General features: G+C 61.5%; 42 protein-coding genes and 1 tRNA gene (2 of these 43 only partly in view). 34 read left to right on the top strand and 9 right to left on the bottom strand.

The window, feature by feature from the left end:
- Both leuC and leuD read left to right on the top strand, forming a co-directional pair.
- A protein-coding gene (leuC, locus tag O3675_RS02130; RefSeq protein WP_049337924.1) for a 3-isopropylmalate dehydratase large subunit crosses the window boundary here: on the top strand, positions 1-872 show its 3' portion. Its footprint begins 571 nt before the window's first position; the window shows 872 of its 1,443 coding nt (coding positions 572-1,443); its start codon lies beyond the left edge, outside the window; its stop codon occupies positions 870-872.
- A 26-nt stretch (positions 873-898) separates the two neighbouring features.
- Complete coding sequence (leuD, locus tag O3675_RS02125; RefSeq protein ID WP_005505627.1) at positions 899-1,492, top strand: 3-isopropylmalate dehydratase small subunit; 594 nt, start codon at positions 899-901, stop codon at positions 1,490-1,492.
- Between the two features lie 176 nt (positions 1,493-1,668).
- Here leuD and O3675_RS02120 read toward each other — a convergent pair whose 3' ends face one another.
- Positions 1,669-3,117, bottom strand: coding sequence for a transcriptional initiation protein Tat (locus tag O3675_RS02120; protein ID WP_371570658.1), 1,449 nt, complete (start codon positions 3,115-3,117; stop codon positions 1,669-1,671).
- A 691-nt stretch (positions 3,118-3,808) separates the two neighbouring features.
- Between O3675_RS02120 and murA the strand changes: the two genes are divergently transcribed.
- From murA to mutM, 15 genes are all read left to right on the top strand, one after another.
- Complete coding sequence (gene murA / locus O3675_RS02115; protein ID WP_294630837.1) at positions 3,809-5,242, top strand: UDP-N-acetylglucosamine 1-carboxyvinyltransferase; 1,434 nt, start codon at positions 3,809-3,811, stop codon at positions 5,240-5,242.
- The gene (locus O3675_RS02110) at positions 5,242-6,099 is read left to right on the top strand and encodes a 1-acyl-sn-glycerol-3-phosphate acyltransferase (RefSeq protein WP_049337927.1); all 858 of its coding nucleotides are present in this window, start codon (positions 5,242-5,244) and stop codon (positions 6,097-6,099) included. The genes murA and O3675_RS02110 overlap by 1 nt, the downstream gene beginning before the upstream one ends.
- 111 nt (positions 6,100-6,210) lie before the next feature.
- Positions 6,211-7,329 carry an NAD(P)H-dependent glycerol-3-phosphate dehydrogenase gene (locus tag O3675_RS02105; protein WP_371570655.1) on the top strand — a complete coding sequence of 373 codons (1,119 nt, stop codon included), beginning with the start codon at positions 6,211-6,213 and terminating at the stop codon, positions 7,327-7,329.
- A 141-nt stretch (positions 7,330-7,470) separates the two neighbouring features.
- The gene (locus O3675_RS02100) at positions 7,471-7,920 is read left to right on the top strand and encodes a hypothetical protein (RefSeq protein WP_303986353.1); all 450 of its coding nucleotides are present in this window, start codon (positions 7,471-7,473) and stop codon (positions 7,918-7,920) included.
- A 115-nt stretch (positions 7,921-8,035) separates the two neighbouring features.
- Entirely contained in the window at positions 8,036-9,154 is a 1,119-nt protein-coding gene (locus tag O3675_RS02095; protein ID WP_005505639.1) for a D-alanine--D-alanine ligase family protein, read from the top strand.
- A gap of 546 nt (positions 9,155-9,700) precedes the next feature.
- On the top strand, positions 9,701-11,377 hold the full coding sequence (locus tag O3675_RS02090) for a PT domain-containing protein (RefSeq protein WP_371570652.1): 1,677 nt from the start codon (positions 9,701-9,703) through the stop codon (positions 11,375-11,377).
- 78 nt (positions 11,378-11,455) lie between these two features.
- On the top strand, positions 11,456-12,823 hold the full coding sequence (locus tag O3675_RS02085; RefSeq protein ID WP_371570650.1) for a thiamine-monophosphate kinase: 1,368 nt from the start codon (positions 11,456-11,458) through the stop codon (positions 12,821-12,823).
- A 307-nt stretch (positions 12,824-13,130) separates the two neighbouring features.
- Positions 13,131-14,486: a Dak phosphatase gene (locus tag O3675_RS02080; protein ID WP_371570647.1), complete on the top strand. Its 1,356-nt coding sequence runs from the start codon at positions 13,131-13,133 to the stop codon at positions 14,484-14,486.
- On the top strand, positions 14,483-18,124 hold the full coding sequence (locus tag O3675_RS02075) for a helicase-related protein (RefSeq protein ID WP_371570645.1): 3,642 nt from the start codon (positions 14,483-14,485) through the stop codon (positions 18,122-18,124). The genes O3675_RS02080 and O3675_RS02075 overlap by 4 nt, the downstream gene beginning before the upstream one ends.
- 105 nt (positions 18,125-18,229) lie before the next feature.
- Positions 18,230-18,883, top strand: a complete 654-nt coding sequence (rsmD, locus tag O3675_RS02070; protein WP_371570642.1) for a 16S rRNA (guanine(966)-N(2))-methyltransferase RsmD — start codon at positions 18,230-18,232, stop codon at positions 18,881-18,883.
- A 120-nt stretch (positions 18,884-19,003) separates the two neighbouring features.
- The gene (coaD, locus tag O3675_RS02065) at positions 19,004-19,480 is read left to right on the top strand and encodes a pantetheine-phosphate adenylyltransferase (RefSeq protein ID WP_371570639.1); all 477 of its coding nucleotides are present in this window, start codon (positions 19,004-19,006) and stop codon (positions 19,478-19,480) included.
- A 237-nt stretch (positions 19,481-19,717) separates the two neighbouring features.
- Entirely contained in the window at positions 19,718-20,326 is a 609-nt protein-coding gene (locus tag O3675_RS02060; RefSeq protein WP_012903341.1) for a DUF177 domain-containing protein, read from the top strand.
- A 30-nt stretch (positions 20,327-20,356) separates the two neighbouring features.
- Positions 20,357-20,560 (top strand): 50S ribosomal protein L32, encoded by a 204-nt coding sequence (gene rpmF / locus O3675_RS02055; protein ID WP_005505656.1) that lies wholly within the window; start codon positions 20,357-20,359, stop codon positions 20,558-20,560.
- Between the two features lie 16 nt (positions 20,561-20,576).
- Complete coding sequence (gene rnc, locus O3675_RS02050; RefSeq protein WP_012903342.1) at positions 20,577-21,266, top strand: ribonuclease III; 690 nt, start codon at positions 20,577-20,579, stop codon at positions 21,264-21,266.
- Between the two features lie 76 nt (positions 21,267-21,342).
- Positions 21,343-22,368, top strand: a complete 1,026-nt coding sequence (mutM, locus tag O3675_RS02045) for a bifunctional DNA-formamidopyrimidine glycosylase/DNA-(apurinic or apyrimidinic site) lyase (protein ID WP_371570636.1) — start codon at positions 21,343-21,345, stop codon at positions 22,366-22,368.
- A gap of 146 nt (positions 22,369-22,514) precedes the next feature.
- Here the strand turns inward: mutM and O3675_RS02040 are convergent, their stop codons facing one another.
- Genes O3675_RS02040 through O3675_RS02030 form a run of 3 tightly spaced genes read right to left on the bottom strand, consistent with a single transcriptional unit; the run spans position 22,515 to position 27,893 of the window.
- Positions 22,515-23,756 (bottom strand): NAD-dependent epimerase/dehydratase family protein, encoded by a 1,242-nt coding sequence (locus O3675_RS02040; RefSeq protein ID WP_371571005.1) that lies wholly within the window; start codon positions 23,754-23,756, stop codon positions 22,515-22,517.
- Between the two features lie 33 nt (positions 23,757-23,789).
- Positions 23,790-26,786, bottom strand: a complete 2,997-nt coding sequence (locus tag O3675_RS02035) for an alpha/beta fold hydrolase (RefSeq protein ID WP_371570634.1) — start codon at positions 26,784-26,786, stop codon at positions 23,790-23,792.
- Positions 26,787-26,840: 54 nt separating this feature from the next.
- Positions 26,841-27,893: a 3-oxoacyl-ACP synthase III gene (locus O3675_RS02030; RefSeq protein WP_284513752.1), complete on the bottom strand. Its 1,053-nt coding sequence runs from the start codon at positions 27,891-27,893 to the stop codon at positions 26,841-26,843.
- Between the two features lie 324 nt (positions 27,894-28,217).
- Between O3675_RS02030 and O3675_RS02025 the strand changes: the two genes are divergently transcribed.
- The 6 genes from O3675_RS02025 (at position 28,218) to adhP (ending at position 38,256) form a co-directional block, all read left to right on the top strand.
- Positions 28,218-31,544, top strand: a complete 3,327-nt coding sequence (locus O3675_RS02025) for a chromosome segregation SMC family protein (protein ID WP_371571003.1) — start codon at positions 28,218-28,220, stop codon at positions 31,542-31,544.
- Positions 31,545-31,870: 326 nt separating this feature from the next.
- Positions 31,871-33,205 carry a tryptophan synthase subunit beta gene (gene trpB / locus O3675_RS02020; protein WP_070634731.1) on the top strand — a complete coding sequence of 445 codons (1,335 nt, stop codon included), beginning with the start codon at positions 31,871-31,873 and terminating at the stop codon, positions 33,203-33,205.
- Complete coding sequence (gene trpA, locus O3675_RS02015) at positions 33,205-34,059, top strand: tryptophan synthase subunit alpha (RefSeq protein WP_012903349.1); 855 nt, start codon at positions 33,205-33,207, stop codon at positions 34,057-34,059. Before trpB ends, trpA begins: the two co-directional genes overlap by 1 nt.
- Entirely contained in the window at positions 34,059-35,087 is a 1,029-nt protein-coding gene (gene lgt, locus O3675_RS02010) for a prolipoprotein diacylglyceryl transferase (RefSeq protein WP_012903350.1), read from the top strand. The genes trpA and lgt overlap by 1 nt, the downstream gene beginning before the upstream one ends.
- 323 nt (positions 35,088-35,410) lie before the next feature.
- Complete coding sequence (locus O3675_RS02005) at positions 35,411-36,793, top strand: phosphoenolpyruvate synthase (RefSeq protein ID WP_303688382.1); 1,383 nt, start codon at positions 35,411-35,413, stop codon at positions 36,791-36,793.
- Between the two features lie 422 nt (positions 36,794-37,215).
- Positions 37,216-38,256, top strand: a complete 1,041-nt coding sequence (gene adhP, locus O3675_RS02000; protein WP_371570631.1) for an alcohol dehydrogenase AdhP — start codon at positions 37,216-37,218, stop codon at positions 38,254-38,256.
- Between the two features lie 947 nt (positions 38,257-39,203).
- Here adhP and O3675_RS01995 read toward each other — a convergent pair.
- Positions 39,204-41,132 carry a GH25 family lysozyme gene (locus tag O3675_RS01995; protein WP_371570628.1) on the bottom strand — a complete coding sequence of 643 codons (1,929 nt, stop codon included), beginning with the start codon at positions 41,130-41,132 and terminating at the stop codon, positions 39,204-39,206.
- A 628-nt stretch (positions 41,133-41,760) separates the two neighbouring features.
- Positions 41,761-42,333 carry a flavodoxin domain-containing protein gene (locus O3675_RS01990; protein WP_049327782.1) on the bottom strand — a complete coding sequence of 191 codons (573 nt, stop codon included), beginning with the start codon at positions 42,331-42,333 and terminating at the stop codon, positions 41,761-41,763.
- Between the two features lie 522 nt (positions 42,334-42,855).
- Between O3675_RS01990 and pyk the strand changes: the two genes are divergently transcribed.
- The gene (pyk, locus tag O3675_RS01985; RefSeq protein WP_314841255.1) at positions 42,856-44,319 is read left to right on the top strand and encodes a pyruvate kinase; all 1,464 of its coding nucleotides are present in this window, start codon (positions 42,856-42,858) and stop codon (positions 44,317-44,319) included.
- Between the two features lie 219 nt (positions 44,320-44,538).
- Here pyk and O3675_RS01980 read toward each other — a convergent pair.
- Positions 44,539-44,621: transfer RNA gene (locus tag O3675_RS01980), tRNA-Leu, on the bottom strand.
- 357 nt (positions 44,622-44,978) lie between these two features.
- On the opposite strand from O3675_RS01980, the gene ffh reads away from it, so the two are divergent.
- The 8 genes from ffh (at position 44,979) to O3675_RS01940 (ending at position 53,211) form a co-directional block, all read left to right on the top strand.
- Positions 44,979-46,559 carry a signal recognition particle protein gene (gene ffh / locus O3675_RS01975; protein WP_070593408.1) on the top strand — a complete coding sequence of 527 codons (1,581 nt, stop codon included), beginning with the start codon at positions 44,979-44,981 and terminating at the stop codon, positions 46,557-46,559.
- A gap of 114 nt (positions 46,560-46,673) precedes the next feature.
- Positions 46,674-49,484 (top strand): hypothetical protein, encoded by a 2,811-nt coding sequence (locus tag O3675_RS01970; protein WP_371570625.1) that lies wholly within the window; start codon positions 46,674-46,676, stop codon positions 49,482-49,484.
- A 12-nt stretch (positions 49,485-49,496) separates the two neighbouring features.
- On the top strand, positions 49,497-49,985 hold the full coding sequence (locus tag O3675_RS01965) for an NUDIX hydrolase (protein WP_005505687.1): 489 nt from the start codon (positions 49,497-49,499) through the stop codon (positions 49,983-49,985).
- 284 nt (positions 49,986-50,269) lie between these two features.
- Positions 50,270-50,692 carry a 30S ribosomal protein S16 gene (gene rpsP / locus O3675_RS01960; protein ID WP_005505689.1) on the top strand — a complete coding sequence of 141 codons (423 nt, stop codon included), beginning with the start codon at positions 50,270-50,272 and terminating at the stop codon, positions 50,690-50,692.
- Between the two features lie 2 nt (positions 50,693-50,694).
- Positions 50,695-50,940, top strand: a complete 246-nt coding sequence (locus O3675_RS01955; protein ID WP_005505691.1) for an RNA-binding protein — start codon at positions 50,695-50,697, stop codon at positions 50,938-50,940.
- A gap of 181 nt (positions 50,941-51,121) precedes the next feature.
- Positions 51,122-51,784: a ribosome maturation factor RimM gene (gene rimM, locus O3675_RS01950; RefSeq protein ID WP_005505693.1), complete on the top strand. Its 663-nt coding sequence runs from the start codon at positions 51,122-51,124 to the stop codon at positions 51,782-51,784.
- A gap of 3 nt (positions 51,785-51,787) precedes the next feature.
- The gene (trmD, locus tag O3675_RS01945) at positions 51,788-52,714 is read left to right on the top strand and encodes a tRNA (guanosine(37)-N1)-methyltransferase TrmD (protein ID WP_371570620.1); all 927 of its coding nucleotides are present in this window, start codon (positions 51,788-51,790) and stop codon (positions 52,712-52,714) included.
- 209 nt (positions 52,715-52,923) lie between these two features.
- Positions 52,924-53,211 carry an antibiotic biosynthesis monooxygenase gene (locus O3675_RS01940; RefSeq protein WP_005505695.1) on the top strand — a complete coding sequence of 96 codons (288 nt, stop codon included), beginning with the start codon at positions 52,924-52,926 and terminating at the stop codon, positions 53,209-53,211.
- Between the two features lie 730 nt (positions 53,212-53,941).
- On the opposite strand, the gene O3675_RS01935 is transcribed toward O3675_RS01940, so the two are convergent.
- Together O3675_RS01935 and O3675_RS01930 are read right to left on the bottom strand one after the other, a co-directional pair.
- A complete protein-coding gene (locus tag O3675_RS01935; protein ID WP_371570617.1) occupies positions 53,942-54,358 on the bottom strand; it encodes an MmcQ/YjbR family DNA-binding protein in 417 nt (138 codons plus the stop codon).
- Between the two features lie 112 nt (positions 54,359-54,470).
- A complete protein-coding gene (locus tag O3675_RS01930) occupies positions 54,471-55,223 on the bottom strand; it encodes an MBL fold metallo-hydrolase (protein ID WP_371570615.1) in 753 nt (250 codons plus the stop codon).
- A 90-nt stretch (positions 55,224-55,313) separates the two neighbouring features.
- On the opposite strand from O3675_RS01930, the gene O3675_RS01925 reads away from it, so the two are divergent.
- Positions 55,314-55,919: an ABATE domain-containing protein gene (locus tag O3675_RS01925; RefSeq protein ID WP_371570613.1), complete on the top strand. Its 606-nt coding sequence runs from the start codon at positions 55,314-55,316 to the stop codon at positions 55,917-55,919.
- A 75-nt stretch (positions 55,920-55,994) separates the two neighbouring features.
- Positions 55,995-57,671, top strand: the 5' portion of a protein-coding gene (gene ettA / locus O3675_RS01920; RefSeq protein ID WP_070599850.1) for an energy-dependent translational throttle protein EttA. The gene runs 3 nt beyond the window's last position; only the first 1,677 of its 1,680 coding nucleotides appear in the window; its start codon is at positions 55,995-55,997; its stop codon lies off the right edge, out of view.

Genomic DNA, 57,671 nt, shown 5'->3' with positions numbered 1-57,671 from the left:
TGACCGCAAAAGACATCATCCTCGCTGTCATCGCGCAGATCGGTACCGGCGGCGGTCAGGGCTACGTGCTCGAATACCGCGGCTCCGCGATCCGTTCCCTCTCCATGGAGGGCCGCATGACCATGTGCAACATGTCCATCGAGGCGGGTGCACGCGCCGGCATGGTTGCCCCCGACGAGACCACCTTCGAGTACATCAAGGGCCGCCAGCACGCGCCCAAGGGTGAAGAGTGGGACAAGGCAGTCGAGTACTGGAAGAGCCTGCCCACCGACGAAGGCGCCGTCTTCGACAAGGAAATCTTCATCAACGCTGACGAGCTCGAACCCTTCGTCACCTGGGGCACCAACCCCGGTCAGGGTATTCCGCTGAGCCACGCCGTTCCCTCCCCGGACGACTTCGAGGACGAGAACGACAAGGTCGCAGCAGAACGCGCCCTCGAATACATGGATCTGAAGGCCGGCACCCCCATGAAGGAAATCCCCGTGGATGTCGTCTTCCTGGGTTCCTGCACCAACTCCCGCATCGAGGACTTGCGCGCCGCAGCAGACATCGTGCGTGGCCGCACCATCGCCGAGAACGTACGCATGATGGTCGTGCCCGGATCCCAGAAGGTCCGCGCGCAGGCAGAAGCAGAAGGCCTGGACAAGGTCTTCAAGGACTTCGGTGCCGACTGGCGCTTCGCCGGCTGCTCCATGTGCCTGGGCATGAACCCCGACCAGCTGGCACCCGGTGAGCGTTGCGCCTCCACCTCGAACCGTAACTTTGAGGGCCGCCAGGGTAAGGGTGGTCGCACCCACCTGGTCTCCCCGGTGGTTGCTGCCGCAACCGCTGTGCGCGGTACCCTGTCCGCCCCGTCCGACGTCGTGGCCTAGCACGCCGCTATAGCTAAGGAGCCATTATGGAACCCATTATTAAGCACACCGGCATTGGCGTGCCGCTGCGTTCTTCGAATGTTGATACCGACCAGATTATTCCCGCCGTCTACCTCAAGCGAGTGACCAAGACCGGCTTCGACGATGCCCTCTTCGCTAACTGGCGTAAGGACCCCGAGTTCATCCTGAACCAGGAGCCCTACAAGCATGGTAGCGTGCTGGTTGCGGGCCCGGACTTCGGTACCGGTTCTTCCCGTGAGCACGCCGTGTGGGCGTTGCGCGACTACGGTTTCAAGGTCGTTATTTCTGCTCGTTTTGCCGATATTTTCCGCGGCAACTCGGGCAAGCAGGGTCTGGTTACCGCGCAGGTTGCACAGGACGATATCGAGCTGATTTGGAAGGCGCTGGAGCACGAGCCCGGCACCGAAATCACCGTTGACCTGGAGTCCAAGACCGTAACCGTGGGTGCGCTGGTTGTTCCCTTTGAGATTGACGACTACGTGCGCTGGCGCCTCATGGAGGGCCTGGACGACATCGGTCTGACCCTGCAGAACCTCGAGGCCATTGAGGCGTATGAGGCGAAGCGCCCCTCCTGGATGCCCCGCACCCAGGAACTCTAAGCCGAGCGCTCTAAACCCTAGAGACATAAAGCTCGAAGGCGGCGACTGAAACAGTTGCCGCCTTCGAGCTTTCTGCATCCTGAGCTTTTCTGCGTCCAAAACCTTGGCACGTATATAAAATGCGCCTCCCCGGAGCATCAGCTTCTGGGGAGGCACATTTATTGACGACCTAGAGCTTAGGCACCCTCAGTGATGGGGGTGTTCAGGGTTGCGTTCTCGGTGCAGCTGTACAGCGCCGCCGAACCGGGGGAGCGCACACCCGCGGTCGGGTTCGCGTTCTGTGCGGTGGCAAGAGCGAAGTCAGAAACCACCTCGTGGTTAATGTAGCTGCCGCCTGCGCCGCCGCCGCTGCTCAGGGCGCTGAGCGAGTAGATGTTGCCTTCGCCCTCGAACTGCACCTGACGGCCGAAAACGGCCTCGTAGTATGAGCCAACGGTCCAGATGTTCAGGCCTGCGCCACCGCCGCCGTAGCCGGCGCCTCCACCGGATGCTACGGAAGTGAGGGAGAGCTTGCCGTAGGTGTGGGAGAGCAGCGCGCCCGAGCCGCCCTTACCGCGGTAAGAGCCGGTAGCGTCCGCACCGCCGGTTCCCTTTTCCTTATCACTCACGGAGTCGCCCTCGTAGCGGTAGTAGCGCGGGAAATCGTAGGAGTCGAACCAGGATTCGGACATGGGCATGAGCTTCAGCTCGTTGTTCTCGTCGAGGACGCCTGCCAGTGCCTCACCGAGGGTGCCAGCTACGCCGGAGCGACCAGCGGTACCGCCGGTGACCATAAAACGCATGTCGAGGGTCTTATCGTCCTCGTCGAGGGGCTTGAACTCCTGGTAGGGGCTTGCCATGAGCATGCCGCCCTGACCGGTGTTGTCGGTGCCCAGGTCGCCGCCCGCGCTGCCGCCTGCAGTGGTGGATGCATCGCGACCGTCCAGCGCCACGCGCAGTGCCGGGTTCAGCTGATCCTTGGGCTGGGCGTTGAAGAGGCTCTGGTGGGTGGTGAGGGTGCCCAGCTGCGCGCCGCCGCCGCCAGCACCGGCAACGGCTACGACGGTGACTGCGCCGTCGCGGACGAGCTCGACCGCGGAGGAGCCGCCGCCGGACGCGCCGTACACGTAGCCGCTATCGGTGCCTACTACCTGCGCTGCGCCGGTTGCGGTGCTGGAGCCGGTGGAGTCGCCGCCTGCTGCGTAGCCTTCGCCACCGAGTGCGGGCTGTGCGCCAGCTGCGGAGCCGACGCCGCCGTTACCCGCCCAGACGCGCAGGATGTCGCCGGACTTGACCGCAAGAACGCCGCTGAGCTGTGCACCGGCACCGCCGCCAGCCAGGGCCGCGTTCGTGACGTCAGTCAGGTATTGGGGAGTGAAGGAAGATGCGGCACCGCCGGCACCTCCTACGAGGTCGAAGCGTACTCGTCCAACGCCTTCAGGGACGAGCCATTCGGTGTATGCGCCAGCCTTGTCGTCGAAGCCGGTTGCGGTCGGCTTGAGGGTCAGAGCGGGGGAGCAGGTGGACTCGCCGCTTGCCGCCCATGCGGGGACGGTTGCGCTGGCGAGGATAACGGGGGCGCTCCATGCCGCGCCCTGTACGAGGCGACGGCGCGAAATGCGTGATGCAGTGTTGTGATGTGTCATATTTGGGGTCCTCCGGTAGTTCGCGGATGCAGCCGCGAAGTGACCTGTGGTTGGTTGCGATACGCCGTGGTTTTCGGTTGACTTTCGAATATTTACGGTGATGTTGAAGTGAATTTTTGAAGTTGAAGTGAAGCAGGAAGCCGAACCGTTTTAGTTGGGCGTCATCGCAAAGTTGTATGCAGTGAATGCACTCCCGTTCCCTGCCGTGAGGCTCCGTACTGCGTGGAGCAACGGCGATGCCGGCACCGATGCCGCAGTTGAGAGCTGGTTGGCTTCTCCTTGAGAGTGGAGGCGCCGTTCAGTGGGCACGAGTGTGCACGTTATTGTAGGGGTGAGGTTGCTCTCAAGTTCAAATTCGGACGTTAAAAAGACGAAACTAACGTCAAATTTCGGCGAAGAAACAGAAAATGTTTGCATTAGTGTGAATGTTTGTGTATCTTTTTGTTTTTCTGGCTCTGAATCTGAGGAGGGGTCAGAGCGGTTTTTCACATACACAACAGAGCAAAATCTCAGTCACGAGTTCCAAAGGTTCTTCAGTGTTTGGAGCACCTTTACGCAGGGCTTAGAATAATGATGAATATATGCGCCCGTTTCGCCCTGCTACCGGCAGGGGCGCGGCACGACAGAACGCGGCGCATCGGCACACTGTTAAAGTTCGGCCTAAACCAGCCGACTCCACAAAGGATTTTTAATGACTGAGAACATCAGCAAGCTTCGCATTGAAGGTGGCACTCCGCTCGTTGGTGAGGTTCACGTTCGAGGCGCCAAGAACCTGGTGCCCAAGGCGATGGTCGCAGCACTGCACGGTTCGACCCCCTCGACCCTGCGTAACGTCCCTGACCTGAGCGATGTCGAAATCGTTACCACCCTCGTGGAGCTGCACGGTGCAAAGGTCGATTACGACCGCGAAGCTGGTGTTCTGACCCTCAACCCCGCACAGGATGCAACCACCGCTGCAAAGAACGCAGAGGAGATTCAGCTCTTCGGCGGTAACTCCCGCATCCCGATTCTGATGGTGGGTCCGCTGCTGCACACTCTCGGTACCGCACGCATCCCCAACCTGGGTGGTTGCAAGATTGGTGACCGCCCCATCGACTACCACATGTCTGCACTGCGCAAGTTCGGTGCGGTCGTTGAGAAGGACGACGAAACCGGCACTACCCTAATCGTTCCCGAAGAGGGCCTGAAGGGTGCAGAGATTGTGCTGAACTACCCCTCCGTGGGCGCTACCGAGCAGGTTCTGCTCACCGGTGTGCGCGCTAAGGGTAAGACCATCCTGCGCAACGCTGCGATTGAGCCCGAAATTATTGACCTGATTGCTGTTCTGCAGAAGATGGGCGCAATCATCTTCATCAACGAGGACCGCACCATCGTCATTGAGGGTGTGGACGAGCTGACCGGCTACGATCACGCGTCCCTGCCCGACCGTAACGAGTCCGCTTCTTGGGCTTCTGCAGCTCTGGCTACCGGCGGCGACATTTTCGTTCGCGGTGCAGCTCAGAAGGACATGACCGCGTTCCTGAACCAGTTCCGCAAGATGGGCGGCCTGTACGAGGTGACCGCCGAGGGCATCCGCTTTACCCACCCGGCTCAGCGCACCCCCGGTGCTCAGCTGAAGCCCATCGTCTTTGAGACCAACGTGCACCCCGGCTTCATGACCGACTGGCAGCAGCCCCTCGTCGTGGCGCTGACCCAGGCTAAGGGTGCATCCATCGTGCACGAGACCGTGTACGAGGAGCGTTTCGGCTTCACCAACGCCCTGAAGCAGATGGGTGCAGATATTGTCGTCATGCGTGACTGCGTGGGCGGCGCACCCTGCCGTTTCGAGGGTAAGGGCTACGGCCACTCCGCTATTATTTCTGGCCCCACCCCGCTGACCGGCGCTGACATTGAGGTTCCGGACCTGCGCGGCGGCTTCTCCCACATCATTGCTGCTCTGACTGCTAAGGGCACCTCTCACGTGAGCGGTGTTGAGCTGATTGCTCGCGGCTACGAGAACTTCGAGGAGAAGCTCAAGGGCCTGGGTGCCAACTTTGAGGTGCTGGCACGCAAGGCGTCGAAGGCTCCCAAGCCCGATGCAGCAATCGTCGTTGTTGAGCCCGAGGAAGTTGAGGTTCAGGACTAGTGAGCGGACAGCAGGGAAAGCAGGCTCTGCCTGAGATTGAGCCCACCGCCTCCGGTGATGCTCTGTACAAGGTGCTCGGTAACGCCGCACGCGGGCTGTACAAGCTCATCGCGCGCGTTGAGATTACCGGCCGCGAGAATCTGCCTTCCAGCGGCGGGTACATTATCGTGGCTAACCACACCACCGAGCTTGACCCGGTGACCGTGGCTTTCCCTGCTTTCGTTGAGGGCGCCCTGCCGCGCTTCTTGGCGAAGGATTCGTTGTTCCGCGCCCCCGTGCTCGGCTACATTATGCGCAAGCTCGCGCATATTCCTGTGGTTCGCGGTTCGGTGGATGCGCGTAAGTCCCTGATTACTGCCCGCAAGATTGTTGAAGCTGGCGGTGCCGTCGTGATTTTCCCGGAGGGCACCACCACCCACGATCCGCAGCTGTGGCCCATGCAGGCGCGTACCGGCGCGGCTCGTCTGGCTCTTGCGACCGGCGCGCCCGTATACCCGGTGGCGCACTGGGGTGATGAGCAGATTCTCGGTTATGTGGATGAGGCCGGCGAGGACGGCCGCATCAAGGAGAAGCGTAAGATTTCGCTGTTCCCGCGCAAGACCGTTCGCGTGAAGGTTGGCAAGGCGCTGGATATTGCCTGCCTCGTTGAGGATGCCAGCCCCGAGGCTAAGCACACCCGAACCGAACTGGGCGTGGTCACCGACGCCATGCTGGACGCTATTACCGCCGAGCTGGAGAAGATCCGCGGCGAGAAGGCTCCTGAGGGTCGTTGGAACCCCCGCACGAAGCGTCGTGAAGCCCCCGGTACCCCTTCGGGTCCGGTTGGTGGTGCGCTCGGCGAACCGGACGAAAAGTAGCATCCCAACTGGGAAAATCGTAGAGGCCCTGACAGGAGCCGCGGCTATTTGCTGAGGCGCCTGTCAGGGACTCGCACAATAACCTCGCAAGGAAGAGAAGCAGGTGTTTTCGTGACCTTCTTTGGACGCACCCCCGCAGCAAGCCCTGAATTTACCCCTCCGGCGACCGTACAGTCTATTGCGGTGCTCGGCGCCGGTAGCTGGGGCACCGCTTTCGCTAAGATTGCGGCGGACGCTGCCCGCGAGCGCGGCGATGACACTCGCGTGACCCTCATCGGTCGTGATGAGCAGGTGATGGCTGAGTGTGAGCGCACCCGCGAGAACGCCCGCTATTTTCCGGGAATGAAGCTACCGGATAACATGCACTTCACGGCGGATGCCCCTGCGGCGCTTGCCGGTGCGGATATTGTGGTTCTTGCCCTGCCCGCGCAGGTTCTGCGTTCGCAGTTGCAGAGCTTCGCCCGCTATATTGAGCCGAACGCCATGCTGGTGTCTTTGGCGAAGGGTTTGGAGACCGGTACGGGTCTGCGCATGTCGCAAGTCATTACCGAGGAGCTGGAAGAATCCATGGCTCTGCGCGGTGCTGATTTGCGCGCGATTGGCCATATTCCGCACCGCGTGTGCGTGCTGTCGGGCCCGAACCTGGCGAAAGAAATCATGGGGGAGGAGCCTACCGCCTCCGTGGTTGCGGCTCGTACCCTGCCGGTGGCTGAGTCTGTTGCTCACGCGATTGCGTGCGGTTACTTCCGCCCGTACACCAATACGGATGTGGTGGGTACCGAAATTGGCGGTCTGGTGAAGAACGTGATTGCCCTTTGCGTGGGTATTTGCGAGGGCCGCAATTACGGCGATAACTCGAAGGCGTCCATTATGACGCGCGGTTTGGCGGAGATTACCCGCCTGGCGGTGGCGTTGGGCGGTGAGGCTGCGACGATGAGCGGTCTTGCCGGTATGGGTGACTTGATTGCGACCTGCTCTTCACCGCTGTCTCGTAACCACACGGCGGGCCGCCTGCTGGCTCAGGGTGTTACCCCTGACCGCCTGCACGAGCATATGAGCCAGACCGCTGAGTCGATTAAGTCGGCGCCGGTGGTGGCTGAGTTGGCTCGTCGTCACGGCGTGGAGATGCCCATTGTTGAGGCTGTGGTGGCTGTGCTTTCGGGCCGTATTGGCATTGAGGAGTTGGCGCCTCAGTTGCTGGGGCGTTCCCTTAAACATGAAGGGCATTAAGAGCACGCAATGAACCTGAGCTCGGTAACCACCGCTGTGTTGGGCTCCGCAGGGTATGGGGCGCTGTGTGCTGCAGCTACAGGGTCGGTAGCTCAAAAAACCGAGTGCGATCGCCCGGTATACCTGTGGGAACCCGCCGATATGGGAGAAACCGCGCACCAGCTTCCGGTGACTTACACCACCGATATATACGAGGCTCTCGAGAGCGCCGATATTGTGGTGGTTCCCTGGGGCGAACAGGCTGATTCGTGCCCCGAGGAGATGACGGGGGTCATGGCATTCCGCCGATGGGCATACCTGCTGCCTCGAACCGCTATAGTGCTCGCAGTCGCAGGTTCTGCCGAGGACACCATGAACGTGTCTGAATATCTGCGGCAGATACTGCACACTGAGTTTCCAACGCGGCGTGAACGTGTGGCGGTGCTAACTATTACCGCTCATCATCTGGCGGGTACAGGTGTGATGGAACCGGTAAAAACTCACCCCAGGCGCCCCCGCACCGCCACTCTCACCACCGACGATGCGCACATGCATCAGCTGATTACCGCCTTATTTGATGGGCCTGTGCTGCGTATTCACCGTGCGCCATGACCCCGGTATCTGCGGTTACCGCAGCTTGGGTACTAGTGTCAGAAAGGCCCGTAAGAGACGATACAATGGGCTGTAAGTGGGGCGGGTACGCCCCGAAACGAACAGGGAGAAATATATGACCGAGAAGAAGACCGTCGCCCTGCTGTGCGGTGGCCGCTCCTCCGAGCACCCGATTTCGCTCATTACCGCTGCCGGCGTTCTGGGCGCTATTGACCGCACCGCCTACGACGTCATCACTATCGGTATTACCCGTGACGGCCGCTGGTACCTGACCGACGAGCAGCAGCTTGCCGAGCTGACCGCTGGCACTCGCGGTACCGCAGAGTTCCCCGAGGGTACCCAGCAGGTGTTCCTGCCGATGGGCGCCGGCGATTCCCGCCTGACCCTGGTGGATGCTGAGGGTAACGTTACCCGCACCGCACCGGTGGACGTTGTGTTCCCGCTGCTGCACGGCCCCTTCGGTGAGGACGGCACCGTGCAGGGCCTGCTGGAAATGGCTGACCTGCACTATGTGGGTTGCGGTGTGACCGCATCCGCTGTGGGTATGGATAAGCACTTCATGAAGGTTGCTTTCGAGTCTGCTGGCCTGGAGGTCGGCCCCTACGAGGTTGTCACCAACCGCCAGTGGGAGCACGAGGACCGCGAGCAGATCCTGGAGCGCGTGCTGAAGCTGGGCTTCCCCATGTTCGTGAAGCCGACCCGCGCAGGTTCTTCCTTCGGTATTACCAAGGTGGATTCGGTGGAGGAGCTCGTGCCCGCGATTGAAGAGGCACGCCGCCACGACCCGAAGATCATTATTGAGGCGGGTATTGTGGGCCGCGAAATCGAGTGCGCTGTGCTCGATGGCCACCACGGCGAGATGCCGCGCGCATCCTACCCTGGCGAGATTGAGGTTGTGGATCAGGACCATGGCTTCTACGACTTTGAGGCAAAGTACGTTTCTGAGTCTTCCGCTGTGACCGTGTGCCCGGCGAACCTGCCGCAGGATGTGCAGGATCGTCTGCGTGAGCTGGCTGTGAAGGCGTTCCTGGCGCTGGATGGTGAGGGCCTGTCTCGTGCGGACTTCTTCTACACCGAGGATGGCCGCCTGGTCATCAACGAGGTGAACACCATGCCCGGCTTCACCCCGATTTCGATGTACAAGACCATGTGGGAGAACACCGGCATCTCTTACACTGATCTGATTAGCGAGCTGCTGACCCTGGCGATGGAACGCCCCCTGGGTCTGCGCTAGTTCTTGAGGTAGCGCTAGTTCTGAGACTGCGTTAGTTCTTGGGCGTGCTGTCGTTTTGACTGCGCTCAGTTATTGAATACGTAGTGGCGGGGGAGTAGCCCCTGTTGTAAGGCGCCTCGGTGCGGATTCTTGAGGGATTCGCGCCGGGGCGCTTTTTGTGCGGTGGGCAAGTTCAGTCTGTGCGGGAGGGGTAATTGGTACGTATTAGCCTCTAAATCTTGATGAGAATCACTCGAATTTTACCCATGAGAAAAATCACTCACGCTCGCCTCGGGACTGCTTGGATGGTGGAGTGCAAGTTTTAAAGTGCTATTGATAAGGCAAAACGTAATTCTGCTCATAAGTGCATGAAATGATGCTTCTAGGTAATGAAAAGATGCTGTTGGTGGTCGTTGCACATCTTGAAGCTCAAAGATTGGTATGAAAGCGCTAAAATGAGTAATGAAGAAAAAGCCGATTCGGTAGAATAGATGAAGGTATATCCAATCTGCCCTAGCGATTGGGTATCTATTCACTCACAACGTATCAGAAAGTCAAGGACAACCTTTGGGAAAACGAAACCGTAAGGTGGTCTCTGCGAGTCTGGCGACAGCACTGGTTGCTTCCGGAAGCCCCTACGTAGCCTCATTTGCTCAAGATGTGCAGGAGGCAGCGTCTCAGGTTCCGCCCAACCCTGTCGGCACCGCAAGCCAAACCCTGGACCCCACCGCAAACGCGGCATCTTCCTCTCAGACGGCAGTACCCACGCTCGCAACCGTGAGCGCATGGCCCACCGCTCAGGGGGACAATAAGACTGACAAAGCGCAGGCAGAGCCCACCGCTCAGCCTAGCGCTTCTTCGAGCGCTCAGCCCACCGCTAGCGCCGAGCCTTCCGCAAGTGCTACGCCCAGCCCGGATGCGACTCCTACCCCGAACGCTACCGCGCAGCCTACTGCCGAGCCCACCGCTTCTGCGAGTGCTACCGCAACCCCGAGTGCTACGGCGAGTCCTAGCGTAGAGCCCTCTAAGGATGCGACCGCTGAACCTACCGCTATGCCGACCGTAGCTCCTAGCGCAAGTGCCGAACCGAGTGTTGCTCCTACCGCAACACCGACGGCTGAGCCGACTGCAGCTCCGACTGCGGAGCCCACGGCCCAGCCGACGGCAGAACCTACTGTTGCTCCCACTCCGGAGCCGACCGTTGCGCCTACTGTGGAGCCTACCGCTGAGCCGACTAAGGACGTAACCCCCGAACCGACTCAGGACCCGACTCCCGAGCCTACTCAGGATCCGACTCCTGAGCCTACGGTAGAGCCCACTCCTGAACCTACTCCCGAGCCGACGAAGGACGTAACTCCCGAACCGACCCCGGAGCCGACTCCCGCGCCGACCCAGGACCCCGCTCCGGAACCGAATCCGGTGCCCGCTCCTGAACCGACCAAGGACGTAACTCCCGAGCCGACTCAGGAACCGAGCGAGGCGCCCACCCAGGATCCTTCTCAGGTTCCGGTCGTCCCGGCCCCGGTTCAGGATCCGACTCAGGAGCCGACCAAGGATGCGGTCATCCCCGTGATTCCGGTAGCTCCCGTAGCTCCGGTAGAGGATAACAAGGACAGCTCGGACTCCAAATCGGTTACCCCGATCGAGACCGAACCTGTTGCTCCGATTCCTCCGGCGAACAACCCGGTGCCCGTCCCCGGCAATCGCCAGGAAGTCTCTGGGGAAGATGTCATCATCTCCATTGAGCTTCCGCGACCGGGCAACTCCTCTGAATCCTCAAGTTCCTCTTCGGGATCTTCGAGCTCTTCACCGAGCAAGGCACCGAGCGACAGGCTTGATGGCGAGGATGACGATCCGTTGCGTTCTGGTGGCACCACCCTCGGACGAATCGCAGCTAATAACGGCTCGAATGACTCCATTCCGGGTGCGGCTGACTGGGTTGCTGGATACCTCTCGCGCAATAAGACCGAGGAGGACCACTCCCACGAGGCAAGCCCCTCGAACTCCTCAAGCTCGGTATCGGCTTCGAAGTCGCCTAGCTCCTCCTCCACCTCGGCTAGCGCCAGCCGCTCCGCAAAGAGCGTGGCAAAGGCTGACGGCGCGAACGCCGCCCAGGAGCAGGCCGTGAAGAATGCGGACGCGGACGATTCTGGACTTTCCGGCATTGCACCGCTGATCCTCTTCTCACTCATCGGCCTGGTGCTGATTGCTCTGGCAATCCGCTACTTCAGTCGCGGAGCATAAGGCGAACATAACGCGTAAGAATACGCGATAATAGAGGATGTGAATCCTCAGACTTTTAGCGAAACGCGGGACAACCCCATGCGAGAGACACCTCTCTCAAAGCTGGGGGAGTCCCGCGTTCTGCGCGCTTTCATGCCGATTATCAATGCCCACAACGAGCAGGTTGCCGCTACGGCACGCCAGGCGGGGCGCATCGAACCCCTCGAGGTGGGTCCCGGTGACGACTGTGCCGTCCTCGCCGCGCCCGCGCCCGGTCAGCGTACCGTGGTCACCACCGACACTCTCGTTGAGGACCAGGACTTCATGAACCTCTGGCCCGGTGGTATCGCACGGGCGGGTGAGGTCGGTGAGTTCGTGCTGGAACCCGCCCGCAGTAGCGGCTACGATGTGGGGCGCAAAGCCGCGACCCAGAACCTCGCTGACGTTGCCGCCATGGGGGCACGCCCGGCGAGCCTCTTCATCTCTTTGAGTCTGCCCGGTAGCACTCCTTACGGCTGGATTGACGGCTTCGCCCACGGCATTGTGGACGGAATCAACGCCTGCGGAGCCACCGAATGCGTGATTGGCGGCGGCGATATTGGCGACTCCACCGAAATGTCGGTGACCGTCACCGCCCTCGGCTACACGGATCGCGCCGTGTTGCGCTCCGGTGCGCGCCCCGGCGACACTATCGCCCTGGCGGGGCGTACCGCCTGGTCCGATGCCGGTCTGCGCCTGCTGCTCAACCCTCTCTCCCTGCCCGCCACGGCACTGCTGCGTGCCATCGCCGCAGGTCAGAGTGTTGAGTCGGCGCTGGGTGCGGTGGCGCAGGCGTGGGCTCAGCGGCAAGCTGAGAAGCAAGCTGAAGGCTCTAGCGCTCTTCCCACTGGCGCTCTTCCCGAAGGGCTCATCGAGCTCGCCCGCACCCTCACCCCCGAAGATGCCGCGCACATGATTGCGGTCTGCGAGCGCGCCGTCGAATCACAGCACCACCCGGTCAGCCCCATCCCCGCCGGTGAGATGGCACGCCAGCATAAGGCAAGCTCCATGCTGGATCTTTCTGACGGACTCGTAAAGGACGCCGGGCGAGTTGCCGCCGCCTCCGGGGTGCAGATGCGCCTCGACCGCGCCGCCGTGGATGCTTTCGCCGAGCCGCTGCTACCGTTGGCGCGCCTGCTGCTGGCGATTGGTGAGCGCAACGAGGCGGGGGAGAGCCCCGCATCCCTGGCGCGCACCTTCGTGCTGGTTGGCGGGGAAGACCACGGCCTGCTGGCGACCTTCCCCGGTGAGGTGCCCGAAGAGTTCGTGCCCCTGGGCACCTGCGTTGCGGACGCCCCGGAGCGCGGTCTGAGCGCCGAACTCTACGGTGCCGAGCGCCGCCACAATGCGGTGACCGGCGCGGCGGTCGTGATGGACGGCCGCTCCCTGGACGGCATGGGCTGGGAACACTACGGGGCTTCCGCGTAGGAGCTCCACCGAGTGCCGCGAGGTGCGTGCGGTTTGTAAGTTTAGTCCGGGCTTTCATCCTCCGTGCTTTCATCCCGCGGGATAGACGACGGGTAATACCGTACATTTAACCGAAATTACCTAGAATAGAAGTACGAAATAGGCTGGATTCCGCCCGTGCCGCGGGCGCCGAGAAATCAGTCGGGAACTAACCGGGAAATTAGTCGGGAACTAGCCGAGAACTAGTTGAGAACTCAGCCGAGAACCACGCGAAACTGACGAAACCGACGAAACTGACGAAACCGACGAAACTGACGAGGAGGGTAGCGTGAACGCAGAACAGAACCAGCGCACCGAAGAACGCGAAATTTACCGCCGCGCCTGCGTGCGCGCCTACCGCTTCGGCGTAGCGTGGTCCACCGCCGCCCGTACCACCATCGAACTCTACCGCGAGGCGCTCAACGAACTCAACGGGTTCCCCGTGCCCGATAAGGACACAGGCTCCAATATCGCCCACACCCTGCTGACCCTGACCGAAGAGTTTGAGCGGGGCATGGAACAGGTTCTGCCCAGTGAGGCTCTGCCCCGTAAGGTTCTGCCCAGCGAGGTTCTTCCCGCCGGCGAAATTCCCGGCGGGGAGGGCGCGTGCGTGCCCGAGGCGGCGGGCGCCTCCGAAGAGGAAACCCTCGCCCACCTGTGGATTCAGCTGGGCGGCATCTACGAGCACGCGATCATGCGCGCATCCCGCGTGGCGCGCGGCAACTCTGGTACCCTGCTCTGCGCCTGGGCGCTGGAGGCGGTGCGTAGCTACTGGTTCCTGCCCGGAAACCTTGCTCGGGAGCTCGGCGACGCGGGCGATGAGCTGCCGCTCGTGCGCGCCCTGGAAGCAGACTACGAGCGTGTGCTGGCTGGCGGTTCCCTGCCGAAGCACCGCGAAGTGAAGCTGGAGTACGCCCACGCGGAGGCGCGCGCGATGGCGTTCGCGGCTGAGCGTATTCGCGCCAGCGTGGGGGAGCAGATGGTGCCCTCCACGATGCTGTCGGTCATGGTGGAGCTCGCCCGCCTGGACGCACACTATGAAGCATCGCAGGACGCAGAAGCTGCTGACGAGGTGCTGAAAGAGCGTCGACGTGCGCTGATGCGTGCCGCCCTGGAACGTACCGCGCAGTTCCCGCCCTCACCCGAGCTTGCAGGTTTCGTGGATGCTGGCGCGCTCGGCTTCTACCTTGCCGTGGTGCACTCCAACCCGCGTTGGGAGGGGGCGACCCTGAACGAGGCGCAGGTGGAGTCCATGCTCCGTGCGCCCTCTGCCGGTGTGGCTTCTGCAGCCGGTTCTGCGGCACGAGTGGGTTCTGAACAGGCGGGCGCTGAACCTGCCGAGCACGCAGAAGGTGGGCACGCAGAACACGCGGGGCAGAGCGGCTGGGAGCTCATGGGTACGCTGACCTGCGAGCCCCTCGCCCTGGCGCAGCTACGCCCCGAACTTGAAGCCATGGGCGACAGCCTGCTCATTACGCCCCTGGACATGGCGGCTGGACTCTGGGCGCTGCACGTGCACGTGCCCGACATCGACCCCGCCCGCGAGCTGATTATGGGCTACGGTCAGTGGTCGGATGAGCGTATTTCCTCCCTGGCGGATGGTCGTCACGCCGACCACGCGTGCGGTGCGGAGGGCAGCGCATGAGCCCCGCCCGACGTTCCGTGAACCCGCAGCAGGAAGCCCTAGACTTGGGGCTTCCTGAGCCTGTTCCGGTCAAAACTAAGCCGACAAATAAGCCCGCGAAAGCTGAGGCAGCGCAGGGTGAGCCCGTAGACCCAACGGCTGTGGAGCCTACCCGCGCCGGTTCTGCGACCCGAGCTGGTTCCGCGACCCGTGCTGATTCTGTGACCCGAGCTCGGCAGCGGAAAAAGGATGCGCCGCTACTGAGCGATGAGCAGCTCCGCACCACCGCCGAGCTGACCGTGCGCGATCTTGCCGCCTACGCCCGAGGCGAGGTGAGCCGCGCCGAGCTGAGCGAACGCGCGGCACAGCGCGCCAGCGCACCCTACCGCAAGGCGCTCAAGACGCTCAAACATTCGCTGGGTCCCGCCGCGCACACCATGACCGACGACACTCTCTACGAGCTGGTCGATATTGCGTTGGCGGCACGGCAGGCTACTCAGCCGGATTTAAAACAGCCGGAAGTACATCAGCCCGGGGAACCTGCACGGAAAGCACCCGCCCAGAAGAAGCCAGCGCAGAAGAAAACAGTTCAGAAGGAACTAACTCAGAACGAACCGAGCCCGCAGGAGAGCGAAACTCCCGTTCGGGCTACTTCGGCGCGCCCGCAAAAGGTAACGAAGGCAAGCGAAGAGGGCAAGCAGAAGAACGCGCCGAAGAAGAGCGCGCCCGAGGTGGAAGCTGAAAAGCCTGCACCCAAAAAGACTGCATCCAAAAAGGTTGTAGCGAAGAAGGCAACTCCCGCAAAGAAAACCCCAGCCCATAAAGCTTCCGCAAAGAAGGCAACTACTACGAAGGTCGCGGCTGATAAACCCGCGTCAGCCGCCGCGGAGGCTAAGAGCCGTGCCCTGGCGCGCTACGCCTCCGAAGACCGCATCGAAAACGCGCCGCTCAAAAAGTACCTTCCCGCGCCCAGCGCCAAGGCAATCGCCACGCACCTGGACCTGCACACCGTCGGGGAGATGCTCGAATACTTCCCGCGCAAGTACCTGCCGCGCGGTGAGCTCAGCTCCTTCGCCGAACTTGTTGAGGGCCAGGACGTCACCATCATCGCCCGCGTGGTGCACGTGAGCACCCGAACCATGGCGGCGCGCCGCGGCAAAATCACGGAAGTGACCATCACCGACCGGCTCTCTGACGCCACCGGGCAGGACACACCTGCAGGTTTTGGGGCTGGCGGTCCTGTATCCGTGGTGCCCGGGCGCGCTAACCGCCCCGGCGCATCCGGCGCATCCAGCGTATCCAGAGTATCCGGCGTGCCCGCGCAGAGCTGGCAGGCAACCGGGATGCACAACCCGCGCATTAACGCGCTCGCTAACTCCACACAGAACCCAGGTGCCCAGATTCCCCGCGCTCAAAACCCCGCGGCTCAGAACCCCGCAGCGCAGAATCCCAGTGCCCAGATTCCCAGTGCACAGGGTAGGGGAGCGCAGCCCGCCTCCTACAGCGGATACGCAGACAGCTACGGCCAGGATGATTTCGCGCAGGGAGGCCTCTTTGGCGTGCCCGCGCCCAGCATGACGAACCCCGGCGCGGGCGTGCTCATTGGCTCACAGATGAAGCTTTCCTTCTTCAACGCTTGGACCGCCGCCCGGGAAATCCGCGAGGGTGAAACCATGATGTTCTCCGGCAGGGTCGGCATCTACCGCGGCGAATACACCCTCACCAACCCGCACTACGCCCTGCTCTCGAAGGACGCCTCCGGCGCGGACGTCACCGACGCCGCCACCGCCCCCGTGCCCGTTTACCGCGCCCCCGTGAAGCTGCCCACCGACCGCATTAGCGGCTACATGGCGCAGCTGCTCGAAAAGGTGCCGCTCAAAGAACTTGAAGACCCGGTGCCCTACACGATTCGCCGCGCCCGCAAGGTGCCCTCGCTGGAGTGGACGTACCGCGCCCTGCACACCCCCGACTCTGAGGACACCTGGCGTGCCGCGCAGGCGCAGATGCGTTACCGTGAGGCATTCGTGCTGCAGAGCGCGCTCGCCCGCCTGCACTCGGTGCGTGCCGCGCACCTGACCCAGCCGCGCCCCGCCGTGGAGGGCGGCCTCGCCGATCGGCTGCTTCAGGTTCTGCCCTACGAGCTGACCGAGGGGCAGCAGAAGGTGGGCGCTGAGATTGCCGCGGATTTGTCGAGTGAATCGCCCATGAACCGCCTGCTGCAAGGTGATGTGGGTTCCGGTAAGACCGTGGTGGCTCTGCGCGCCATGCTGCAGGTTGCTGATGCGGGCGGCCAGTCCGCGATGCTCGCCCCGACCGAGGTGCTTGCCGAGCAGCATTTGCGTTCGGTGCTGGACATCCTGGGGGATATGGCGGCGCCCGAAGACTCTGACGCTGATGATTCTGCCGCGGGTTCCGCCGAGGGAGCTCCCGCGGGGAGCGGGGAGGAACCCGGCCGTGTGCGTGTGCGCCTGCTGACCGCCTCCATGGGTACCCGCGCCAAGCGCAAGGTACTGCAGGAGCTCGCCGACGGCACCGCCCAGATTGTGATTGGCACCCACGCCCTGCTTTCCGACGAGGTGAGCTTCCACGATTTGGGTCTGGTCGTCGTGGACGAGCAACACCGCTTCGGCGTGGAGCAGCGCGACGGCCTGCGCGGCACCGACGGCGCCCTGCCGCACCGCCTGGTCATGACCGCAACGCCCATTCCGCGCACCGTCGCCATGACCGTGTTCGGTGACCTGGACGTGTCCGTGCTCGATACCCTGCCCGCGGGCCGACAGAAAATCTCAACGCACGTGGTGCCCCTCGCCGAGAAGCCCGCCTGGGCGTCCCGGCTGTGGAGGCGCGCCCGCGAAGAAATCGACGCGGGCCACCAGGTGTATGTTGTTGTACCCAAAATCGGGGAGGATGGCGACAGCTTGGAGGAGGGCACCGCGTTCTTTGGCGCATCCAGCCTGAACGGTGCTGGAACTGGCGCGGGCGCGAGCAACTCAGCCCAGGGATATTTCGGTCAGGGCGGTAGCGCGAGTAGTGACGGCAAGGTTCAGCTGACCTCGGTCGCCTCAATGTACTCCTACCTGAGCACTGAGGACGCCCTCGTCGGCGTGCGTATCGGCACCCTGCACGGCCGCATGGACCCGGCGGAGAAGACCGCCGTCATGACCGCTTTCGAGCGCGGTGAGATTGACCTGCTCATCAGCACCACCGTCATTGAGGTGGGCGTGAACGTCCCGAACGCCACGCTCATGATCATCATGGACGCTGACCGCTTCGGCATCTCGGGCCTGCATCAGCTGCGAGGTCGTGTGGGCCGCGGCGGCTACGCGGGCACCTGCCTGCTGGTGACCCGCCAGGAGGAGGGCGGCGTGTCCCGCGAGCGTCTGGATGCGGTCGCCTCCACCACGGACGGCTTTGAGCTTTCCCGCATCGACCTGGCGCAGCGCCGCGAGGGTGATATTCTGGGTGCTGCACAATCGGGCTCGAAGAGCACCCTGCGGTTCTTGCGGGCGCTCGCCGATGCCGACATTATTGAGCGTGCCCGCGAGGATGCCCGCTCGGTGGTGGAGAAGGACCCGACGCTGGCTAAGCATCCGTCGTTGGCGCGTACGATTGACCGCGCCCTGGACGCTGACCGTGAGGCGTTCCTCGGCAGGGGATAAGCGCCCAACGGGGCAGAACGCTCTGCCACCCCCGCCAACCTGCCTTGCCCACCACCTGCTGAAACCGTGACGTCAACACACCGCACTAGTTAAGAGGAGAGACCTATGAGCCGTATTATTTCCGGTGCTGCCGGAGGCGTTCGCCTTGCCTCGGTTCCGGGGGATAATACTCGCCCGACCACCGACCGGGTGAAGGAATCCCTCTTCTCGAAGTTGGAGAGCTACGACATTATTCGTGGCGCCCGCGTGCTGGACGCCTTTGGCGGCTCGGGCGCGCTGGGCTGCGAGGCGCTCTCACGCGGTGCCGCCTCCGTGACTCTGCTGGACACCTACCCGAAGGCTGTTGCGGTGATTCGCAAGAACGTTGCCGCGGTGGAGAAGGCAATGGGCCGCACCGGTTCTTCTGGCGCTACCGGTTCTGCGGCGCGCGTGCAGCAGTCTCAGGCGCTGACCTACGTGAAGTCCGCCTCCGGCCCGTGGGACCTGGTGTTTGTTGACCCGCCCTACGCTATGCCGAACGAGCAGGTCAGCGAGCTGCTGGAGGCGCTGACCCCCAAGCTTGCCGAGGGTGCCGTGGTCGTGGTGGAGCGTTCTTCTCGCGATCCCGAGCCGGTGTGGGGCGAGGGTCTGTACTGTTTTTCGACCCGTCAGCACGGCGAGACGGTTCTCTACTATGTGGAGCCTGACGAGGCGGAGGAGCAGGCGGGCGACGAGTTCGGCAACGAATCTGGCAAGGATGCTGAAGAGCTCGCCGCCTAAAATCGCCGCCCGACCTTCCCGCCCTCAGCCTGCGCTCGCCCGCATGCCGCTAATCCGCATCCTAAATTCGCCCGCATCTACTCATTCCAACGTCTGATATTTATTTGTGAAGGGACCGCCATGATTGCCCTCTGCCCCGGATCTTTTGACCCCGTGCACCACGGCCACCTGGAAATCATTGCCCGCGCCGCTCAGCTCTTTGACGAGGTGATTGTGGGCGTGGCGCACAATAGCTCCAAGAAGTACCGTTTCTCCCTGGAGGAGCGCGTGCAGCTGGTGAGTGAGTCTCTGCAGGAGCTCGGCATTGAGGGCGTGAGCGTGGAGCCGATTCCGCCGGGCGTACTGCTTGCCGAGTACGCGGCGGAGCGTGGCGCGAAGGTGCTGGTGAAGGGTCTGCGTTCTGCGACGGACTACAGCTATGAGGCTCCGATGGCGAGCATGAACCGCCACCTGGCGCAGGTTGAGACGGTGTTCTTGGCGGGTGAGGATCGCTACGGTGCGGTGTCGTCCACGATTATTCGTGAGGTGGCGTCGCTGGGTGGTGACGTGACTCCCTTCGTGCCGGAGGCGGTCGCCCGCGCCCTGAAAAACGCCTAGCCGACCCGGGCGCGCACCCGGGGCGCACCCACCCGGCACGCCCGGCACGCCCGGCACGCCAGGTACGCCCACCGGCAGGGCCCCGGCAGAATAACTCGCACCGCCGACCGGGCACTTAAGTCCCCCAGTAGTAGCCCCGACCGACCGATTAAATGCCGCGCGGCGCCTCCTTAAGGGGATATTTAAGAGGTGAGCGCCACTTAAAGAGATTTAAAAGGCGCTTAATCTTGATTAACGGTGCGAATGACCCCTAAAATGGGACTTTGGTTTATACATTTCGTAAGGAGAAACGCCATTTCACGTGCAGACGCATCGCCGCTGGTGGTATCGGTCACTAACCTGATTCACCGCCCTGGCACCATGGAAACTCTCACTGAGGTTCTGCCCGCACCGGCAGACCTGGGTAACACGCTCATCGGCGTGGAAGAGGGTTCGGATATTGACCTCGATATTCGTATGGAGTCTGTTGTTGATGGTATCCTAGTAACCGGCTCCGTCGTTGTGGATGTACACGGCGAGTGTAGCCTCTGCTTGGATCCGATTGATTACGAGATGTCGGCCAATATTCAAGAGCTTTTCGTCTTTGAGAAGGCCCCGGCTGGCGGCCCCGAAGACGAAGTAGATGAGCAGTACGCCGTTGAGGATGATTCCATCGACCTTGAACCGGCTCTGCGGGACGCAGTAATCCTTCAACTGCCGTTCCAGCCTGTTTGCAGGGACACCTGCCAGGGTCTGTGCGCCGATTGCGGTGCGCGCCTGGAGGATGACCCCGGGCATCATCACGAGGTGTTGGATCCGCGCTGGTCGGCCCTGCAGGGCCTGCTCGGTGCAGATACCGAAAACTAAATTGTTGTTACTAGAGATTGTGAGATAGCTGTGGCTGTTCCCAAGCGCAAGATGTCCCGCGCTAACACCCGCGCACGCCGTTCCCAGTGGAAGGCATCCGTGCCCCAGCTGGTTAAGACCGTTGAAAACGGTCGCGTGACCTACAGCCTGCCCCACCAGGCAAAGGTTGTAACCGACGCTGCAGGCAACGCCCTGTTCCTGGAGTACAAGGGCCGTAAGGTTGCAGACGCCTAAGAAGCGGTGAATCCTTATGACTGAATTTCCTAGTGTTGATACTAGGGAGTTGCGTAAACGTCTCGGAGTCGATATCGACGCCGAGACGTTTTTGCTATCCCTAACCCACCGCTCCTACGCCTTCGAGAACCCCGGGGTGGAGCATAACGAGCGCCTGGAGTTCCTGGGCGATTCGGTGCTTTCCCTGGCGATCGCTGAAGAAGTGTACCGACGCTACCCCGACCTGCCCGAGGGTGAGCTCGTGAAGCTGCACCACGTGGTGGTGTCGACTGTGGCGTTGGCGAAGGTGGCACGCGACCTGGATCTGGGCAGGTACATCCTGCTCGGTAAGGGCGAGATTCACACCGGCGGCGCCGATAAGGACTCGATCCTTGCCGACACCATGGAAGCGATTTTTGGCCTGACCTACCTGGAGTGCGGTCGCGAGGCGGCTCGTGACCTGGTGCTGCGCCTGATTGCGCCGCTGCTCGACGATGAGAAGGTCCTGAACTCTGGACGCGACTGGAAGACTGAGCTGCTGAACCTCGCCACCGCCCGCGGCTGGGGAGACGTGCGCTACGAGGTCACCGGCGAGGGCCCCGATCACGCGCGCGTGTACACTGCGGTTGCTATTGTGGCGAACCAGCAGGCCGGTACCGGTGTGGGTCCGAGCAAGAAGGAGGCGGAGCGCCTTGCCGCTGAGCAGGCGTACCGCGTTCTGGTTTAGGCTCATTCCAATCATCCTGCAGGTCTGCTAGCTCTGCGGGTTCTTGATTTTGCAGTCCCGCTGATTGGAGGGAATCATGCCCGAACTGCCCGAGGTGGAAACCGTTCGCGCAGGTCTAGCCGACCATTCGTTGGGTCGCCCCGTGCGGGCGGTGCGCGTGGTCGATGCCCGTTCGCTGCGCAGGCACCTGCCCGGTCCCGCCCACTTTGAGGCGGCACTCACCGGCAGGACGCTGCGCGGCGCCTACCGCCGCGGCAAGTACCTGTGGCTGACCCTGAGCGAGGCGGACGGTACGCTTGCCGAGGAGGCGCTCGTGGTGCATCTGGGTATGAGCGGTCAGCTGCTCGTGCGCGATGAGCCGGGCGGTGAATCGGATAGTGAATCTGAGGCTCGCGCGGCCTTTGATGAGCAGCCGCGGCACCTGCGCGTGGCGCTAGAACTAGGACCGGCGGGAGCTACCGGCGGTGCGGCAGGCACCGGGCAACGCTTGCTCTTCGTGGACCAGCGCATCTTCGGTGGCATGTTCCTTAGCCCGCTGGTACCGGACGTACCCGCGGCGGTTGCAGCGAATAAAGCAGCGGCGGGTGAGGTAGCGCCGGGTGAAGTACCGGAGCGTTTTCTAGTGCCGGAAGCGGTCAAGCACATTGCCCGCGACCCGCTGGACGAATTCTTCGACCCCGCGGCGGTGCGTCGCAAGTTCCTGCGCACCTCCAGCGGCATTAAGAAGGTGTTGCTGGACCAGTCGGTGATCTCCGGCGTGGGCAATATCTACGCCGACGAGGCGCTGTGGCGTGCGCGGCTGCACTACGCGAAGCCCGCACGCACCCTGAGCGCCTCCCAAACCCGCGAACTGCTGGAGGCTGTCACCCAGGTGCTGCGCGAGTCCCTGGCGGCTGGCGGCACAAGCTTCGACGCCCTGTACGTGAACGTGCTTGGCGAATCGGGCTACTTTGAGCGCTCGCTGAATGCCTACGGCCGTGCCGGGGAGCCCTGCCACCGTTGCGCGGAGGCGGGCCGCACATCCCTGATAGTGCGTGAGCCGTTCCAGAACCGTTCGTCCTACCGTTGCCCGCACTGCCAGCGGGCCCCACGCTCTCGATAGGCACAAGCTCACGCTAGATATGCACATGACGGCGTAGCTACGTTCCTCCCATAGGGGGATGTAGCTACGCCGTCATTCGTTTAAACCTCATTCATTTAAACCGGGAGTGGGGGAGCCAACCTGAAAGCCACCCCGAAAAGAAGCGCTTAACGACTGTACTTGTCCCCGTAGAACAAGCCCAGACGCTCGTAGCCTTCCTCAATCGACACGGCGGGCTCCCACTGCAGAAGCTCACGGGTGCGGCGCTGATCAAACCAGTGCGCGGTCGACAGTTGCTCGGCGAGGAACTCCGTCATCGGCGGCTCATCGCCGGCAGTCACGTTCTTCGGCAGACGTTCCCAGACGCGCTCAATGACCTTACCCGCCAGAGCCGCAACCTTCGCCGGAACCGAGAAACGCGGGGCGGGAACGCCCACCGCCTCACAGAAACCACCCAGTAGTTCAGCGATAGTGCGCGGCTGACCGTTCGTCACCACCAGCGCCCGGCCCGCAAAAGCGTCGAGGCGCTGATAGCCGCGTACCACGGCATCCGCGGCGTTATCAATGTAGAGCGTATCAATCAGGCCCGTACCGCCAGAGAGCAGCGGCAGACGGCCCGCGGCGGAACGCTCCAGAATACGCTCGACCAGCTGGGTATCGCCCGGTCCCCACATCAGGTGCGGACGCAACGCACCCACACGCAAAACCCCGCCACCGGGCAGGGCAGTGCCGTTCGCCTCCAGGGCAAGGAGCTCGGCGGCAGCCTTCGAACGCGCATAGTTACCGCGCGCATGCTCCGGGGACGCCACGCCGGCACCGTCACCCACAATCGCCGCGCCGGCATGGGCAACCGACGGCGAGGAAATGTACAGGAACGAAGACACCGAATGGTTCAGCGCCGCCTGTAGCAGGGTGCGGGTGCCCTCAATGTTGATGCGCTCATAATCAGCCCACTCGCCGCTGACCGAAACCTTCGCCGCGGCATGCACCACGCCGTTCACGCCGGTCATCGCCAAATCAACAGCCTGCGCGTTCGTAATATCGCCGCGCACCTGCTCAAAACGGGGGCGAATCGAATCGGGCAGCAGAGCCGCAATACCCGAATCGCCACGCTGAAAAACGCGCACATCATAGCCCGCACGCAGCAGCGCCAGCACACTCTCACGACCCAGCAGGCCGCTCGCACCGGTAAAGAGGATGCGCTCGCCAATACGCGGGGCAAAATCGGGCTCCTCAACCGGGCGCAGGGAACGCGGGGCGGGGTCGGTGTAGCGTGCCGCCAGCGGCTGCGCAGGCTTGCGGAACCGCGCCGTCGGGGAGGTCACCGCATGCGCAGTCGACAGGCGGGACGCAGGCAGACGGGATGCATGCTCGTGGGAAGAGGACTCACGCGAAGAATGAGGGGACATCATACTCCTTAGACTTAGGGATCCGGCAGGCGCTTACGCTCCCGCAAGGACCTTCGACGCCCACTCACCCAGGGCGGGGCGGTCAATCTTCGAATTATGGCGAATATCAGTCGGATGCTCGTGCACCACCAGCACCGCGGCAAGTTCCACACCGGTATCCTCGGCAACCTTCTGACGCACCAGCTGCGAGAGCTCGAAGGGCGCCACACCCTCCGCAATGGGGAAGCGGCGAGCGCCGGGCACGCGATCGAGCAGGGCACGCTTGAGGCCCGATGCTGACTGGCGCGCCTCCAACGCGGCAGTATTTGCGGACGCCTCAATGACCAGCACCGGGGCGGCAGTACCTGCAGGACCCACCGCGACCAGGGCGGCGCGGCGCACCTCGGGTAGGGACTCGGCGGACTGCTCAGCCGCAACCGGGGTCAGCACACCCTGCGAAGTCAGCAGCACGTGCGCGAGGCGACCCTCAACCCACAGGCGACCCGAAGCGTCCAGATGACCGACGTCACCGGTATGATGCCAACCCGGAGTGCTGATGGACTGCTCCTCAGTCACCCACAGGGTGTCGTAGCGGTCCTTCACGTGCGGCGCCGACACTAGAATCTCACCGGTCACACCCGGCTCATGGGTCAGCTCATCCGCCACCGAACCGTCCTGCAGCAGCGGCGCAATAGCCACCGCCGCACCGTACACCGCGAAACCAACGCACACGCCGTCACGGGCGAACGGGTCAAGCACCTCACCGGCAGCATTCGGGGTGCCCTCAGCAATCGCCTGGCGAATCATCTCGAAAGACACATCGGTCACCGGCAGACCCTCGGTCATACCGTAGGGGGTGTGCAGGGAGGCGTTCGGCACCAGGACGGAGAGCGCCTCCAGCAACGGCACGGGAATCGGCGCGCCAGCACTCAGCACGGTCTGAACCTTAGCCAACGCCGCACGCTGCTCAGCGTTCAGCTCATCGGCGGTTGCCACCACATTTACCAGGGCGGCGGGGGAAGCAAACACGACCGACGCGTCAATAGCCGCCGCAGCCGACGCCAATGCCGAAGCCGTCAGAGTCTTCGGGCGGGTCACATCCATCGTCGGGGTCACGCTGGTAGCACCCAGCGCCGGGCCCAACAGCGCAAACGGCGCGAAGCCAGCCACCAGGCCGCTACCGGGCGCAAAACCGTACGTGTTCGCAATGGCGTCGCGCATACCCGCCAGCTGACGCTGCGTGTACACCACACCCTTAGCCGGGCCGGTCGAACCGGAGGTGTACAGCACCGCCGCATCAGCATCCGGCACGGGGGAGGGGAACTCCACCACGGTCGGGGTGGGCACCGGCGCACCCGGAGTACCGTCAGCGGCGGGCGCGGTAAACACCGAACCGGCAACGCCCAACAGCTTCTCCTGCACCGAACCCAGCGGCTCCACAGAAATACGCACACCCGGCCACAGCAGGGTACGGGCGGCACTGAGCGCGGCGGGAATACCCACCAGGAAGCTCGGGTTAGCGCCCTTCAACGCGCGAGTCAGACCCGGAATACCCAGACCGGTATCAGCCACCACAATGACAGCGCCCAGCTTCATGCAGGCGTAAATCAGGGTGGTCAGGCGGGCACCCGGAGGCACCATCAGGTTCACACGGTCGCCCGGACGCACACCCAGGGCGTGCAGGCGGGTCGCGGCGGCGTTGACCTGCTGGTTCAGCTCAGCCCAGGTCAGGGTCACAGAAACGGAGGTGCCGTCGCCCTTGGGGTCCATGTCCACCACGGCGGTGGAGGCGTCGTCGGCGCGTTCGGTGAGGGCTGCGAGCATGGGGCGGAACGCCGCGGGAACAGCACCCTCAGCGGTAGCGCCCTCGCCGGCAGTCAGACCGTGGCGGCGTGCGCGGGCGGCACGATGCTCCGCCTCAACGTTGTGCGGGGGCACCAGAGCGCCATCCTCCAGCGTGCCGAAAGTCTGCGCAAGCCACGAAATCATGGGGGAGGCAATATCGTAATCCTCAATGACCAGGTGCGAGGCCTTCTCGTAGCGGTGCACCTTCGCCTGCGGCATGCGCTCCATCAGGTCGAACAGGTAGCGGCGCTGGAACACCGGGTCCTTCGTGCCCCACTGGAAGAACGCGGGCACGTCCAGGCCACGGATCTGCTCGGCAATACGCTGCATCGGCGTATAGGACGGAACATCGGCACCGGTCGGAATATCGCCCACAAAATTACGCACACCCTCACGCCACGCCGAATGAGCGTACGGCGCACGGTACGTACGGTAAATCGCCTCGTTCAGAGGGCTCGGGTACAGGCGCTTGGGCTGCTGACCCACCGGCTGCGGCAGGGCACCATCAAGCGCCCCGGCACCGGCAGAACCCGGCGCGGGCAGGCGACCCTCATTCTGAGCCAGGCCCAAGGTCACATCAATAAACGCGGTCGAATCGTGAGTACCCCACTCGTGCACACCCAACGCCAGGCGCAGAGCGGCAGGGATATTCTCAATGCCGTCATGGTAGACCGCGGTGTTCGTCAGCATCACGCCCGAAAGAATCTCACGATGTTCCAGCGCCCAACCAAAGGACACCAGCCCACCCCAGTCATGGGCGAGGGTCACGACCGGCTTATCGGTCTCATCCAGACCGAGTGCCTTCGTGAAATCACCCAGGTCAGCGATACGGTCGGTCAGGGAGCGGCGCTCACCCTCCAAATCCAGGTGGGTGCGCTCCGAATAACCCATATCAATCTGATCAACCGCAACCACACGCCACGGGGCGCGCTCATTCACGCCCGCATCCAGCACGGTACGCCACAGGTACGACCAGGTCGGGTTACCGTGCACGCACAGAATCGTGCCAATCGGCTCCAAACCCTGCTCGACCAGCACCGGAAGGTTATCCAGGTAGTGCCAGCGGCGCGCGCCAGCCTGCTGTGCCCGCTGCTCAATGGGGGCGGAGGTGGGCACCTCCAGAAGGTGGGAGTAGCGCGGGTTCACGCCCGCCCATTCCTCCGGGTTATACGGGGGCTGAGCCTTAGGGAAGTTCAAATGGCGCATGCTGGGAATCCTTCCGGATCGAATCGGTGAATGTCTACCGCAAAAGCTAACGGGTTACCACTGAATCTCAAGCAGGGCAGTGTTCAGACCAGAACCCACACCCATGCACAGAATACGGTCGCCTTCCGTGTAGGTCGGCGCGCACTCGGCGAGAGTCATCGGCAGAGCCGCCGCGGCCACATTGCCCCACTTCGGGAAGGTCAAGGGGATGCGCTCACGCTCAATACCGACCGCCTCAATAATGGCGTTCGTGTGGGCGTTAGAAATCTGATGGGTCACGTAGGAGGTCATGTCGTTCCACTCCCAGCCGTCCTGATGCGCCTGCTCCCACGCCTGCGCCACCAGCTCCAGGCCGTGCTTAAGCAGGCCCTCGGCGTCAGTGTTCATGCCCTGATCCGCCTCGCCACCGATGCACAGGTTACGGTGCTCAGTGCCCGCGCGGGACACCGAACCGACGATGCGGTGACCCTCCGGGTGGCGGTCAGCGCGACCAATCACAGCCGCCGCCGCACCCGAACCGAGGGTCAGGGTCGCGAACTGCGCCAGCACATCCTCGCGGGTCGAATCGGGGTTGTTCAGGATGCGCACCGCGGTACGGTGCCACGGGGAGGGGTCCTCGCCAGCCACAATCAGGGCGTAGTCGATAGCGCCCGCATCAATCATGGTGGAGGCGACAGTCATCGCGTTCACGAAGCCCAGGCAGGCGTTCGTAATATCGAAGTTTAGGGCGTGACGCGGCAGGTCCAGGCGGTCGTGCACACCCACCGAAACGGCGGGCTCAAAGTTATCGCGAGTCACCGAAGCGTTAATCAGCAGGCCAATCTGGGAACGGTCAATACCCGCCTGCTCGATAGCCTTCTCGGCTGCGGCAACCACGCCGTCCTCGAAGGTCTGGCCCTCAGCCCAGCCGCGGCGAGTGCTAATACCGGCAAGGCGCTCCAGCAGGCCCTTCGGCATGCGCAGACGCTTATAGGTTTGGGCCAGCTGCTCATCGAAGTAGTCGCTCGTGACGACCTCCGGAGGCAGCTCATGGGTAATAGACAGCAGAGCTGCGTTAGCGTGGCGAATGTCAGAGTTCGTGCCGACCTTATCGGCGGATGCATTCATCAATGGTGTGGCCCTTGAAAATAGAAGTCAGTGGGATACATAGAAAAACGCGGGGATGCGAACAGCGGCCCCGCAGAATTCGTGATGCTCATTCCAATCTACCGCACCGACCGGGCGAACCCGTATCCGTAGACCCAATATGAACGCGCCCGTTCACCCCGCGCGTAAGATGATGCAGAATGAGGAACTTTGAACCCTCTTCACCCCGTGCACGTTCACGCCGCCCGCCCGCCTCACCGCGTACACTAGAGGGATGCCGCCACGCACCACAGAACGTGCCCGGCACACACCAGTTCTTCTGCAGAAAGGCCCCTTGTGCACCTGATGTCGCTGACCCTGCGAGGGTTCAAGTCTTTCGCCTCCGCAACCACTTTTGAGTTCACCCCCGGCATTAATGCGGTGGTCGGACCGAACGGCTCCGGTAAGTCCAATGTGCTGGATGCGCTCGCCTGGGTCATGGGTGAGCAGGGCGCTAAGAGCCTGCGCGGCGGCAGCATGAAGGACGTTATCTTCGCGGGCTCCGGCGAGGCTGGTTCGGGCGACGGCGCCCAGCGTGCACCCCTGGGCCGCGCCAAGGTCACCCTGACTTTCGATAATTCTGACGGCACCCTCAGCATTCCCGCTGATCGGGTGCAGATTTCGCGCACCATGTTCCGCTCCGGCGGCAGCGAGTACGAGATTAACGGCTCCCCGGCGCGCCTTGCCGACATTCAGGACCTGCTCTCGGAGGCGGGTCTGGGCCAGCAGATGCACGTGCTCGTCGGCCAGGGACAGCTGGATGCGGTCCTGCACGCCACCGCGCAGCAGCGCCGCGACATGATTGAGCAGGCGGCGGGCGTGGTCAAGTACCGCCGCCGCCAGGAGAAGACCAGCCGCAAGTTGGAGTCTGTGGCATCGAACGTTACCCGCCTGAGTGACCTGGTTGCCGAGCTGGATTCGCAGCTGCAGCCGCTGAGCGAGCAGGCAGAATCCGCCGCGACTGCACGCCAGCTGCAGGCGCGCATCCGCCAGCTGGAGGCGGTACTTTTGGCTCGTCAGCTGGGTGTTCTGCAGGCTGAGCAGGCGCAGGCTCTCGCATCAGAAACGGATGGTAATCGCCGCGCCGAAACCCTGAAAGAACAGCTGGAGGCGGCGCGTGCAGCATCCGCGAAGCATCAGCAGGAACAGAACCGCCTGAACGCCGAGGTCACCGCCTGCCAGAAGGCCGTGTCGACCCTGCGCGAGTCCGCAGCGCGCGTGCGCACCGTGCAGTCCATCGCCGCCGAGCGCGTGCGCACCTACCGCGTGGAGCTGACCGAAGCGACCGCCGCCGCCCGCGCCGGATACGAACGCGCCCTGGAACTGCTGGAGGAGCGCCGCGAAGAGGCAGAGCGCGCGGTGGAAAGCTACGCCAGCTTTGAGGAGCGCTACGATGCGGCGCTGAAGAACATTGAGAAGGCGGCGTCCGAGGTGGCTCAGACTGAGCGCGCCTCGGGTGAGGCGGCGCAGTCTCGTGCCCGCGCGCAGGCCCAGCTGGATGCCGCCCGCGCCGCTGCGGTGGAGGCGACCCGCGCCTACGCGGCGGCGGCTGAGCGTGCCGCAACCCTGCGTGAGGCGCTGGGTCAGAGCCTGGGCGAGGAACCCGCCGAACTGGATGCTGAATCTGCCGAGGCGGTGTTCGACCCCGAGACCGGCGAGCTCATGGATTCTTCGAGCGAAGGCGCGAGCCTGCTGCGCGTGCTGGATGCCGTGCAGATTGACCCCGAGTATGCGCGTGCGGCGTCTGCGGCGCTGACCTCGCTGGCGACCGCGGCGTTGAGCGTGCCGGTTGAGGGCGCCGAGGTGTCGCAGCTGCGTGGTGACAAAGATAGCGATAAGGGTGATGAAAGCAGCGAATCTGCCGCGAAGGAACTTTCAACAGAACTGCCCGAAACCACCCTGCCCGAATCCTGCGCCGCCGAGCTGCGTGAGTTGGGCATCCGCCCCGCAACCGAGATGATTGAGCCGTTCAGCGAGGATGCCGCCGCGCTCGCCGGCATCGACGAGCACGCCCTGGCACGCGTCACCGCGGCGCTGGGTGAGCGCCTGGCGGGCGTACTGTTCGCGCCGGATGCAGCCTCCGCAGAGCAAGCCCTGCACCTGCTTGCAGAGAATACCCTCGCAGGTCAGCGCACTATGTGGCGTATTTTTGACCCCGCAGGCACCGAGCACACCCGCTACAGCCTGCTCTACCCGGCTGAGGGTGCCAGCCCCCTGGAACTTGCCGCCGCATACCGCGCCGCCTCCCAGGTCGTGACCCGCACCCGCGCCGAACTGGATGAAGCCGAGCAGGTTGTTCAGCAGGCTCAGACCGCGGCAGAATCGGCGGTCGAAGCAGAACGCGAGGCAGCGAAGGCGGCGGGCGTGGCGAGCGCCGAGCATGCCCGCGCCCGCGCCCAGGCGGAGTCCCTGGAAGCCTCCGCGCAGAACATTCAGAATGAGCGTGCCCGCTTGAACGAGCGCCTTGCCGCCGCGGAAGAATCCGTGGCGCAGGCGCGTACCGCCTACGAGTCGGCGCGTACCCGCGAGGATTCCTACCTGGCGGGCACGGGGGAGCAGGCTCCCGCGGCGACCATTGAGCGCCGTGCCCACCGTCTGGGTGAGGTACTTGCCGAGCAGGTGAGCGAGCGTGAGCAGCAGCTACACGAGCTGAACACCGCCTTGAAGAACGCCCAGGAGGGCCTGACCAGCACGAACGATGAGGTGCAGGATTTGCAGGCGGCGCACGCGGCGGCACTGACCCTGCTGGCGCGCACCCAGACGGAGGCGGCGCGCGTACAGGAGCGTGTGCAAGCGCTGGCTGAGCGTGCCCGCCTGGTGACGGGATTGACCCTGGAGCAGCTGGAGGAGGAGTACTCCGAGCAGCTGCCGGTTGACGTGCCCGTTCAGCAGACGTCCGAAAACGACGCCTCCGAAAATGCTGCCTCCGAAAATACTGCTACCGAAACGGCCTCTGAGACTACCGAAGCCTCCACCGAGAGCGTGCGCGCTCGCCTCAAGGCAACCCGCGCCGAACTGGAGGCGCTGGGCGCCATTAACCCGCTGGCACTGGAGGAGTACGAGGCGCTATCTGAACGCCACGCCTACCTGAACCAGCAGATTGAGGATTTGAAGGCGACCCGCCGCGACCTGAACACGGTCATGGACGAGGTCAGCAGCCACATTGCGGAGGTGTTCACCGCCGCTATGGAGGACATCAACACCCACTACCGCCGCATCTTTGAGACCCTGTTCCCGGGAGGCGAGGGCCACCTGGAGCTGGACGATCCGTCCGATCCGCTGAATTCGGGTGTGGAGATTCACGCGCGCCCGGCAGGTAAGAAGGTTAAGCGCCTGTCGTTGCTATCTGGCGGTGAGCGTTCGCTTGCTTCGCTGGCGCTGTTGATTGCGATTTATATGTCTCGCCCGTCGCCGTTCTACGCCCTGGATGAGGTTGAGGCGGCGCTGGATGACCGCAACCTCTCGCGCCTGCTGCAGGTGATTGGTGAGTTGGGGGAGCGTTCGCAGCTGATTGTGGTGACGCATCAGAAGCGCACGATGCAGATTGCGGAGACCCTGTACGGGGTGTCGATGCGCGGTGGTGTGTCGACGGTGCTTTCTCAGCAGATGGAGGAGTTGCGCGAGCTGCTGTAGCCCGCCGCGCTTGCCAGACCCTGCCCGACCCGGCCAGACCCAGCCGAGCGCCCCTGCCTCGCCGCTTCTTCCCAGCGTTTAAACCTTCCCATGCGAGCCGCCCATACCCGCGAGCACACCCACCCCGGCGAACGTCACATGTCCTAGGAATGGTCATGTGCACTCCGGGGTACAGGTCACCGCCTGCACCCGGGTACTATAGGGGGATATGTGCGAATACCGCCCACCTATTCGCGGTTGGCGTGGTGTTTCGCTGTGATCAGGCCTGATGCCCCGCCCTACCCGCGGTGCGCATCCGGCGGCAACCATCCAGGGAAGGAATAGTGATGAGCGAGAACCTGGCAGATGCTTTCCTCAACGGCGAGTCGTTGAAGAATGCCCCCGGCCCCTATTTTGGTGAGTACGGCGGGCGGTGGATGCCCGAGTCGCTGATTGCCGCCATGGATGAGCTGGAGGCAACCTTTAACGAGGCGAAGAACGACCCCGAGTTCATTGCTGAGTTCCAGCGTCTTTCTGCTGAGTATTCGAACCGTCCGTCGCTACTGACTGAGGTTCCGAAGTTCTCTGAGCATGCTGGTGCGCGTGTGTTCCTCAAGCGTGAGGACCTGAACCACACGGGTAGCCACAAGATTAATAACGTGATTGGTCAGGCTCTGCTGGCTAAGCGTATGGGTAAGACCCGTCTGATTGCTGAGACCGGTGCGGGTCAGCACGGTGTTGCGACTGCGACTGCGGCTGCGCTGTTCGGCATGGAGTGCGTGGTCTACATGGGTGAGGAAGACACTGAGCGTCAGTCGCTGAACGTGGCTCGTATGCAGCTACTGGGCGCGAAGGTGATTGCGGTTCAGAACGGTTCCCGCACCCTCAAGGACGCCATTAATGAGGCGCTGCGCGACTGGGTTTCGAACGTTGAGAACACCCACTACCTGCTGGGTACCGCTGCGGGTGCGCACCCGTTCCCGGCGATGGTGCGTTTCTTCCACGACGCTATCGGTGAGGAGGCGCGCGAGCAGATTCTTACTGAGACTGGCCGCCTGCCCGATGGTATTGCTGCCTGCGTGGGTGGCGGTTCGAACGCGATTGGTCTGTTCCACGCGTTCTTGGACGATTCTTCGGTTGAGATTTACGGTTTTGAGGCTGGCGGTGACGGCGTGGAGACCGGCCGTCACGCGGCGACCATTACTCTGGGCCGCCCGGGCATGCTGCACGGCGCGATGACCTACCTGATGCAGGATGAGGACGGCCAGACCATTGAGTCCCATTCGATTTCTGCTGGTCTGGATTACCCGGGTGTGGGTCCTGAGCACTCCTACCTGTCCGATATTGGTCGCGTGACTTACGAGCCGGTGACTGACACCGAGGCGATGGACGCTCTGCGTCTGCTCTGCCGCACCGAGGGTATTATCCCGGCGATTGAGTCCTCGCACGCTCTGGCGGGCGCGTTGCGCGTGTGCCAGCGTTGGGTTGCTGAGGATCCGGAGGCGGCACGTGAGAAGACGATGATTGTCTGCCTGTCGGGTCGTGGCGATAAGGACATGGAGACCGCGCTGAAGTGGTTCGGTCTGGGTAAGGCGATTCCGTCCTCGACCCTGATGACCGGTAATAAGGAAGCTGCCGCATCCGCTGCACAGAACGCACAGGCTGAAAGTGAGGCTAAGTAATGAGCTACCAGGACGCTATTTCTCAGGCGGCACCTTTTACGGTGCTGGATGGTTCTTTCCCCGCTCCGAATGCGCAGTCGCCTCTGGCGGCTCGTCTGGCTGAGTGCGAGAAGCAGGGCCGTGCGGCGCTGATTGGCTACCTGCCGGTGGGCTTCCCGACCCTGGACGAGTCGATTGACGCGGCGATTGCTCTGGGCAATAACGGCGCGGACATTATTGAGCTGGGCGTGCCTTATTCTGATCCGGTCATGGATGGCCCGGTGATTCAGAAGGCTACCGGCGTGGCGCTGGAGAACGGTTTCAAGCTTCCTCAGCTGTTTGAGGCGGTTCGCCGCATTACCGAGGCGACCGACGCGGTGGTTGTCGTGATGACGTACTGGAACCCGGTTCTGGCGTACGGTGTGAAGAATTTTGCGCGTGATTTGGCGGCTGCCGGCGGTGCGGGCATGATTACCCCGGACCTGGTGCCTGATGAGGCGTCGTCGTGGTTTGAAGCTTCTGATGAGTACGGTCTGGACCGTATTTTCTTGGCTGCTCTGTCTTCTTCGCCGGAGCGTCTGGCGACTATTGCGAAGGCGTCGAGCGGCTTCGTGTACGCCGTGTCGGTGATGGGCGTGACCGGTGCCCGCACCTCCGTGTCGGAGGCGGCTCGCACCCTGGTTGCGGACATTAAGGCTGCCGGTGCGCCTCGTGCGTGCGTGGGTCTGGGCGTTTCGACTCGTGCCCACGTTGAGGAGATTGGCGAGTATGCGGACGGCGTGATTGTCGGTACTGCGCTAGTGAAGGCTTTGGCTTCTGGCGGTGTTGAGGCGGTGGCTAAGCTGACCCGTGAGCTGGCGGGGCGTGAAGGCTAATGTCTGATGTGCTGTCGCTGGCGAGCGTGCCGGTAGCTAACGTGCTGGCTTCGATTCCCTCTCCGAGCGTTTCGTACCTGCAGTTGGGCCCGTTCCGTGTGCATTTCTATGCCCTGTGTATTCTTGCGGGTATGGCGGTGTGCTTGTGGCTGGGTTCTCGCCGTTGGAAGGCGGCGGGTGGTACCCCTGAGCGCGTTTTTGACGTGGCGATGTGGGCTATTCCGGCGGGTATTATTGGTGCCCGCGCCTACCATGTGCTGATTACTGACCCGGGTAGCTATTTCGGTCCGAATGTTGCTGATCCGTGGGCTTTCCTGAAGATTTGGGAGGGCGGCATCGGCATTATGGGTGCCGTGTCGGTTGGTGCGTTGGGCGCCTGGTATGGTTGCCGCCGCTATGGCATGAATTTCCCTGCTTTTGCGGATGCGGTAGCGCCGGGTATTCTGCTGGCTCAGGCGTTTGGCCGCTGGGGTAACTGGTTCAACCAGGAGCTGTTCGGCAAGCCGACGACTCTGCCGTGGGGCTTGGAGATTAGCGCGTCGAGCGGTAATTTCCCGACCCAGTATCCGGCGGGTACGCTGTTCCATCCGACGTTCCTGTACGAGTCGCTGTGGAACCTGCTGGGTGTGGCGTTGCTGCTGTGGCTGGGCCGTAAGGGCGTGCTGAAGCTGGGTCAGACCCTGTGGCTGTACGTGTTCTACTACGGTGTGGGTCGCCTCTTCATTGAGATGTTCTTGCGTATTGATACCTCGGAGATGCTCTGGGGCGTTCGTATTCACGTGTGGACTGCTCTGCTGCTGGTTCTGCTGGGTGCTGCTGGTTTTGTGGTGGCTGGTCGTCGTGCTGCGGCGAAGGCTGCTGCGGGTATTGAGCCTGCACCTGCCGAGTTCGCTCCGAAGCCTGCCGCAGATGAGTCTGTAGAGGGCGCTGAGGAGAAGGCATCCGAGAAGGCATCCGAGAAGGCATCTGAGAAGGCAGAGCCCGCCGAGGATTCTGACTCTTCTGAGTCTTCGACGAAGGGCTCCTAGCTGACAAAGGGCTCCTAGCTTTCATCTTCTAGCTCCATCTAAATTTCATAGAAAAACCGCCGGATGGGGGAGCGCCCCTGTCCGGCGGTTTTTTGTGCCCGCTATTTGTGCTTGCTGTCTGTTTCTTGCTGGTGGATGTTCTCATGGTGGCATGTGCCGGGACCCTGCGTGGATTTGGGCTGTTGAGAAGGCATAATAGAGGTATTGCGTGTGGCGGGCACCCACGTAAGGAGTATGAGGCTCCGTGTAAGGAGTATGAGGCTCTTCGAACGCCCGTCGCGTCTGCGTTTAGAAACACCCACTCAACGTACAGGATTTTTATCGTGAGCTCTTCTGCCGGCGATTCTTCGCGCCCCATTTCTCCTTCTTCTCGTCCGGGTCTGACCCGTCGTCGTCTGGTGGCTGGTGCGGCGTGGGCTGCCCCGGTTGTTGTGGCGTCATCGGTGATTCCGGCGTATGCGGCGTCTGATGAGGAAGGCGAGTGCACCGGACCTTACGAGGATTCGACGATGATCACTGCCGGTGACGGCGTGAAGAAGGTAGCCGTGCTGACGGTTCCTGCGGGCGCTAAGCGTATGCGTTTTACCGCTGTGGGCGGTGCCGGTGGCACGAACTACACTGTGGCTGATGCCGGTTCCGGTGCCATGGTGGAGGGTTCTATGGCTGTGCGCGGCGGCCAGACTATTACTCTGACGGCCGGTTCGGGCGGTATTGGTAATGGTGAGCTGAAGCCCGCTGAGGGCGGCGACGGCTACGGTGTGGGTGGCTCCTCGAAGGCTTCTTCGCCGGTTCCCGCAAACGTTGTTTCTGCGATTAATGATTTGACCCGCATTTCTGGCGGTGTGACCGGTCGCGGCGGCATGAGCGCTGTGCTGTATTCGGCGTCCGGCGGTGGTTCCTCCGCTATTGAGGTGGATGGCGTGCCGATGATTGTTGCCGGTGGTGGCGGCGGTGCCGGTGTGCTGGCGTCGTATGCGACGGTTCTGCCGAACCCCGCGAATGCGGGTGCTGTGCGCCCGACCGCGCACTATTCGCTTGATAGCTCCGGTGGCGAGCACCAGTTCAGCACCGGTGGTGGCGCTGGTTCGGGTGACGGCGACGGTTCGCCCGGTTTTGTTGGTTTCACCTCGTATGAGGCGCAGTCTGAGCCGATTCTGACGGTGAACCCGGGTTCGGGTGCCGCCGGTGGTGTGGGCGGTGCTGGCGGTGAGAAGCTGAACCCGCCGACTGTTGATGGTTCGGTGATTGGTTTTTCGAGCACCGCCACCCAGAAGCTGGTGAGCACTGCGACTGCCGGTGCGGCGGGTTCGAGCGGTTTCCGCGCGAAGGGCGCCGATGGTGTGGCGAGCTATTCGTACCAGTGGGATCAGACTCCGGAGGGTACCGATAACCGCCCGTCGAACGCTGGCGAGCTGTTTAACGGCTACCAGTCGGTGGTTTCTGGAGGTGGTGGTGCCGGTTATGGCGGCGGCGGTTCCGGTGCTGCGTTGAGTGTTTCGGCTCGTGTGGTGTCGCAGAAGTGGAATAACGATTCGGCTCGTGCCCGCTATGCGGTGGGTTCGGTGCAGCTGGCTGGCGGTGGCGCTGGCGGCGGTACGTTCATGGATTCTACGGTGCGCATCATGGATCTGGGGTGGGCGTTGAACGCTCCGAACGGTCCGGGTGAGCGCGGCGCTGGCTATATTGAGGTTGCTTTCTGCTTCTAGGCAGCTAAGTCTCATCGGCTAAGAGTTCCTATAAACCTGTAGGAATCGTATAGGTGTAGAATGAACCCTTTCTTTAGGGTGGTATGCGCCTCAAACTTAATATTTAAATTTTTTCTGAGTGCCTCCCAAACCGCTTATTTGGGAGGCATTCTCATCTTCTGTGTTGTTTCGTCATAGCGTCATATCAACCTTTGGCGGTTTAGCGCATTGGTCGGAATAGACCTTATCGAAAGATCATCCTTGCTCGTGAGAATGCCTCTATCTAACCCCTCTGTCATATTCGGGGAAGGTCCTTTAGATTGGGGGCTCCTCATTTTACGGTGGAAATGTAAAGAATACGCGCGCTCACCCCGCTAGGTTGCACAGCGCAGATTACAGATTGCGGTTTGAGCGCGACCACCGATGACTAAGGAGTTTAGATCATGTGCAAGGAAACCATGAAGGCTGTTGTTGTCCCTGAGAAGGTTGACGGTTCGGTTGTTGTCCGTGAGGTTCCCGTTCCGGCTGTCGGTCACGGCCAGGCGCTCGTGAAGATTGAGTACTCGGGCGTGTGCCACACTGACCTGCACGTGGCTTCCGGTGACTTCGGTGAGGTTCCGGGTCGTATTCTGGGTCACGAAGGCATTGGTCGTGTCGTCAAGGTCGGTGAGGGTGTTGAGTCCCTGAAGGAAGGCGATCGCGTGTCGGTGGCTTGGTTCTTCGAGGGCTGCGGCCACTGTGAGTACTGCACCTCGGGCCGTGAGACCCTGTGCCGTTCGGTGAAGAATGCAGGCTACTCGGTCGATGGCGGCATGAGTGAGTACACTCTGGTGACCGCTGATTACGCTGTGAAGGTTCCCGAGGGTCTTGACCCGGCACAGGCAAGCTCCATTACCTGCGCTGGTGTGACCACCTACAAGGCAATCAAGGAGTCGCTGGTTCGCCCGGGTCAGTGGCTGGTTGCTTACGGCGCTGGCGGTCTGGGTAACCTGGCTGTTCAGTACGCTAAGAAGGTTTTCGGCGCCAAGGTTATTGCTGTTGATATCAACGACGACAAGCTGGCTCTGGCTCGTGAGACCGGTGCTGATTACGTCATCAACGGACGCGAGGTTGAGGACGTTCCGGCTCGTATTCGCGAGCTGACCGGCGGCGGCGCTCACGCTGCTGTGGTGACCGCGGTGTCGAAGGTTGCGTTCAACCAGGCTGTTGAGTCGGTTCGTGCGGGCGGCTCCGTGGTGGCTGTTGGTCTGCCCTCGGAGATGATGGAGCTATCCATTGTGAAGATCATTCTGGACGGCATCCGCGTGGTGGGCTCCCTGGTGGGTACCCGTCAGGATCTGGCGGAGGCGTTCCAGTTCGGTGCTGACGGCATCGTGGTTCCGGTGGTTCAGTTGCGTGAGGTTGACGATGCACCGGCTGTCTTCGAGGAAATGGCGGCGGGTAAGATTACCGGCCGTATGGTTCTGGACTTCGCTAGCCTCTAAGCTAGCGGATGGGTCGAGGCGCCCGGTAAGGCCTCAAGATCTCACTCGGCTGGGGTCTTGCCGGTAGTTTCGATGGTTATAGCGCCTAGGGCGCATCCCGTGTGGCGGGGGAGTAGGGGTACTCTTTCTGCTGTGCATACGACGCGGGGTGCGTCCTAGTGTTTTTAACTAGTATTTTTAACTAGATGTTTTAGCGCCGGGTTTTTGAGAGCCGTTATCGTGAGGAGCCCAAATCCTCTGTGAGTACTAGGCACCTAAACGTAATATACGCGGGAATTTATTTTTGAAATATTCGGGGATTATCTCAAAATTCTCACTAAATCAGTTCAATAGAGCATCTTGTTTGACATCTATAGGCCTCAAAATGCATACTTGCATTGTAAACATTCAACCACTGGTTGAGGCGTAATATTTGCCGAAGAGATAGGTTTCGAACGCCCCTGCACATACCCTTGATGTAACGGGATATGACGTGTGAAGGTTTCGGCCCTCCTAGATATCGATTCCTTCTCCCGGAACGCCATACCCGGGTGAATTTCAGCATCTTCGTACCGTGCCGTTATTCACCGTTGAGTCCTTAATTCCGGCCAGGCGCCCCTCTAGACACCTTCGGATTGAGGTCTCACCAACGATTAGTGTGGGCCCCACGGACATAGTCAATGGGGACTATGTCCGCCACACTAATCCGGAACTTTTAGGACACTGCATGACTTCGAGGCGGCCCGCCCGCCACGCCATAAATTTACCTGCCGGCACGGGTAACATAGCCGGGTTCTCTACTCACTCGGTAACCCACCCGCTGCAGAACGCATCTTGATTTTTGTGTTGTTCAGAAGATGCTTCCTGTAGCAAAAGAACGAGGGGCACCTCTGCCAGGTGCCCCTCGTTTTTATATGCGCGCTGTAGTGTTTATTAGCTGCCGCGCTGTTGAGTAGATTCCACGCCGTTTAGTAGATTCCGCGCTGTGCGGTCCAGCGGATCGTGCCGCGCTCAAAGTCCATGTAGTACACGCCGTTCACGTAGGATTCGTCGCCGCGTGCCGCACCGTAGCGGGCGCTATTCTTCTCCCAATGCTTGAAAATCGCGCCGTTACCGTTGGTTTCGTACGCACCGTACGCATCCGACCAGAGCAGTACCTTACCCGAGGCGAACTGAATCTGAGCGCCCATGGAGGTGACGGTCTCATCGGTCACCGGTGCACCCCAGGTGCCGCGGTGCTGCAGGAAGTGGTGGTAGAACGCGCCGCCGGTGTGCATGCGGTGGGTGCCGGTCTGAGCAGACCACACGTAGGTGGTGCTGCCGGTGAATTCCTGCTTGATGAGGCTGTTGCCCAGGTTCTGCTCGTCGGTGGTGGGCACGCCCCTCATGCCAGCTGCACGCCAGGTCGCATAGATGGAGCCGCGCTCATTGATGATGTGGGTTCCGTATGCGTTGGACCAGTAGCCACCCTCACCGTTAGCGAAGGAGACTGCGATGGTGTCGGAGCGGGTTTCCTCGTTGGTGGTCAGGCCGCGGAATCGTGCCACGTCCGAGCGGAACTTATGATCCAGACCGCCGTTGGTGACCAGCCAGTGCGAACCGTGAGAGTTCGTCCAGTAGATGGTCTTGCCGTTGGTGAACTTCTGCGCGTACACGCCGTTGCCGAGGGTGTACTCGGTACCGATCGGGTTGCCGTAGAAGGAGCGGTTTTCGTTCCAGTAGCCACCGATACCGGTGCGAATATCAATGGAACCGGTCGCAGTGGTCACCACATTCGAATCCTGTGCCGCACGGTCTTTTGCCGCACGGTCCTCAACCGCGCGGTCCTGGCCGTTCGACCAGTTGCGGTGCACGGCCTTCGGGTTCTTCGCCAGAACCTTCAGATCGTTCACGGTGCCGGGGAAGAAGTTCGAGTCACCCACGAACGGGCCCGAATCGGTGAACTGCCAAATGTCGTAGCCGCTCCATCCTGCCGGAATTGCACCGACCACGGTGGAGTAGCTCGCCAGGTGCAGTGGTAGAGCGCCGAACTGCGGTGAACCCACGCACTGCGACCACCAGGAGGTTGCGGTGTACACCATCGGGTCGCGACCGGTCAGTGAACGGTAGGTGTCCACGAAGTCGCGGGTCCAGGCGGTCAGCTGCGCCGGGGTCATGTTGTAGCAGGTGTTGCCGTAGGCGGGGTAGGGGTTGAACTCGATGTCCAGCAGGCCCGGCAGAGTCTGGCCGTCAGCAGTCCACGCGCCACCATTCTGCACGAAGTAGCGTGCCTGATCGGCACCCGAGGAGGTGCGGGGATTTGCGAAGTGGTAGGCGCCGCGCACCATACCGACCTGCGCCGAGCCGTTGTACTGCTGAGCGAAGTACGGGTTGGTGTAGTAGGCGCCCTCGGTTGCCTTCACGTAGGCGAAGCGGGAACCTGCGGCGTAGGCGCTCGCCCAGTCCACGTTCTGCTGGTGCGAGGAGACGTCCATGCCGAGGGTGCCGCCGGAGGGGGTCCATGCGGAGCGGCCCTGTGCCAGCGCTTGACCGGCTGCCGGAGCTCGACCAGCCGCCAGACCCTGCGCGGAGCTCTGGGTCGCGGAAATACCGCTCAGGGTTGCGGTAGAAGCGGGGGAGATGGCGCCGGTGCGTGCGTTCGCGGTGCCCAGTCGTTCGCGCTCGCCCGCACCCATGGCGGGGTTGGAGCGTTCGACCAGGGAGGCATCCGGGGCGGGGGCGTAGGTGAGCTCCTCGTAGGATGCGTTGGGGTTGACCTCTGTGTCTGCGCTCGCGCTGGGGGCGGCGAAGGCTGCGGGAACGGAGGTGAGGGATGCGGCGACCAGGGAGAGCGCACCTGCGGACGCCATGATGGAGCGGGCTGCCGCGGAGCGCGCGGCAGTCTGGAGTTTCTTCATAGATTTTGCCTGTGTTTGAGAGGTGGATGTGTCGATGTGGCCCTGTGTGGGGGCTTCTGGCACGAGTGAATGGTGAGGTAGTTGAGTGAGGTTTATGTGTCAATTGTTGCCGCGTCAAGCGATCGGCACAGCTATCAGCCTACGGTACCTGCACCGCTGTGCGCAATGCTTTGGCATGTCATTCTGGCGGCATATCTTTCGCAGAGTGCACAGTAATTTGGGGTCTTTGGGGGACCTGTTTAGTTTTGCGGCTTGTCGGTGTATTTATGGGCTCAGTTTTTTGCGAAAAATTTTAGGTGGGTGACACGCCGGGGCATTGCGAATTTCATTCTGTGGACTGCTCTGTCGGAGGTTGCGCTGCAGGGGCTTTGGCTTGCGGGCATAAGGAAAGGGGTGGGCCGCACACACAAAGACCCACCCCTCATGTTCCGGGTACTGTATTTGGCGCGGCCTCGCACCGGCACCCGGAGTTTCATGGTCGATGCAGGAGAGATGAAGAGTCATCGACCACGTATATGGTGCCTGTTGGCACGTTTTTCTCGGCTCTTCCCGCCCGCTCTTTCAGGTTCTGATGTCCGGCTGAAAGAGACGGGTGGGAAGAGGCGAAAGCTTGTGTTTCCCGAAAGGCTTAGAGGAACTTGGCGATGTCCTCGACCAGCGGCTTGAGGGTCTCGCGATCGATGTACTCAGCCTTGCCGGTCTTGTAGCATTCGAGCATCTGCTGAATACCCTCGTTCGGGTGCGGGTTAGCCATGAGCCATGCGCGCACCGGGCCCTTCAGGGCGGTCTTGTGAGCCAGCGAAATCTTGTCGAAATCGATGCCGCCACGCAGGTGGTAGACGGGGCGACCTTCGGTCAGTTCGGGGGTGTAGCTCTTGGCGACGGCCTTGTCCAGCAGCTTCTTCGAGTACTCACCGGTGAAGGAGACGGTGAAGAACGCGGTGCGGTTCTTCTTGGGTGCAATAATCGGCAGGATCTTCTTGCGAAGTGCCGGTGCGCCGTTGAGGAATCCACCGTAGTCGCTGCCGGCAATGACGAAAGCGTCGAATGCCTCAGCCTGCTCGGGGGTGACCTTGGAGGCGGGGACAGTCTCAACCTCGGGGGCCTGCGGGAGTGCACGCAGATCTTCTGCCAGCCAGGTGGCGTACTGTTCGGTGTAGCCGTAGGTGGAGCCGAAGATAATCAGCACGCGAGTAGTCATCTGTGAACCTTCCAGATATATTTCGCATTTCAAATACTAATTATGGGTTCCAATATAGGCTAGGCGCGCGAAAATGTGAAATCGCCCAGCTTTTGGATGCCCCATCTATCTTCTCATAGCCCACTCTGAGTGTCTCTATGTTTTTGAAATATGCTCGAATGTTCTCGAATGCGACTAAATATTGTGCAGTGAAGGCTAGATATGGGTAAAAAGTACCCTAATTTACTTTCCGGGCGAGGCGGGGGTGGTGGGAGTGAAAACCGGCTTTCTGTGGTGTGCTCGATAGGGAATAGGTGATGCTCAAAATGCGACGTGAAACACAATTTCTTCGGTGGAAAGAGTTGGGAGAAACATACCCAAGAGGGCGCAAAACCCCTATAATTGAGAAAGAGTCCCACGCATCCGGCATGTGGTTACCTGTTAGAACACGTGGGAATAATTGGGAATTTGACGTTAGTCTTCCCCGGAAAATCAGTGTGAACCCCCATAGGTCACACGAAACAACACACAAAGGTTAGGTACATGAGGCGCGCAAAAATCGTTGCAACCATCGGTCCGGCAATCGAGTCCCCCGAGAAGATCTCCGAGGCAATCAAGGCTGGCCTGAACGTCGCCCGTCTGAACATGAGCCACGGTGACCACGCCGAGCACCAGGCACGCTACGACACCATCCGTGAACAGTCTGCAAAGCTCGGCAAGGACGTTGCTATCCTCGCCGACCTGCAGGGCCCCAAGATTCGCCTCGAGCGTTTCGCAAACGGCAAGGAATACCTTGAGCCCGGCGCAGACTTCACCATCACCTCCGAAGACGTTGAAGGTACCGCAGAAATCTGTGGCACCACCTACAAGGGCCTGCCCGGCGACGTAAAGCTCGGCGACAAGCTCCTGCTCGACGATGGCAAGATCCGCCTCGAAGCTATTGAGGTAACTCCCACCCGCGTTCGCACCCGCGTGGTCGTCGGTGGCCCCATCTCCAACAACAAGGGCATCAACCTGCCCGGCGCAGCAGTCTCCCTGCCCGCGCTGACCGAGAAGGACGCGAACGACCTGCGCTTCGCACTGAAGATGGGTGCAGACATCATTGCACTCTCCTTCGTCCGTACCGGTGCAGACGTTGACCCCGTCCACAAGATCATGGACGAAGAGGGTATCCGCGTACCCGTCATTGCCAAGATTGAGAAGCCCCAGGCAGTTGAGAACCTGCAGGACATCATCGACAAGTTCGACGGCATCATGGTCGCTCGTGGTGACCTCGGTGTTGAGCTGCCCTTCTCCGAGGTTCCCCTCGTCCAGAAGAAGGCAATCGACATGGCACGCCGCTGGGCAAAGCCCGTCATCGTGGCAACCCAGGTGCTCGAGTCCATGACCGACAACCCCGTCCCCACCCGTGCAGAGGTTTCTGACTGCGCTAACGCAATCCTCGACGGCGCAGACGCTGTGATGCTCTCCGGTGAGACCTCGGTCGGTAAGTACCCGATCCTGACCCTGCAGGCTATGGCTGCAATCGTTCAGGATACCGAAAAGGGCGGTCTGTACCGCGTGCCCGAGCTGGACCGCAAGCCCCGCACCCGCGGTGGCGCAATCACCCGCGCAGCAGTGAACATTGCTGACCAGCTGGATGCAAAGCTCATCGTTACTTTCACCCAGTCCGGTGACTCGGCACGTCGTCTGGCACGTCTGCGTCCCGAGACCCCGATTGTCGCGTTCACCACCAGCTCGAAGGTTCGTTCCTTCCTGTCCATGCTGTGGGGCGTTGACGCTGAGCAGGTTGAGATGATCACCGATCAGGAAGGTCTGTTCCATTTCGTGGACGAGTACCTGCTGAAGAACGGTCTGGCAGAAGCTGGCGACCTGGTCGTCGTTGCTGCCGGTGCTCCCGCAGGCCGCGCAGGTACCACCAACATGGTTCAGGTACACCGCGTCTACGGTGCTGAGGGCGAGCGCGAAACTCTGCGTCCTTACGAGGAGAACGAGGTCAAGCGCTAAGCCGCTCACCATTCTTTTTCGATGCGTAGCTGAGGGTAATCCTTCGCCTGTACGCTCGGTATGTAGAACCGCCGCCCTGTCGTGAATTTTCACGGCCGGGCGGCGGTTTTGTGTGTTGGTGTAGTTGCCCCATCTGATGCGCGGGTGGGGTACAAGGGGTACAGAAGCGGATACAGAAAAGCGGCGGGAAAGCTTCAAGCTTTCCCGCCGCTTTTGCGTTGGTGCCCGAGGTGGGACTCGAACCCACACTCCGAAGAACCTGATTTTGAGTCAGGCGCGTCTGCCAATTCCGCCACTCGGGCGTATCACGCATTTGTGCGTAACACCTTTAGAATTCTAACCCAGGCTGTCTAGAAAATCTAATCTATCGGACGTGTTGAGCAGGCTGAGGCGGGGTGCGGAACATCTGCTGAGGGTTTCTGTTGCGCCTCTATGAGGGGGTAAGTCTGGTACCTGCCGCGCATTTGCTGAGGGGTGCGGGAGCCTACTGCGAGGTCTTGCGGCTGTAAATCCTGAGCTCAGGGTGAACCGGCGCCACTTATCCACAGGTGGAGGCGGGGGAGAAAGCGCGCATCCTGTATCCTTAAAGACTGACTAACCATCCCCGTTCGCCTTCGCGGCTGGGGGCCACCTCAACGTTAAGAAAGTGATCACGGCTCGTGTTCAATTCTCTCTCCGACCGCTTGACGGCAACTTTTAAGAACCTGCGCGGCAAGGGCCGCCTCTCCGAGGCAGACATTGATGCAACCGTCCGCGAAATCCGCCGCGCCCTGCTCGACGCTGACGTCGCCGTCCCCGTGGTCCGCGAATTTACCGCCCACGTGAAGGAACGCGCTCTTGGTGCGGAAGTTTCCGAGGCACTGAACCCCTCCCAGCAGATCGTCAAGATCGTGAACGAGGAGCTGGTGAGCATCCTCGGCGGTTCGACCCGCCGCATCAACATGGCGAAGAGTGGCCCGACCATCATCATGCTGGCGGGTCTGCAGGGTGCCGGTAAGACCACCCTGGCTGGCAAGCTGGCTCACTGGCTCAAGGGCCAGGGCCACACCCCGATGCTGATTGCATCCGACCTGCAGCGCCCCAATGCGGTGACCCAGCTGAAGGTCGTTGGTGAGCGTGCGGGCGTACCCGTGTACGCGCCGCACCCCGGTGTGACCAGCGAGTTTGATGTACCCACCGGCGACCCCGTGCAGGTGGCTCGTGACGGTGTGGCTGAGGCTCGCGCTAAGCTGCACGACGTGGTCATTGTCGATACTGCGGGTCGTCTGGGTGTTGACGCTGAGCTGATGCAGCAGGCACGCGATATTCGTGACGCGATTGAGCCGCACGAAGTTCTGTTCGTCATCGACGCGATGATTGGTCAGGACGCCGTGAACACCGCTAACGCCTTCAACGAGGGTGTGGACTTCACCGGTGTGGTCCTGTCTAAGCTTGATGGTGACGCCCGCGGTGGTGCGGCTCTGTCGGTGGCTTCGGTGACCGGCAAGCCGATTATGTTCGCGTCCACCGGTGAGAACGTCACTGACTTTGAACAGTTCCACCCGGACCGTATGGCAAGCCGCATCCTGGATATGGGTGACATCCTGACTCTGATCGAGCAGGCTGAAGCTCAGTGGGATAAGGCTGAAGCCGACCGCATGGCGAAGAAGTTCATCGATCAGGAAGACTTCACTTTTGAGGACTTCCTGGCTCAGATGCAGCAGATTCGTAAGCTTGGTTCCATGAAGAAGCTGCTCATGATGATGCCCGGTGCGGCTCAGATGCGTCAGCAGCTTGAGGCTTTTGACGAGCGCGAGATTGACCGCGTGGAGGCGATTGTTCGCTCCATGACCCCGCACGAGCGTGTGGCTCCGCGCATCATTAACGGTTCCCGCCGTGCCCGTATCGCTAAGGGTGCGGGTGTGACCGTGTCTGAGGTGAACCAGCTGATGGAGCGTTTCGCTCAGGCTCAGAAGATGATGAAGAAGCTCGCTTCGGGCAAGATGCCCGGCATGCCCGGTGGTATGCAGATGCCCGGTATGGCTGCGGCGGCGGGTGGCGCTCGTAAGAACGCGAAGAACAACAACAAGAAGAAGAAGGCTCGCTCCGGCAACCCGCAGAAGCGTGCGGCGCAGGAGGCGGCAGCAGCTAAGGCGCAGCAGGCTCGCGCCGGCGCTGCATTCGGTCAGCAGGCTCAGAACCAGGAAATGGATCTGTCCAGCATGAACCTGCCGAAGGGCTTCGAGAAGTTCCTGCAGTAAGAGCAAATATGAGCCCGGTAAGGGGTGGTACGGGTGCGCACGTGGTGACGGGCGCACCCGTACCGGTATGGTGCCCGGTTTGGGTGCATGAATGGGTGTGAAGGGAAGGTATCAATGGCTCAGAACGAGCAGAATTGGGATCGAGAGAATGCGGATGATCAGCTGAATGAGCAGGTCACGCCGTGGTCTCAGCGCGCCTTCGCTGATGATGCTGTAGAGGACCCTGCCTGCGCATCTGCCGCTGAGTTTGTAGAGGAGCCTGCAGGCGAGTCTGCAGTTGAGGAGGGCTCGCTGGGCTTCTCTGATGCTCCCGCAGAGGTTCTTGAAGACGACCTTTCGGGCGATCTTGAAGACGGCATCGCACACGACTTTGCGGACGGCTTCGACAATGATTCGAGCATCCTTCCCGGGTACACCCCCGTCTGGGCGCGTATCGCCCTCGAGTACGGTGAGCACTCCGCCGAACTGGCTGGTGACCTCGTCTACTCGAGCGAGAGCGACGACCCCGCCGTTGACGACGTTGCCGCAACCATCCTGAACCTGATTCGTGAGGCCCGCAGCATGCACGATGAGGTGAAGGAGGAAGACCCCGATACGCAGCGCGCCTGGAACGACCGCACGAAGGTTGACCGCCTCGCCGCCGCCCTGGAGAGCGAAGAGTGGACTGTCGATAAGCTCACCGGCATGTGGGACGACGCCCCCGCACCCGCCGGGACCGGCGAATCGGATAGCCCCGAGTACCTGCGCGCCCAGGATGAGGAGCGCACCGCCGAGAAGCAGCGCAATGAGCGCATCGAGCAGACCATGGAGCTGGAGGAGAAGATTCAGCGCCGCCGCATCATGGCTCGTTCCACCACCGATGAGGAGCTGATTGCCGCCCTCATTGAGGCGACCGCCGCCTCCCCGGAGCTGATTGCTTACGAGATGGGTGAGCATCAGGTGCAGCTCTACGTGCTGTGCGCCGTGGATGATGAGGGCTACATGAACGTGCTGGAGGTCGCTGACGGCCACCTGCACGTGGGTACCCCCGTTGAGGATTATGTGGCGCAGCTGGTGGATCAGTTGCCGGTCACCGGTGCCGCCCTGGAGGGCGAGGCGACCGTGTGGGAGGAGCTGCCCGGTGGTCAGGGTGAGCTGGAGTTCCTGGTGGACGGTGATGCCGCCATGCTCGTTGACCTGCCCATTGACATGATTACCGGGCTTCTTTTGGCGTACCTTCCTGCCGGTACTCGGCAGGTTGTTGCCGCGCCGGCGGGGGAATGGACCCTCATTTCTGCCGACCCGGTGGACCTGATGGCGCTGCTGGGCCTGCTGAACTGCAACGCCCTGATTGCTGAGGGCAACGCGAACCAGCAACACCTGGTGGTCTATGAGGAGCCCGCCCGTGAGCCCTACTCGGATGAGGAGTGGTACCTGGAGGCGTTCGGTGAACCCTACGAGAATATCGTGGAGGAGTTCACCTGGCAGCGTGTGCCTAAGCGCCTGAACCGTGCCCTCAGCCGTGAGGAAGTCGCACGTTTTGGCGGCGTGTTGGAGGATCTGCTCTCAGAGCTTCCCGGTAGCGCCCCGGAGCTGTCGGGTTCGAAGATTTTCGGTTCCGATGAGGAAGAAATCGAGCAGGGTATCGCTAATGTCATGGCGATGTTTGGTGCGGAGGCTGACTCCATTGCCGGTCGCCGTCTGAATGCGTACCTGCGCGATACGAGCAATACCCTGGCGTTGGAGTCGGTGCTGCAGCTGCTGGATGTTCCCACGGAGCTGGCGCTGGTTCCGACCACCGGTTTTGATGTGGCGTCGATTAGCACGGCGCGCATCTTCGGCAACGAGGATGAGGGCTTCGCGCAGCCTGCGGCTGAAACTGCTGAGGCTGAACCTGCTGATGCGCCTGAAGGTACTTTCTCTGGGGAAGATGAGGAAATCGAGCCCTACCCGGGCGGCTACACCTCGCCCATGGAGCGTAGCTACCGACTGGTTGCGACCGGTCGCCGCGTGACCCTCGCCGAGTGGATGGATGCCATTAGCCAGGGCCATATTCCCTTCGAGTACACTCATATGTCTTTCCCGGAAGACGCTCTTGATGAGGAAGAAGACTTCCTGGACTCTGAGCCGTTTGATGACTTCGAGGGGCACTACGAGCAGGACCGCGATTTCGATAAGGACGATGCGCAGCCTACGGGGGGCAGGAATTTCACCCCGGAGGAAGAAGAAGCTATTCTTGCGCATTTGAGGGCTGCCCTGGCACCGCACTCCGCCCAGTCTGCGGCAGAACAGTCTGCGGCAGAGCAGACCGTCGCATCGCAGTCCGAGGCGACCCCGGCTGAGGGCGTACAATCCGATGTCGCGCGCTCTGACGACTCGCAGTCTGAGAACGTATCCGCTGAGGATGCTCCGTCGCAGGTAACGCAGGCTGCCACCTCCGCACGGGCTATCTCGAAGAAGTCTGCCTCGAAGAAGCGCCTGACCGCCGAGCAGATTCGTGCCAAGACCCGCCGTGTGGGTCTTGTCCTGGGTGCGGATGTAACCGCTCAGGGCGCTATCGCTCTGACCTTGGCGAATGTGGCGCGCCGCCGCCGTGCTCAGGGTAAGGCGAGCCGTAAGTTCTCGGTGGCTGCGGCGCTCTTTGCCCTGAACGCCACGGTTGAGTCGGCTCTGATTCCGACGGTTCTGCGTTCTTTTGAACAGACTCAGCTGAAGAAGCATGCCCGCCCGGTGGCGGATGCTGAGCTGGTGCATCCGGGAGATGCCGCAGGGGACCAGCCCTCGACCAAGAAGCGCACTCTGATTGATGATTTGCGTGAGGGCCACTACCGCACGGTGGAGGATGCCACCCCGTCCACGGAGCAGGCACCCTCTGGACTGCGTGAGCGTGCCCTGGGTATAGTGCGTAGCATCAGGCAGCGCGCTGCGAAGAAAACCGACCGCTAAAGGAAAGAAGCCATGAAGGATTCCTATCTGAGCGATGAAGAGCTGAAGGCTTTTATCGCCACCTTGCCCACGCGCCGTTTGGCGGCAGGCGCGCTGATTCGTAATGAGCGCGGCGAGATGCTGCTGGTGAAGCCGAACTATAAGGACGGCTGGATTCTTCCCGGCGGCACCGTGGAGGCTGGCGAGGCGCCCAAGCCCGGTTGTGAGCGTGAGATTGTGGAGGAGCTGGGCCTGGATGTGAAGCTGGGTCGTGTGTTGCTGATTTTCCACGGCCTGTCGCTGGGCGTGTGGGGCGATTCGACCTACTACATGTATGACGGCGGCGTGATTGCGGCGGATACGAAGATTACCCTGCAGGATGCTGAGCTGGTGACCTATGAGTGGGTTGCTCCGGAGAACCTGGAGGGTTATGTGCGCCCGTCGATGGTGGAGCGTCTGCGTGAGTGCTACCGCGCCCTGGAGACGGGGGAGACTCTGGAGATGAGCAACCTCGACTCCTAACAACCTCGACTAGCTGCGGCTACGCTGCCGCTGGGCGGGGAGCTACCGGGCGCATCACGGGGTGCAGAACGCTGTTTAAAAGTGATGTTCGGTGCCTGCGGCAATTATTTTTCCGTGTCGCTAGCTTAAAATCTTGGGCTCTGATACCCTAGCTGAGTACCCGGCGACGCGCGACCCCTCTCTTCGCGCGCCGTTGTGTCCATAGAGGCGCCGTGAATGGCCCGCCCCACGGGTGCTGAACCGTGTGCCTCGCACCAAATTATGAAACAGGAGTAACCACTAAAGTGGCTGTTAAGATTCGTCTCAAGCGTATGGGTAAGATCCGCGATCCTCGTTACCGCGTCGTGATCGCTGATTCGCGCGTCAAGCGCGACGGTAAGACCATCGAAGAGATCGGTATTTACCACCCGACCGAGCACCCCTCGCGTATCGAGATCAACTCTGAGCGTGCTCAGTACTGGCTCTCCGTCGGCGCACAGCCGACCGAGCAGGTTCTGGCTCTGCTGAAGCTCTCGGGCGACTGGGCTGCATTCAAGGGCGAGAAGGCAGAATCCAAGGTTCTGCCCGTCGAGGCTAAGGCTGAGTTCGTTGTTCCCGAAAAGGGTTCCGTGATCCTGCCCGAGGCTATCACCCCCAAGGCTGAGAAGGCTGAAGAGGCTGCTGAGGAAGCAGCACCCGAGGCTGAGGCTGAGGAAGCAGCTGAGTAATTATGTTGGCTGACGCACTCGAACACCTGGTTCGAGGGATTGTCGATCGTCCGGAGGACGTGAAGGTGCGCCTGCGCACTCAGCGTCACCGTGAAACCCTTGAGGTTCGCGTGCATCCGGATGACCTGGGCCGAGTTATCGGCAGGTCTGGTCGTACCGCCAAGAGCATCCGTCTGGTGATGGACGCTATTTCTGATGGCGAGCCGATGCGTATCGACATTATCGACACCGACAAAAAGCGACGCTAGCTCGTAAACGCTTGAAGCCCCCGCTCCCGGAGTTTTTCCGGAAGGCGGGGGCTTTCGCGTACCCGGGTCCCGGTGGTACTGCGGGCGGCAGAATGCGCCCGTCCTAAGTGCCCGGTAGAATAGTGGGAGCCGTGCACGTGCACGGCGTAGGTTTTTAGCTTGTATCCAGCGGAGGAAAATTATGCAGGTTGTGGTGGCTCGTATCGGTAAGCCTCACGGTATTCGTGGTGAGGTGACGGTTCAGCTCTTTACTGATGCCCCGCAGGAGCGTTTTGCCCGCGGTGAGGTGCTCGGTATCGAGAATTTCAAGCCCGGCTCTGCTGCCGCTTCTGTGGCGCCTACCGGTGAGCTGACGGTTGCCGGTGCCCGCTGGAACAAGAAGATTCTGGTGGTCCGTTTTGATGAGGTGACTACCCGCAACCAGGCTGAGGAGCTGCGCGGCAGCCGCCTGGTTTACGAGGTTCCCGAGGATGAGGGCGATGAAGAGGGCTTCTACGAGCAGGAGCTGGTGAACCTGCCCGTGTACCTGCTGGCGGATGTTCCCGAGGGCGAGAGCCCCGTGGATAACCCGGCTGTGGGCAAGCCGCTGGGCAAGGTGACCGGTCTGCAGACCATGCCGGTTCAGGATTTGCTGCTGATTAAGCTGGCTCGTTCGCCGCGTCTTGCCTCCGGTGCGGGTGAAGAGATCATGATTCCTTTTGTTGAGGAGATCGTGCCCGAGGTGGTTCCCTCGACCGAGGATGAGCCCGGCTTTGTGCTGCTGACCCCTCCGGCGGGTTTGATTGACCTGGTCGAGGACGCTGAGCAGGATTCTGCGCAGGCGACCGAGCAGGCGGGGGAGTAGTCCGTGCGCTACGATGTGGTCACGATTTTCCCCGAGTACCTGGAGCCGCTGAAGCTGTCCCTGCTGGGCAAGGCGCGCGAGAAGGGTCTGGTGGATTTGCACCTGCACGATTTGCGTGAGTACACCTTTGACCGTCACCGCACGGTGGATGACACCCCGTATGGCGGTGGCGCGGGCATGGTGATGAAGGCGGAGCCGTGGGGTTTGGCGCTGGATGAGGTGCTTGCCGCCTCCCCTCTGAATGCTTCCGAAGACTCTACTGAAGGTGCTGAGCCCGCCGCCGATACCCGCCCGCTGCTGATTGTCCCGTCCCCGGCGGGTGCCGTTTTCGATCAGGCGATGGCGTACAAGCTGGCGGAGGAGAAGCATATTGTCTTCGCTCCGGCGCGCTACGAGGGCATTGATGAGCGTGTGCTGGACTGGGCGCAGGAGAGCTTCCGCGTGATGCCCGTATCCCTGGGCGATTACGTGCTCTACGGTGGCGAGGTTGCGGTCATGGCGATGATTGAGGCTATCACCCGCCTGATTCCGGGCGCGATGGGTAACCCCGCCTCCCTGGAGGAAGAGTCGCATACGGGCGGTCTGCTGGAGTATCCGGTGTACACGAAGCCCGCCGTGTGGCGTGACCGTGAGGTGCCGGAGGTACTGCTGTCGGGTAATCACGGTGCGATTGCGCGTTGGCGTCGTGACCGTCAGATTGAGCGCACCCTGGAGCGCCGCCCGGACCTGCTGGAGGCGTACCCGGTGGAGCAGTGGGATAAGAAGGATCGCCGCTTCTTGGCTGAGCGCGGGGTGCATTTTGCGAACCCGGCGAAGGCGGCTCAGAAGAAGGCGAAGAAGAACCCCGCACCGCAGGCTGATAGCGCGGCTCAGGCGGCACAGCCTGATACTGCACAGTCTAATACCGTGCAGACCCAGCCGGAATCCTAAGCTTCGAACGGGTGCCTGTGGGTGCCTCGTGATTCTCTGAATGGGGGTTAGCGTCATATAACTGTTAGTTGGCGCTAACCCCTATTTTTTGTGCCCGCGACCCGTTATTCTGAGGTTACCCTCGCTAAGAACATAGCTTACCTATAGCTGGTGCGAGGTTGTAACCCGCTTTCATCGTTGAAAGCATGTACTCAACAGAAGGAGGACACATGTCCGTTGTTAAGGTTCACCGTTTGGCTGTCGTTGGCGACAACCGTGCTGAGCTGGAGAAGCGCTTTGCCGCTGCCCGCCACATCGCTGACTCTTTCCCCGGCTTTGAGGGTTTTGAGCTGTGGCGCCCCCTGGATGAGGGCGGCGACTATTTCGTGGTGACCCGCTGGGTTGATGAGGCAAGCCACGATGCGTATGCGGCGGCTCGTCGTGAGCGTGACCCGAATACTGTTGTCTCTCACGCTGATGGCACCATGAGCTTCGAGAAGGTGGAGTTCAGCGAGTAACCGGTCGCGGCGAGTAACCTGTCACTCTGGGGAATTATTAGGTAAACCCCGCCGGTAATCGCTCTGAGTAGGGGTTTATCTCATTTTTATCTCAAATAGTGAGGGGCCGCACTAACTTTTCTACATATTGCTTTAAGTGGGTATTGGTCCATGTGGAGGCGATATAAGGAGGGTTTAGCGCGGCCCCTCCTTGATTTTTCGGGGCTTAAAATCCGCAGGTATTTCGCTGTGATTGGATATGTGGGTTCGGCGCTATAAAACACCTGAATTATGGTCAATAAATGCCATCTGTATCCTTCAATCCGAAAGTGACACTTTAATGCAAAAAGGTTATTATTAGTCCCGAGAGCACACATTCGTCCGTGCCGGTAGTTCGGGCGAAGACAGCGATCCCCTCTCAGCTGCATCGCATGACGTAGCTGAGTCATTCAAGGGAAATATTCAGCGCACCCAGGTCAGCGCCTCCTCTGCATAGGAGGTCTGGCAAGGGAGCCAACTCAACTATCACGTATTCACACAAGTGGTGCATGGTGCGGAACCCCGCAATATATGGGATGGGAGCTTGGTGGTTCGAGCGTTCATCGTGGTTGATGACCCTCCCAGCCGCGGATAGGAATGTGCTTTGCAAAGCGGGTGAGCAAGCCGGTGGTCCGGACCGGTGCTCACCCGCTCCGCTGTTAAACGTTGCCTTTGGTAAGTCGTTCCTTCTATGCTCGTCATGTTTCTCTGTCTAGTGCTTTTCGGGTACCGGGCGCTCGCGGAACTCGATGGGTCGCTTCGCCTTGGGTAGTGAGTACATGACGCGCAGGTACGCATCCTCCACCAGTTCTTCTAGTACCCGCTCGGTTATGCCTTCGCCGGCGCCCACGGAAATCCAGTGCCGCTTATTCATATGCCATGCCGGGATGATGCTCGGGTAGATACGCCGCAGCACCTCGGATTCTTCCGGGTCGGTTTTGAGGTTCACGATGGGGTAGCCGATGCCCTCCGTGTACATGGCGAAGATCTTGCCGCCTATCCGGTACACCGTGTGCTCGGGCCCGAACGGCTGATCGCGCATCGCCAGCGGCATGGCGAGTGCGAGGCAGTCAACGGCATGTGCGAGGTCTTCGGGCGCCAGAAGTTTGGGGGAGGGGTTTGTGCTCATGGCTTCGATTCTATCCGGTTGTCGGTGGCTCTACGGTGTTGATACCTAAGGGCTGATATAAAAATTGGGGTGTATGCAATGGTTCGCATACACCCCAGAAATTTTTAGCGCTCTACTTATTCATGAGCTTGTGGTCAATTCCCTCGCGGGTAAAGGCCTGAATCGTATCCTGCAAGTCTTCACCCAGGTGACCCCAGGAGTCGGTGTGGGCAATGTACACCCGCTGGGCGCCCAGAAGCTTTGCCGCCTTTGCGGTATTCTCGGCGGTCATGGTCATGTCGAATTCGGGTCCGATGGGGTGTGCAGCACCCGCAAAAAGGATAGCGTCATCAACGGGAGCAATGCGCTGAGCAATTTCCTCTACAACGTGAAGTTCGGAGTTGTCGCCAGAAATGTAAACAGTCGGTTCTCCTGCAGCCTGCAGGAGGAAACCAATAACGGGACCGGCCTTCTCCTGAATTTCGGGGATGTTTGGGCCGTGGAGTGCAGGCATTGCGGTGACGGTAACTTCGGTAGAGCCCTTTGCCACGGTGAAGGTATTCCAAGGTGCCAGGCCGGTGACATTGGTGAGGCCTTCTGCCTGAAGGTTCTTTTCGCCGTCTTCGGTGGTGATGATGTGGCCGACCTTGGGGAGGAGGGCGCGGCCGCTGGTGTCGAGGTTGTCGGGGTGGGTGTCGTGCGAGAGTAGGACTGCATCGATGGGGAGGACTGACTCGGGGGTGATGGGGGCGCCGGCAGTCTTCTTGAGAACGGTAATGCCCATGTCGTAGTCCTGAGGTGCGTCAAAGGTGGGGTCGGTTAGGAAGCGCAAACCCGCGTATTCGATGAGGACGGTGGGGCCGGTGATGACGTTAATCGTAGGCATAAAAGTATTCCTCTCATGGATAAAATGTGTTTTTGCCATGATTAACCATAGGTATTTTCACGGAAAAATGCAAGTGATACCATGAGAAGTATGGAAAATTCTCACCGAACCGCCCACCTTCCTGCGGCACCCGGAAGCCAAGAACACCCCTGCATAGCGTTAGCAAATACGCTCTATACAAAACCCGGTGGCGAACAATGCGATCTGCTTGAAACCCCAGAAACAGCCACTGAATGGGCGCACGAACACGACATCGTGAATAACTCGTATGAGCTGCAACCCTATTGCGTCAGCAGATTCATCAGCTTTCGATACGTCATCAAAGAACTGTTTGACGCGTACCTAAACCAGCGCGCTCCCTACCCGGGTGCGCTTCACGCCGTTAATAAGACAGCACATGAAGCGCTCACCATGAACGCTCTAGCGTGGGATGCAGAAAACCGGCGGTACACGCGGCGGATTGAAGACCCCCTCACCCAAGAGGTGGATTACGCCATCGCCCGCATCGCTTATGATGCCATCACATTACTGACCGGCGAAGAGGCAGATAAACTCTCTGAATGCGAAGCACCCGACTGCGACCGCATCATGCTGCGGACCCACGCGCGACGTAGATGGTGCAGCGTGCGTTGTGGTGACCGCATCCGAGCCGCCCGCTCCTATGAACGTAAACGCGCACAGGCTGAAGGTGACTAGAAACCGCATGCTGAAGGTGGGGAATATTTGACTAAGCCGTCAGTGCGCCGCAGAATCACGCTAAAATAGGTAACTATGGCTGAATTTATTTATCAGATGATCAAGGCCCGCAAGACTGTGGGCGACAAGGTCATCCTTAACGACGTGACGATGTCGTTCTTCCCCGGCGCCAAGATCGGTATGGTTGGTCCGAACGGTGCGGGTAAGTCGACCATCCTGAAGATTATGGCTGGCCTCGACCAGCCCTCCAACGGTGAGGCACGCCTGACCGCAGGCTACACCGTGGGTATTCTCATGCAGGAGCCGCCGCTGAACGAAGAGAAGACCGTTCTGGGCAATGTTGAAGAAGGCGTGGGCGAAATCAAGTCCAAGCTGGACCGCTTCAACGAAATCTCCGCACTCATGGCTGAGCCCGACGCTGACTTCGACGCCCTCATGGAAGAAATGGGTCAGCTGCAGGAAGCTATCGATGCCGCTAACGCATGGGACCTCGACTCCCAGCTGGAGCAGGCAATGGAGGCGCTGCGCTGCCCGCCCGCTGACATGCCCGTCACCCACCTCTCCGGTGGTGAGCGCCGCCGCGTGGCACTGTGCAAGCTGCTGCTGCAGAAGCCCGACCTGCTGCTGCTCGACGAGCCCACCAACCACCTGGACGCAGAGTCCGTGCTCTGGCTGGAGCAGCACCTGCAGTCCTACGAGGGTGCCGTCATCGCGATTACCCACGACCGTTACTTCCTCGACCACGTGGCAGAATGGATCGCCGAGGTTGACCGCGGTAACCTGTACCCCTACGAGGGTAACTACTCCACCTACCTGGAGAAGAAGCGCGCCCGCCTCGAAGTTCAGGGCAAGAAGGACGCTAAGCTCGCTAAGCGCCTGAGCGAGGAACTGGACTGGGTCCGCTCCAACGCTAAGGGCCGCCAGGCTAAGTCGAAGGCTCGTCTGGCACGCTACGAGGAGATGGCTGCGGAGGCTGAGAAGACCCGCAAGCTTGACTTCGAAGAGATTCAGATTCCTCCGGGACCCCGCCTGGGTAACGTCGTTATTGAGGCTGAGAACCTGCAGAAGGGCTTCGACGGCCGTTCCCTGATTAACGGTCTGTCCTTCTCCCTACCCCGTAACGGCATTGTGGGTGTGATTGGTCCGAACGGTGTGGGTAAGTCCACCCTGTTCAAGACCATCGTTGGCCTGGAGCCCCTCGATGGCGGCGAGCTGAAGGTCGGCGAGACCGTGAAGATCTCGTACGTTGACCAGAACCGCGCGAACATCGACCCGGAGAAGAGCCTCTGGGAGGTCGTCTCTGACGGTCTGGACTACATCCAGGTCGGCAACGTTGAAATGCCTTCGCGTGCGTACGTTTCCGCGTTCGGCTTCAAGGGCCCGGACCAGCAGAAGAAGGCGGGTGTGCTCTCCGGTGGTGAGCGTAACCGTCTGAACCTGGCGCTGACCCTCAAGCAGGGTGGTAACCTGCTGCTGCTCGATGAGCCCACTAACGACCTGGACGTTGAGACCCTCGCATCCCTGGAAAATGCGCTGCTGGAATTCCCCGGCTGCGCCGTGGTCGTCTCTCACGACCGTTGGTTCCTGGACCGCGTGGCAACCCATATCCTGGCGTGGGAGGGCACCGATGAGAACCCGGATCAGTGGTACTGGTTCGAGGGTAACTTCGAGTCCTACGAGAAGAACAAGATTGAGCGCCTCGGCCCTGAGGCTGCTAAGCCGCACCGCGTGGTGCACCGCAAGCTGACCCGA

The organism is Rothia sp. 27098_8_27, from assembly GCF_041432805.1.
Classification (GTDB): Bacteria; Actinomycetota; Actinomycetes; order Actinomycetales; family Micrococcaceae; genus Rothia; species Rothia mucilaginosa.
Note: the sequence above shows the minus strand (reverse complement) of the source record. Positions and strands in the feature narration are given on the sequence as shown.

Coding starts and splice junctions, on each gene's coding strand:
- O3675_RS01930 (WP_371570615.1), bottom strand. CDS start 55,223: ATGCCTACGATTAACGTCATCACCGGCCCCACCGTCCTCATCGAATAC.
- rimM (WP_005505693.1), top strand. CDS start 51,122: ATGCAGGTTGTGGTGGCTCGTATCGGTAAGCCTCACGGTATTCGTGGT.
- O3675_RS02100 (WP_303986353.1), top strand. CDS start 7,471: ATGGGAGAAACCGCGCACCAGCTTCCGGTGACTTACACCACCGATATA.
- O3675_RS01965 (WP_005505687.1), top strand. CDS start 49,497: ATGAAGGATTCCTATCTGAGCGATGAAGAGCTGAAGGCTTTTATCGCC.
- trpB (WP_070634731.1), top strand. CDS start 31,871: ATGAGCGAGAACCTGGCAGATGCTTTCCTCAACGGCGAGTCGTTGAAG.
- leuD (WP_005505627.1), top strand. CDS start 899: ATGGAACCCATTATTAAGCACACCGGCATTGGCGTGCCGCTGCGTTCT.
- O3675_RS01990 (WP_049327782.1), bottom strand. CDS start 42,333: ATGACTACTCGCGTGCTGATTATCTTCGGCTCCACCTACGGCTACACC.
- O3675_RS01940 (WP_005505695.1), top strand. CDS start 52,924: ATGTCCGTTGTTAAGGTTCACCGTTTGGCTGTCGTTGGCGACAACCGT.
- murA (WP_294630837.1), top strand. CDS start 3,809: ATGACTGAGAACATCAGCAAGCTTCGCATTGAAGGTGGCACTCCGCTC.
- O3675_RS01970 (WP_371570625.1), top strand. CDS start 46,674: ATGGCTCAGAACGAGCAGAATTGGGATCGAGAGAATGCGGATGATCAG.
- O3675_RS02120 (WP_371570658.1), bottom strand. CDS start 3,117: ATGACACATCACAACACTGCATCACGCATTTCGCGCCGTCGCCTCGTA.
- adhP (WP_371570631.1), top strand. CDS start 37,216: ATGTGCAAGGAAACCATGAAGGCTGTTGTTGTCCCTGAGAAGGTTGAC.
- O3675_RS01925 (WP_371570613.1), top strand. CDS start 55,314: ATGGAAAATTCTCACCGAACCGCCCACCTTCCTGCGGCACCCGGAAGC.
- rsmD (WP_371570642.1), top strand. CDS start 18,230: ATGAGCCGTATTATTTCCGGTGCTGCCGGAGGCGTTCGCCTTGCCTCG.
- coaD (WP_371570639.1), top strand. CDS start 19,004: ATGATTGCCCTCTGCCCCGGATCTTTTGACCCCGTGCACCACGGCCAC.
- O3675_RS01955 (WP_005505691.1), top strand. CDS start 50,695: ATGTTGGCTGACGCACTCGAACACCTGGTTCGAGGGATTGTCGATCGT.
- rnc (WP_012903342.1), top strand. CDS start 20,577: ATGACTGAATTTCCTAGTGTTGATACTAGGGAGTTGCGTAAACGTCTC.
- O3675_RS02075 (WP_371570645.1), top strand. CDS start 14,483: ATGAGCCCCGCCCGACGTTCCGTGAACCCGCAGCAGGAAGCCCTAGAC.
- mutM (WP_371570636.1), top strand. CDS start 21,343: ATGCCCGAACTGCCCGAGGTGGAAACCGTTCGCGCAGGTCTAGCCGAC.
- pyk (WP_314841255.1), top strand. CDS start 42,856: ATGAGGCGCGCAAAAATCGTTGCAACCATCGGTCCGGCAATCGAGTCC.
- O3675_RS02030 (WP_284513752.1), bottom strand. CDS start 27,893: ATGAATGCATCCGCCGATAAGGTCGGCACGAACTCTGACATTCGCCAC.
- trpA (WP_012903349.1), top strand. CDS start 33,205: ATGAGCTACCAGGACGCTATTTCTCAGGCGGCACCTTTTACGGTGCTG.
- O3675_RS02095 (WP_005505639.1), top strand. CDS start 8,036: ATGACCGAGAAGAAGACCGTCGCCCTGCTGTGCGGTGGCCGCTCCTCC.
- O3675_RS01935 (WP_371570617.1), bottom strand. CDS start 54,358: ATGAGCACAAACCCCTCCCCCAAACTTCTGGCGCCCGAAGACCTCGCA.
- O3675_RS02035 (WP_371570634.1), bottom strand. CDS start 26,786: ATGCGCCATTTGAACTTCCCTAAGGCTCAGCCCCCGTATAACCCGGAG.
- O3675_RS02085 (WP_371570650.1), top strand. CDS start 11,456: ATGCGAGAGACACCTCTCTCAAAGCTGGGGGAGTCCCGCGTTCTGCGC.
- O3675_RS02025 (WP_371571003.1), top strand. CDS start 28,218: ATGTCGCTGACCCTGCGAGGGTTCAAGTCTTTCGCCTCCGCAACCACT.
- O3675_RS01995 (WP_371570628.1), bottom strand. CDS start 41,132: ATGAAGAAACTCCAGACTGCCGCGCGCTCCGCGGCAGCCCGCTCCATC.
- O3675_RS02040 (WP_371571005.1), bottom strand. CDS start 23,756: ATGTCCCCTCATTCTTCGCGTGAGTCCTCTTCCCACGAGCATGCATCC.
- lgt (WP_012903350.1), top strand. CDS start 34,059: ATGTCTGATGTGCTGTCGCTGGCGAGCGTGCCGGTAGCTAACGTGCTG.